This is a genomic window from Paracoccus alkanivorans (assembly GCF_003697785.1).
GTDB classification, from domain to species: Bacteria; Pseudomonadota; Alphaproteobacteria; order Rhodobacterales; family Rhodobacteraceae; genus Paracoccus; species Paracoccus alkanivorans.
Map to the genome: position 1 here is coordinate 226,720 of NZ_QOKZ01000003.1, position 56,611 is coordinate 283,330.

General features: G+C 62.6%; 55 protein-coding genes (2 of these 55 running past the window's edge). 15 read left to right on the forward strand and 40 right to left on the reverse strand.

Features of this window, described 5'->3' with window-relative positions:
- The 10 genes from tssF to C9E81_RS09355 form a co-directional block, all read right to left on the reverse strand.
- Window positions 1-1,334, reverse strand: the 5' portion of a protein-coding gene (tssF, locus tag C9E81_RS09310; RefSeq protein WP_122112048.1) for a type VI secretion system baseplate subunit TssF. It extends 577 nt beyond the left edge of the window; only the first 1,334 of its 1,911 coding nucleotides appear in the window; the start codon lies at window positions 1,332-1,334; its stop codon lies beyond the left edge, outside the window.
- Window positions 1,331-1,918, reverse strand: a complete 588-nt coding sequence (locus C9E81_RS09315; RefSeq protein WP_166461867.1) for a GPW/gp25 family protein — start codon at window positions 1,916-1,918, stop codon at window positions 1,331-1,333. Before C9E81_RS09315 ends, tssF begins: the two co-directional genes overlap by 4 nt.
- 114 nt (window positions 1,919-2,032) lie before the next feature.
- A complete protein-coding gene (locus tag C9E81_RS09320; RefSeq protein ID WP_122112050.1) occupies window positions 2,033-2,527 on the reverse strand; it encodes an Hcp family type VI secretion system effector in 495 nt (164 codons plus the stop codon).
- Between the two features lie 38 nt (window positions 2,528-2,565).
- Window positions 2,566-4,056 carry a type VI secretion system contractile sheath large subunit gene (tssC, locus tag C9E81_RS09325; RefSeq protein ID WP_122112051.1) on the reverse strand — a complete coding sequence of 497 codons (1,491 nt, stop codon included), beginning with the start codon at window positions 4,054-4,056 and terminating at the stop codon, window positions 2,566-2,568.
- 2 nt (window positions 4,057-4,058) lie between these two features.
- Window positions 4,059-4,577, reverse strand: a complete 519-nt coding sequence (gene tssB / locus C9E81_RS09330; RefSeq protein WP_122112052.1) for a type VI secretion system contractile sheath small subunit — start codon at window positions 4,575-4,577, stop codon at window positions 4,059-4,061.
- 77 nt (window positions 4,578-4,654) lie between these two features.
- On the reverse strand, window positions 4,655-6,004 hold the full coding sequence (locus C9E81_RS09335) for a type VI secretion system protein TssA (RefSeq protein WP_122112053.1): 1,350 nt from the start codon (window positions 6,002-6,004) through the stop codon (window positions 4,655-4,657).
- Between the two features lie 26 nt (window positions 6,005-6,030).
- Window positions 6,031-7,188: a type VI secretion system-associated FHA domain protein TagH gene (gene tagH / locus C9E81_RS09340; RefSeq protein ID WP_122112054.1), complete on the reverse strand. Its 1,158-nt coding sequence runs from the start codon at window positions 7,186-7,188 to the stop codon at window positions 6,031-6,033.
- A 6-nt stretch (window positions 7,189-7,194) separates the two neighbouring features.
- Window positions 7,195-7,779, reverse strand: a complete 585-nt coding sequence (locus C9E81_RS09345) for a DUF6931 family protein (RefSeq protein WP_122112055.1) — start codon at window positions 7,777-7,779, stop codon at window positions 7,195-7,197.
- A 200-nt stretch (window positions 7,780-7,979) separates the two neighbouring features.
- A complete protein-coding gene (locus C9E81_RS09350; protein ID WP_122112056.1) occupies window positions 7,980-8,297 on the reverse strand; it encodes a hypothetical protein in 318 nt (105 codons plus the stop codon).
- Entirely contained in the window at window positions 8,294-8,530 is a 237-nt protein-coding gene (locus C9E81_RS09355) for a hypothetical protein (protein WP_122112057.1), read from the reverse strand. Before C9E81_RS09355 ends, C9E81_RS09350 begins: the two co-directional genes overlap by 4 nt.
- A gap of 111 nt (window positions 8,531-8,641) precedes the next feature.
- On the opposite strand from C9E81_RS09355, the gene C9E81_RS09360 reads away from it, so the two are divergent.
- The gene (locus tag C9E81_RS09360) at window positions 8,642-9,943 is read left to right on the forward strand and encodes a flagellar hook-length control protein FliK (protein WP_166461868.1); all 1,302 of its coding nucleotides are present in this window, start codon (window positions 8,642-8,644) and stop codon (window positions 9,941-9,943) included.
- Window positions 9,944-9,954: 11 nt separating this feature from the next.
- Window positions 9,955-10,677 (forward strand): flagellar hook capping FlgD N-terminal domain-containing protein, encoded by a 723-nt coding sequence (locus C9E81_RS09365; RefSeq protein ID WP_122112059.1) that lies wholly within the window; start codon window positions 9,955-9,957, stop codon window positions 10,675-10,677.
- 9 nt (window positions 10,678-10,686) lie between these two features.
- Here C9E81_RS09365 and C9E81_RS09370 read toward each other — a convergent pair whose 3' ends face one another.
- The 7 genes from C9E81_RS09370 to C9E81_RS09400 all read right to left on the reverse strand — a co-directional run bounded on the left by C9E81_RS09370 (window position 10,687) and on the right by C9E81_RS09400 (window position 20,506).
- Window positions 10,687-11,556 carry a CE1 family esterase gene (locus C9E81_RS09370; protein WP_122112060.1) on the reverse strand — a complete coding sequence of 290 codons (870 nt, stop codon included), beginning with the start codon at window positions 11,554-11,556 and terminating at the stop codon, window positions 10,687-10,689.
- A gap of 4 nt (window positions 11,557-11,560) precedes the next feature.
- Window positions 11,561-13,126 (reverse strand): OpgD/OpgG family glucan biosynthesis protein, encoded by a 1,566-nt coding sequence (locus C9E81_RS09375; protein WP_243698618.1) that lies wholly within the window; start codon window positions 13,124-13,126, stop codon window positions 11,561-11,563.
- Window positions 13,127-13,142: 16 nt separating this feature from the next.
- Entirely contained in the window at window positions 13,143-14,360 is a 1,218-nt protein-coding gene (locus C9E81_RS09380; RefSeq protein WP_122112062.1) for an OpgC family protein, read from the reverse strand.
- A complete protein-coding gene (locus C9E81_RS09385) occupies window positions 14,357-15,742 on the reverse strand; it encodes a tetratricopeptide repeat protein (RefSeq protein ID WP_122112063.1) in 1,386 nt (461 codons plus the stop codon). The genes C9E81_RS09380 and C9E81_RS09385 overlap by 4 nt, the downstream gene beginning before the upstream one ends.
- Window positions 15,743-15,972: 230 nt before the next feature.
- A complete protein-coding gene (locus C9E81_RS09390) occupies window positions 15,973-17,580 on the reverse strand; it encodes a thiamine pyrophosphate-binding protein (protein ID WP_122112064.1) in 1,608 nt (535 codons plus the stop codon).
- A complete protein-coding gene (locus C9E81_RS09395; RefSeq protein WP_122112065.1) occupies window positions 17,577-18,812 on the reverse strand; it encodes a CaiB/BaiF CoA transferase family protein in 1,236 nt (411 codons plus the stop codon). The genes C9E81_RS09390 and C9E81_RS09395 overlap by 4 nt, the downstream gene beginning before the upstream one ends.
- 74 nt (window positions 18,813-18,886) lie before the next feature.
- Window positions 18,887-20,506, reverse strand: a complete 1,620-nt coding sequence (locus C9E81_RS09400; RefSeq protein WP_122112066.1) for an acyl-CoA dehydrogenase family protein — start codon at window positions 20,504-20,506, stop codon at window positions 18,887-18,889.
- Window positions 20,507-20,683: 177 nt separating this feature from the next.
- Here C9E81_RS09400 and C9E81_RS09405 point away from each other — a divergent pair, with 177 nt between their 5' ends.
- The 4 genes from C9E81_RS09405 to C9E81_RS09420 all read left to right on the forward strand — a co-directional run bounded on the left by C9E81_RS09405 (window position 20,684) and on the right by C9E81_RS09420 (window position 25,207).
- Window positions 20,684-20,980 carry a hypothetical protein gene (locus C9E81_RS09405; protein WP_122112067.1) on the forward strand — a complete coding sequence of 99 codons (297 nt, stop codon included), beginning with the start codon at window positions 20,684-20,686 and terminating at the stop codon, window positions 20,978-20,980.
- Window positions 20,977-22,605, forward strand: coding sequence for a long-chain-fatty-acid--CoA ligase (locus C9E81_RS09410; protein WP_122112068.1), 1,629 nt, complete (start codon window positions 20,977-20,979; stop codon window positions 22,603-22,605). Before C9E81_RS09405 ends, C9E81_RS09410 begins: the two co-directional genes overlap by 4 nt.
- A 581-nt stretch (window positions 22,606-23,186) precedes the next feature.
- Complete coding sequence (locus C9E81_RS09415; RefSeq protein ID WP_122112069.1) at window positions 23,187-24,005, forward strand: NAD-dependent epimerase/dehydratase family protein; 819 nt, start codon at window positions 23,187-23,189, stop codon at window positions 24,003-24,005.
- On the forward strand, window positions 24,002-25,207 hold the full coding sequence (locus C9E81_RS09420; RefSeq protein WP_122112070.1) for an NAD(P)/FAD-dependent oxidoreductase: 1,206 nt from the start codon (window positions 24,002-24,004) through the stop codon (window positions 25,205-25,207). Before C9E81_RS09415 ends, C9E81_RS09420 begins: the two co-directional genes overlap by 4 nt.
- A gap of 36 nt (window positions 25,208-25,243) precedes the next feature.
- Here the strand turns inward: C9E81_RS09420 and C9E81_RS09425 are convergent, their stop codons facing one another.
- The 8 genes from C9E81_RS09425 to phnG all read right to left on the reverse strand — a co-directional run bounded on the left by C9E81_RS09425 (window position 25,244) and on the right by phnG (window position 31,377).
- Entirely contained in the window at window positions 25,244-26,374 is a 1,131-nt protein-coding gene (locus C9E81_RS09425) for an alpha-D-ribose 1-methylphosphonate 5-triphosphate diphosphatase (RefSeq protein ID WP_122112071.1), read from the reverse strand.
- Window positions 26,371-26,901 carry a phosphonate metabolism protein/1,5-bisphosphokinase (PRPP-forming) PhnN gene (gene phnN, locus C9E81_RS09430; protein WP_122112072.1) on the reverse strand — a complete coding sequence of 177 codons (531 nt, stop codon included), beginning with the start codon at window positions 26,899-26,901 and terminating at the stop codon, window positions 26,371-26,373. The genes C9E81_RS09425 and phnN overlap by 4 nt, the downstream gene beginning before the upstream one ends.
- Complete coding sequence (gene phnL / locus C9E81_RS09435) at window positions 26,898-27,581, reverse strand: phosphonate C-P lyase system protein PhnL (protein ID WP_122112073.1); 684 nt, start codon at window positions 27,579-27,581, stop codon at window positions 26,898-26,900. Before phnL ends, phnN begins: the two co-directional genes overlap by 4 nt.
- Window positions 27,582-27,583: 2 nt before the next feature.
- Window positions 27,584-28,363 carry a phosphonate C-P lyase system protein PhnK gene (phnK, locus tag C9E81_RS09440; protein WP_243698619.1) on the reverse strand — a complete coding sequence of 260 codons (780 nt, stop codon included), beginning with the start codon at window positions 28,361-28,363 and terminating at the stop codon, window positions 27,584-27,586.
- 77 nt (window positions 28,364-28,440) lie between these two features.
- A complete protein-coding gene (locus tag C9E81_RS09445; RefSeq protein ID WP_122112075.1) occupies window positions 28,441-29,280 on the reverse strand; it encodes an alpha-D-ribose 1-methylphosphonate 5-phosphate C-P-lyase PhnJ in 840 nt (279 codons plus the stop codon).
- Window positions 29,277-30,368 carry a carbon-phosphorus lyase complex subunit gene (locus C9E81_RS09450; protein WP_122112076.1) on the reverse strand — a complete coding sequence of 364 codons (1,092 nt, stop codon included), beginning with the start codon at window positions 30,366-30,368 and terminating at the stop codon, window positions 29,277-29,279. Before C9E81_RS09450 ends, C9E81_RS09445 begins: the two co-directional genes overlap by 4 nt.
- A complete protein-coding gene (gene phnH / locus C9E81_RS09455) occupies window positions 30,368-30,931 on the reverse strand; it encodes a phosphonate C-P lyase system protein PhnH (RefSeq protein WP_122112077.1) in 564 nt (187 codons plus the stop codon). The genes C9E81_RS09450 and phnH overlap by 1 nt, the downstream gene beginning before the upstream one ends.
- Window positions 30,928-31,377 carry a phosphonate C-P lyase system protein PhnG gene (gene phnG / locus C9E81_RS09460; protein ID WP_122112078.1) on the reverse strand — a complete coding sequence of 150 codons (450 nt, stop codon included), beginning with the start codon at window positions 31,375-31,377 and terminating at the stop codon, window positions 30,928-30,930. Before phnG ends, phnH begins: the two co-directional genes overlap by 4 nt.
- A gap of 89 nt (window positions 31,378-31,466) precedes the next feature.
- Between phnG and phnF the strand changes: the two genes are divergently transcribed.
- On the forward strand, window positions 31,467-32,171 hold the full coding sequence (phnF, locus tag C9E81_RS09465; RefSeq protein WP_122112079.1) for a phosphonate metabolism transcriptional regulator PhnF: 705 nt from the start codon (window positions 31,467-31,469) through the stop codon (window positions 32,169-32,171).
- Here the strand turns inward: phnF and C9E81_RS09470 are convergent.
- From C9E81_RS09470 to C9E81_RS09515, 10 genes are all read right to left on the reverse strand, one after another.
- A complete protein-coding gene (locus C9E81_RS09470; protein ID WP_122112080.1) occupies window positions 32,156-32,776 on the reverse strand; it encodes an LbetaH domain-containing protein in 621 nt (206 codons plus the stop codon). The genes phnF and C9E81_RS09470 overlap by 16 nt on opposite strands.
- 2 nt (window positions 32,777-32,778) lie before the next feature.
- Window positions 32,779-34,095 carry a phosphonate ABC transporter, permease protein PhnE gene (phnE, locus tag C9E81_RS09475; protein ID WP_122112081.1) on the reverse strand — a complete coding sequence of 439 codons (1,317 nt, stop codon included), beginning with the start codon at window positions 34,093-34,095 and terminating at the stop codon, window positions 32,779-32,781.
- Complete coding sequence (phnE, locus tag C9E81_RS09480; RefSeq protein WP_122112082.1) at window positions 34,092-34,970, reverse strand: phosphonate ABC transporter, permease protein PhnE; 879 nt, start codon at window positions 34,968-34,970, stop codon at window positions 34,092-34,094. The genes phnE (C9E81_RS09475) and phnE (C9E81_RS09480) overlap by 4 nt, the downstream gene beginning before the upstream one ends.
- Before the next feature lie 65 nt (window positions 34,971-35,035).
- Window positions 35,036-35,950 carry a phosphonate ABC transporter substrate-binding protein gene (phnD, locus tag C9E81_RS09485; protein ID WP_122112083.1) on the reverse strand — a complete coding sequence of 305 codons (915 nt, stop codon included), beginning with the start codon at window positions 35,948-35,950 and terminating at the stop codon, window positions 35,036-35,038.
- Between the two features lie 22 nt (window positions 35,951-35,972).
- On the reverse strand, window positions 35,973-36,797 hold the full coding sequence (gene phnC / locus C9E81_RS09490; protein WP_122112084.1) for a phosphonate ABC transporter ATP-binding protein: 825 nt from the start codon (window positions 36,795-36,797) through the stop codon (window positions 35,973-35,975).
- Between the two features lie 124 nt (window positions 36,798-36,921).
- Window positions 36,922-38,610, reverse strand: a complete 1,689-nt coding sequence (locus tag C9E81_RS09495) for a thiamine pyrophosphate-requiring protein (RefSeq protein ID WP_122112085.1) — start codon at window positions 38,608-38,610, stop codon at window positions 36,922-36,924.
- A 37-nt stretch (window positions 38,611-38,647) separates the two neighbouring features.
- On the reverse strand, window positions 38,648-40,096 hold the full coding sequence (locus C9E81_RS09500) for an aldehyde dehydrogenase (RefSeq protein ID WP_122112086.1): 1,449 nt from the start codon (window positions 40,094-40,096) through the stop codon (window positions 38,648-38,650).
- Window positions 40,097-40,128: 32 nt separating this feature from the next.
- Window positions 40,129-41,340: an NAD(P)/FAD-dependent oxidoreductase gene (locus C9E81_RS09505; protein ID WP_122112087.1), complete on the reverse strand. Its 1,212-nt coding sequence runs from the start codon at window positions 41,338-41,340 to the stop codon at window positions 40,129-40,131.
- 3 nt (window positions 41,341-41,343) lie between these two features.
- Window positions 41,344-41,667, reverse strand: a complete 324-nt coding sequence (locus C9E81_RS09510; protein WP_122112088.1) for a 2Fe-2S iron-sulfur cluster-binding protein — start codon at window positions 41,665-41,667, stop codon at window positions 41,344-41,346.
- Between the two features lie 11 nt (window positions 41,668-41,678).
- Window positions 41,679-42,854, reverse strand: coding sequence for a cytochrome P450 (locus C9E81_RS09515; RefSeq protein WP_122112089.1), 1,176 nt, complete (start codon window positions 42,852-42,854; stop codon window positions 41,679-41,681).
- Between the two features lie 145 nt (window positions 42,855-42,999).
- Between C9E81_RS09515 and C9E81_RS09520 the strand changes: the two genes are divergently transcribed.
- From C9E81_RS09520 to C9E81_RS09535, 4 genes are all read left to right on the forward strand, one after another.
- Window positions 43,000-43,932 carry a LysR family transcriptional regulator gene (locus C9E81_RS09520; protein ID WP_122112090.1) on the forward strand — a complete coding sequence of 311 codons (933 nt, stop codon included), beginning with the start codon at window positions 43,000-43,002 and terminating at the stop codon, window positions 43,930-43,932.
- 116 nt (window positions 43,933-44,048) lie between these two features.
- A complete protein-coding gene (locus C9E81_RS09525; protein WP_122112091.1) occupies window positions 44,049-45,092 on the forward strand; it encodes a TRAP transporter substrate-binding protein in 1,044 nt (347 codons plus the stop codon).
- Window positions 45,092-45,601 (forward strand): TRAP transporter small permease, encoded by a 510-nt coding sequence (locus C9E81_RS09530; protein WP_122112092.1) that lies wholly within the window; start codon window positions 45,092-45,094, stop codon window positions 45,599-45,601. The genes C9E81_RS09525 and C9E81_RS09530 overlap by 1 nt, the downstream gene beginning before the upstream one ends.
- 3 nt (window positions 45,602-45,604) lie before the next feature.
- A complete protein-coding gene (locus tag C9E81_RS09535) occupies window positions 45,605-46,963 on the forward strand; it encodes a TRAP transporter large permease (protein WP_122112093.1) in 1,359 nt (452 codons plus the stop codon).
- A 264-nt stretch (window positions 46,964-47,227) separates the two neighbouring features.
- Here C9E81_RS09535 and C9E81_RS09540 read toward each other — a convergent pair whose 3' ends face one another.
- Complete coding sequence (locus C9E81_RS09540; protein WP_122112094.1) at window positions 47,228-48,451, reverse strand: UbiH/UbiF/VisC/COQ6 family ubiquinone biosynthesis hydroxylase; 1,224 nt, start codon at window positions 48,449-48,451, stop codon at window positions 47,228-47,230.
- Between the two features lie 44 nt (window positions 48,452-48,495).
- Window positions 48,496-49,359 carry an SDR family oxidoreductase gene (locus tag C9E81_RS09545; protein WP_122112095.1) on the reverse strand — a complete coding sequence of 288 codons (864 nt, stop codon included), beginning with the start codon at window positions 49,357-49,359 and terminating at the stop codon, window positions 48,496-48,498.
- A 92-nt stretch (window positions 49,360-49,451) separates the two neighbouring features.
- Between C9E81_RS09545 and C9E81_RS09550 the strand changes: the two genes are divergently transcribed.
- From C9E81_RS09550 to C9E81_RS09560, 3 genes are all read left to right on the forward strand, one after another.
- The gene (locus C9E81_RS09550) at window positions 49,452-50,936 is read left to right on the forward strand and encodes an AMP nucleosidase (RefSeq protein ID WP_122112096.1); all 1,485 of its coding nucleotides are present in this window, start codon (window positions 49,452-49,454) and stop codon (window positions 50,934-50,936) included.
- A gap of 149 nt (window positions 50,937-51,085) precedes the next feature.
- Window positions 51,086-51,385: an HU family DNA-binding protein gene (locus C9E81_RS09555; protein ID WP_076522579.1), complete on the forward strand. Its 300-nt coding sequence runs from the start codon at window positions 51,086-51,088 to the stop codon at window positions 51,383-51,385.
- A 124-nt stretch (window positions 51,386-51,509) separates the two neighbouring features.
- The gene (locus C9E81_RS09560) at window positions 51,510-52,412 is read left to right on the forward strand and encodes a DMT family transporter (protein ID WP_122112097.1); all 903 of its coding nucleotides are present in this window, start codon (window positions 51,510-51,512) and stop codon (window positions 52,410-52,412) included.
- Between the two features lie 89 nt (window positions 52,413-52,501).
- On the opposite strand, the gene C9E81_RS09565 is transcribed toward C9E81_RS09560, so the two are convergent.
- The 3 genes from C9E81_RS09565 to C9E81_RS09575 all read right to left on the reverse strand — a co-directional run bounded on the left by C9E81_RS09565 (window position 52,502) and on the right by C9E81_RS09575 (window position 56,282).
- A complete protein-coding gene (locus C9E81_RS09565; protein ID WP_122112408.1) occupies window positions 52,502-53,278 on the reverse strand; it encodes an inositol monophosphatase family protein in 777 nt (258 codons plus the stop codon).
- Window positions 53,271-54,617: a TldD/PmbA family protein gene (locus C9E81_RS09570; protein WP_208021155.1), complete on the reverse strand. Its 1,347-nt coding sequence runs from the start codon at window positions 54,615-54,617 to the stop codon at window positions 53,271-53,273. Before C9E81_RS09570 ends, C9E81_RS09565 begins: the two co-directional genes overlap by 8 nt.
- A 117-nt stretch (window positions 54,618-54,734) precedes the next feature.
- Window positions 54,735-56,282, reverse strand: a complete 1,548-nt coding sequence (locus C9E81_RS09575; protein WP_122112099.1) for a DUF2125 domain-containing protein — start codon at window positions 56,280-56,282, stop codon at window positions 54,735-54,737.
- A 75-nt stretch (window positions 56,283-56,357) separates the two neighbouring features.
- Between C9E81_RS09575 and C9E81_RS09580 the strand changes: the two genes are divergently transcribed.
- Window positions 56,358-56,611 carry the 5' portion of an enoyl-CoA hydratase/isomerase family protein gene (locus tag C9E81_RS09580; protein ID WP_122112100.1) on the forward strand. The gene runs 367 nt beyond the window's last position, so the window shows 254 of its 621 coding nt (coding positions 1-254); it begins with the start codon at window positions 56,358-56,360; its stop codon lies off the right edge, out of view.

The following is a 56,611-nucleotide window of genomic DNA, read 5'->3' on the forward strand; positions in this document are numbered from 1 at the left end:
CACAACGTTCGCAGATGCAACCGGTGCACGCGATCGCCGATGACCGATTCCGGTGGCTCGTAGATCGAGATATAGGTCTCGGTGCCCCGATAACCGCTGCGTATCCCGTTGCGGCGCTCTGATTCCGTCAGGCGGCGCGGCTTGCGACGGCTGGTATAATAATAGGTCGAGCGCTGCGAGGTCGCGCCTTGCGGCAGGGCATAGAGCGGCTCGACCTCCACCCGCTCATGAACAGCGCCATAGCTGGCATAGACATGCAGCAGCCGATGCACCTCGTAATGGGTCATCGGACCGGAATCCGGCGTGACCACATATTCATGCCGCTTGTCATCCAGCCTGATCTGGTTGGACCCCTCCTCGAACAGGTTGATCGCGGGAGCGCAGTTCAACCTTATGTCCCCTGGCTGGGTCAGGCGGGCAAGATCCTCATCGACACGCTCGAACTCAAAAATCACCTGCATCTGGCGGGCAGCGACATTGCGCAGGATATCTGCCAGCCCCGTCAACCGAAACCCCAGGAACTTGCGGGGAAAGGCAAAGAAATCCCGCAGCAGGGCAAAGCCTTCGAACAGGTTCGACTGACGGTCGAACAACAGTTCACCGCTGTCAAAACCGAGCTGCTCGATCTGGCCGGGATGCAGCCGGGCAAAGCAGGGATCACCATTGGCGCGCAGCCAGCGCAGCGATATGCGCGAAACATTGCAATGGACCTGCTCGTATAACGCGATCGCCCGGAGCATATCGCCGGTCAGGTGAAAGGTCAGCATATCCTCGCCCAATGCCGACAAAGGCTGCTCGTTGGTCGACTCGATGTCGATCTGAAGCCCGGCCCGCGTGGCCCGATCGGGATCCTGGCCCAGGCCACCAAGCGCGGTGGTGCGGTCGTGATAGGTCAATCCGGTAATCTGAAGCGGCACGACTTTCAGCGGCGATGTCAGGCTGAAGCGGCAGGTCACGCGCTTGTCGGCATCGCGGAAATTGGCGTCGAGATAGGTGTTGCGCGGATACCGCCTGACATTCGGATCGCCGGAATCCTTGGTCGTTGCCGGTGCCTGGATTACCATGCAACTGGGAATCGGCGCCAGCGCATCGGGAAAGATCTGTTCAAGCAGCTCCGTGGTAAAGCCGCGGAATTCCTCGTCCAGCTTAAGCTGGACGCGCGCTGCAAGAAATGCCGTTCCCTCAAGCAGGCCGGCGATCGTCGGATCGATATTCTCGCGCAGCACACCGCCAAGCCGGTCAGCCAGCCCGGGATATTCCTCGGCGAATTCCGCCGAGCGTTCATAGAGGATATCCAGTTCACGCTCGTAAGCGTCGCGGAAAGCCTTTTTCATGCCTCGCCCTGCATGCGCGTCATCGCAACCTTGCCGGCTGCCGGGTCCACCTCGGCATAGAATTGCAGCGGGATATCCGTCGGGTCCGAGATCATTTCCGCGACGATCTCGAATGTCAGCCGCTGGTCGACCGACGCCTCGCTTTCATCCACCCGAACCTCGATCGTTCCGGCACGCAGCCGCGGTTCGTTTCGTGTCAGCGCCAGCCGGATCGCGTTGGCCATATCCCCCGGCGTGCGGTTGTTTCGCCACAGCGAATCCATGTCCTGGAAGCCGTGGTTGATCACCGAGTCGCGAACCCGTGGCGAATCGGACAGATCCGTTATCACATCCAACCGGATCGTATTCATCAGGCTGGCGATATCCTGTGCCAGATTGCGGCGCAGCGACGCCTCGCTGGCACCCTCGCGGCGCTTCTGGCTTATCAGCGTCAGGTCACGCTCACCCTCGGTATAATGCCGGGCGTCGTCACGCGAATCCCGGCGTGCCGCAGAATCGCGGAAGATATGCAGCAGCGACATCTCGCGCAGACCGCCCCGGGTGTTGTCATCGCTCGAAACACCGGATGGACGACGAGAAGGCATGATATCTCCTGATCGCAGGTTGCAGGTGCCGCTTAATTGCATCCCGGCCCGAATAAAGCAGGGCCGGCACCAGGCAGCGCCGACCCCGCACAGATCAAAAGGATCGGAGGCTTATCAGCTCCATTCCACGTTCTGAGCGATATCCCAGCCAGCCGTGGTTTCTGCACCGGCCGCACCAGATTCTTCCTGCAGGGTATAAGTCGACGCGAATTTGCGGAAATTAAGCGTCAGGGTTTCCTGGATGCGGTCCAGACCATCCTTGGCACCACCGGTGTTGTAGCTGGTGATCATGATGTTTTCCATCTTGATCCGGAAATACTCGACCGGGGTATTGCCACCCGATTTGCGGACGATCAACTCGCCACTCTCGATATGCTCGCCCGAGGTGCATCGCTTGATCAGGTCATTGGTGGCCAGGTCGACATATTTGGTCAGCGTGATGTCCTGCACATTGACCTTGCCGCCGCCGCCACCCGAGCCGATATGGGTAGTGCCGGACTGGGTCAGGCCCCAGTTCCAGGCAAGCACGTCGATCTCGTCGCGATGCGTCTCGTCCTGCGACTCACCACGGATACTATTCGAAAGCTTCAGGAAAATATCGACAGCCATATGTAGAACTCCTTTTACTAAGGCGGTCAGCTCAATACTCAGTTACCTTTGGGCAACTTGGAGACCAGGGACATTCCGACGTCCATGCCTTCCAGCTGGAAATGCGGTTTCAGATAAAATTTACCCATATAATAACCCGGATTTTCCTCATCCTCAACAACTTCCACCTTCGCCCCGGCCAGTGGTTTCTTGGCCTTCTCCCGCTCGCTGGCGCTCTCGGGATTACCTGAAACATACTTGTTGACCCAGGTCTGCAGCTGGGTCTGCAGTTGCAGACGGTCAGGGCTCTGGCCGATCTTGTCGCGAACCATGCATTTCAGATAATGGCTGAAGCGCGACACCGCGAAAATATAGGGCAAGCGCGAAGACATATTGTCAGATGCCGTGGCTTGTTCATCGACATATTTCTTGGGACGATACAGGGTCTGCGCACCGATGAATGCGGCCTTGTCGGTATGCTTGCGGTGGATCAAGCCGATCAGGCCGGCTTTCGACAGCTCTCCCTCGCGGCGATCGGTGATGGAGACCTCGGTCGGGCATTTCAGATCCTTGGAACCGTCACCCGTATCGAAATTATGCGTCGGCAGGTTCAGAACCTCCCCGCCCGACTGCACACCGCGAATCTGGACGGTCCAGCCGTATTCCTTATGCGCGCGGTTTATATTCACCGCCAGCGCGTGGGCCGCATTCATCCAGGAATATTTCTTGCCCTCATGCCCATCGGTCTCTTCCTCGAAGTTGAATTCCTCGACGACCGAGTTGGAATTCTGGCCATAGGGCTCCCGCGCAAGCACACGCGGCATGGTCAGGGCGACATAACGGGAATTCTCGGAATCCCGCAGCCCGTTCCACGCGGCATATTCGGGCGTTTCGAAAATTTCCGACAGATCGGGCGGGGTGCCCAGTTCGTTCCAGCTATCCAACCCCAGCAATTCGGGTGCCGCCGCCGAAATGAACGGCGCATGAGCTGCGGCGGCAACCTTGCCCATATCCCGCAGCAAGGCCACATCCGCGGTGCTGTGATCGAAATAGTAATCGCCGATCAATGCGCCGAAGGGTTTGCCGCCGAGAGTCCCGAACTCAGCTTCATAGACCAGCTTGTTGAGAGGCGACTTGTCCCATTTGGCGCCCGGATAGCGCCGCATCATCTGCTGCAACTCTTTCTTCGAGACATTCATCACCTTCACGCGCAGCGAGGCGTCGGTCTCGGAGTTGTTCACCGTGTAGGCAAGGCCGCGCCACGACGATTCCAGCTTCTGGAATTCCTCGTGATGGATGACCTCGTTCAATTGCTCGGACAGCTTCTGATCCAGCTTCGACAGCATCGCGTCGATGGTATCGATCACGTCCTCGGCGATCAGCGTCTGGTCGTCCAGTGCCTCGCGGACCAGCGCCACAACGGCATTGTCCACCTCTTTGGCGGCGATCTCCGATCGGGGCTTGATGGTCTGTTTCAGAATGTCCGAAAATTCGTCCAGCTCGGACAGGGCAGCGGCTTCAGAGACCTGCGCCTGATTTTCCTGCGCCATTATCAGCTGTCCTCTTTAGAAGTGTCTTTCCCGGCCTCTCGCTCGGCAAGCGCAGCCATCAGGTCCGGATCGTTCAGCAGTTTCCGGATCTGATCCTGTGCCTTCGGCTTCGAGTTCATGTAGCGCTGAAGATTGGCCAGATGCTGCCGTGCCTCCAGCAGCTTCTTCAACGCCGGAACCTGTGCCGCGACATTGGCCGGATTGAAATCGTCCATGCTTTCGAATTTGAGCGTCACGCCCAGGCGATCCGCCCCGCCCATCTTGTTCTCGACATTGAAAGACACGGCCGGCGCGGTGCTTTTCATGTAATCGTCAAGCGTCGATGATGTCACATCGGTAAAATCCCGCTCTTCGATATCGGGCTTTTCGACCTCCGACGCATTCCCCGAGAGATCGGACAGCACCCCCATGACAAAGGGCAGTTCGACCATTTTCTCGGAATCGTAAGGATCCTCATACGAGATATTCACCCGCGGCGGGCGGTTACGCTTCAGGAAATCTGTCGACTTGTCGGATGCCATTTATCCAATCCCTCCACTACGGGATAACGAAAACTTCAATCAATTCCCGAGGTCAAAAAAGACCCGCACTCTGAAATCTAGCCGTCCTGCGTCACTGCAACAAGCAGTTCAGTCACAATAGCGTCAAATCTCTTTTCCAACATTTCACGTGCTTTGACAAGCAGCAAGGGGATTGGGCTGGCCGGTTCCTGGACCGCGAAATAGCCCTCGACCCCCAGCAAATGACCGATAAGATCGCCGCGGCGCGAGATCGCCGGCAACGCCGCCGCCTGCCCCGCTGCCTGATCGTTCTGGTCGAGCCCGGACGCGGTCAGTTCTTTCAGGCGAGCCATCGGCAAGCTGAAGGAACTGCCCTGCCCGATGCGCAGAACGACGTTGCCAGCCTGCGCCGGCATCAGAACCTCGATCGCCTCCACCAGCGGAGCACCCACCAGAAGGCGTGCCTGGGTGACCAGAACCAGGGCCGGAGAGGACGGCTCATGCCTGCCGAGCCACGCCTTTGCGCCTTCCAGCGCAGCGGCGGCGGTCGCCCGGTTCGGAATAGTCGGAATCGCTCCTGCGCTGGTCTTGGGCGGCGCGGATACCTGCCCGGCCGACACCTCCGCTGCGATCGCGGTGTGCTTTGTGCCGGCATCCTCTACGACCGCGGTGGCCGCGCTTGCCGACCACGGCCGCAAATCTGGGCGCGCGGAGGCAATCATGGTCTGCATATCGGCGATTGCGGCTCGAACCGCGCCCAAATCGGGCGAAAAGGCCCTGACCGGATGACTGGCCGCCAATCCGCCTATCCTGTGCAAGGCATCCGCGATGCGGGTAAGCTGGTCGTTCACATTCGCCACGGCGCGCTGGTTGGCCTCGGAACGCAATGGTCCCAGCAGATCGCTGCCGACGATATCGCCCTCGGATCGACGCGCCTCGGCCTTGCCTCCCGCGACCATGTGCCGACGCAGCGTCACCTCGCCATTCGGCACCAGCGACAGATGCAGAAGCGGCATCACCACCATCGGCTGGCTGTTCAGCGCCTCGATGGCGGCCCGGCGCTCTCCCCCCCCATGATTCACCTGCGGATGCACCTCTTCGGGCCATTGGCCCATCATCGCGGCCATATCCTCGACGGTATCGGTGAAATCACCCAACCGCCCGGCAAGGATCTGGAACCGGGCGAGAAGCCCCACCAGCCGCAAATCACGGCTGCGCACAAGAAGCCGGTCGATGACCGCTTTCTCCTTCGCCAGATCGATCGAACGCGGATCGAACAGCCGGTCATCGCTGCCATCCTCGGCCGCGCCTGGCGTGAAATAGCGCTCAGGCAGCCTTGCCTCGGCATCGAAATAATACTCGACGAATTCGGGATCGTCCTCGCGTTCGAGATCGGGGCCGCAGGGACTGTCTTCCGATACGGGGTCCAGCAGATTGACTGTTGCCATGCAGCTCTCCTTGTTTCTCACGGCTTTCAACCAGAGCCGTGACCGCCTTGTTGATCGGCCTTGCGGTAGGCTGCCGCGAACAGCCTGATGAATTCATCCAGAATACCGTTCTCGCTGGCGGTCTTGGCATCCCAGCGCTGGACATAGCTGTCCCATGCCCGCGACTTGCGGCCGCCAAGCGCACCGCCCTTAGCCTCCGCCTCGATCCGGGTCGGCTCCAGGTCGTGCAGCAATTCGATCAGCGCGGGCTGCAGAGCAGCAAAAAGCGCGCCCTGATGACGACGCAGATCGCCAAGCGCCTCGTCGAAACCGGCAGCCCCGGTCAGGAATCCCGCGCGCGGACGCAAGAACAGCGCCTCCAGCGCCTGATCAGCATCCGGAAGAAATTTCAAAGGGTTATTATCCGTTGCCCCGCGCATCGTGCGCTCGCCTCCGCGGGTAAAATGGCGCGCAGAGGCCCGATCCTGAAGCGCCGACATCAATTGCGTTGCCGTGGCGCGCAAGGTCTCCCCCAACGCCTTGCCCAAGGCTGCCGGATCGACTTCACCCGCCAGGTTATGGTCGAGTCCCGCCCCTTCGCAAAAGGCCCGCACGAATGCCGCCTGATCGGCAGGCGCAGGCGGCGCGGCTGTCGGAAGCTGCTCGACAGCCTGCGGTCCCCGCACGGCTGGTGCGGGTATGTCCGGGAACTCGACGAAATCGTCGCTGAAATCATGCTGCCGCTGCGCGGGTTCACCAACCGATATTTCAATCGGCGGGGGAGCCTCTCCGCCGATCGCCCACGGGTCATCCGCCGGGTTTTCGAAAACCGGCTGATCTACCCGATGCTCCGGCAATGATCCGGGAGACATCGCGCCCAGTGTTTCCGGCACATCGAACAGGGCGACAATGATATATTGACCGACCTGGAACCGGTCACCATTCCGCAGCGCATGCGGGGCATCCAGCCGGTGCCGGTGCCCTTGAAGAAATGTTCCATTGGTCGAAACGTCGCGCAGCCACCATTGCTGGCCGTCAAAGCTGATGTCGAAATGATGCCCCGAGATATAGCGGCTGGCATCGGGCAGGACCCAGTCCATTCCAGAGCGCCGCCCAACCTGGATTCCCGTCTCGGGCACGGGAATGCTGACCGGACCGCCATCATCGAGGACGTGGAAATTCTCTATTTGCAGGGTCAGGGTCATATCACATCAATAGGCGCGAAAAAGGGATTCGGCCATGTCGAGAATCCGCGCCAGATAGACCGAACGCTGCGATAGCGGCACGCGCGCGAGACAGGACAGCACGGCACTGTTTATCGCAACCGGGGCCTTGTGCGCGGGGGCGGGTTCCGGATCGTTCGGCGCCGGTCTTCCCGTCGACCAGCCGACCGCCAGCCCCAGAAGGACAGAGGGACCGCGAGCCGGCGCCCAAAGGGCCTCTTTCATGATGTCGTGACGCAGGCGGATCGTCGGATTGGTCAGCCAGGCTGCGATCTGCTGCATCATTGGGCGTTCTTGCGGGTGCAGGTGGTCCGCCATCAGCCGCAAACACTCATATCCCCAGCCCGCCGCATTGGTGGGCAGGGCCGCAAAGGCTGTGAAGGTAACGGCCTCTTCCGGCGTCGTCGAGGCGCGCAGGCGGGCAAGAAACCGCAGTCCGTCCTCACCTTCTCGCGGTCTCAGCTTGACCAGTTCGGCCAGGCCTTCAAGCTGCGCGAACAATACTTGCGGATCCTCTTCGCGAAGCGTCCGGCGCGGCCTTTCCGTCGTATCGTCCTTGTCGGAAGTGCTCATATCAATCCATTAATCAATATCGATCGATCATTCCGACCGTGCCGGGATTATGAAAAGACAAGTGAACCAAGACAACCCACCTCATGCCGGCCCGGAAGGTGGCGATTTCACTCAGCAAGAGTGACCAGCATAACGAAGCCGGTGCAGGAAGTTCAGCAAAACGGCGCCCATAGCGGGACCGGGCGATGCCAAAGAAGGATTCAGAACCTGTGGGGCATGTCCGCCACTGTCGAGGTGATCTGGCGCTGTCCCGTATCGTCATAGGTCTGCAACGTCCGCGCCGTCTGAATGATCTCGCGAATCTGATCGACTGCCGATCTGGTGCCGCGCAGGGACGCCTCGGCCAGTATTTGCAACTCGGCGACACCGCTCCGCAACTGCTCTTTCGTTGCCTCGTCCGGCGGAGTCTTCTCTGCCGCTGTTGAAAAGCGTTCGATCCTGTCCAGCGCCAGCTCCATATCCCCGGCAATGATCGCGGCGCGGGCGGATGACAGATGCTTGATCAGTGAACCGCTCATCTCAATTCTCCCAACTCCAGGTCGAGCCGAAGTGAAAGAAGCGCTGCGTATTCCCGGTTCAGAAAGCTGGAAAAATGTTCTTCACCATGCCCTCCGCTGAAACCGCCCTTATCGCCGCCTTGCGGGTTACAATATTTAAGCATCTCTTCCAGAAACGCTTGTTCAAGGCGATCATCGGCGGTTGCGGCCTTTACCGCAACGGACAAGTTGGTGGTTGTGGAAACGATTTGCATCCTGGCCTCATGCTTGTCGGACTGCGAGGGTTTTAGCTTTGCCGGGTAAACAATTGGTAAGGAGTGCCGCTTACAAAATCGGGACAGATGCCAAACGCAGGACCGCCGGCCATGGATTTTCTTGTTCCCCGGAATACCACTGCCGAATCGGGCAAGGATCCGCTAGCCTCGCCGCTTGATCGCCCGACAGATACCTTTCCCGATATCCGCAATTCTTCCGCGGTCGAATTCATCCAGGCACTGGCGCTCGCGTCAGGACAATCACCTTCGCCCGAGCCGCAGGAACCGCAATCCGCCGCCACCGATACTGAAACCGGCGATGAAATCATCGACGATCCGGTCTCCGGCATCCTGGAAACATGGTCGGGAATAACCGCTTCGCTGCGAACCGATCCCGCGCGACCTGACAATGGCGACATGATCCTGTCCAGGACAACGGAGCCAGAGCAGCCAGAACAGATGGCCGATAGGCCTGCCCCACCCGAAATACAAAAACCCGGTGAGATCATGTCGCATATCCCGGCCGGAGCGGACGCGGGGCAATCAATCGATGAGCGGGAAATCATCCCGCAAATCCCCAATAGCATATCAGCGGCAGAAAATCTTGGTTCCCTCCATACTGTGGAGGGCGGCACGGTTGATGTCACCGGGACCAGCCCGGAACCGGACGGCGGGAGCAGCCGCAACCGTGCCATGCTCATGCCACCTGATGCCGGGACTGCCGTAATCGCCGATCAGGGACAGGTGCAACAAGCCAGGATCCAAACTGAACCCGAAGCTCCTGCAACCGCGAAAAGAAAAGATCCTGCACCGCATAATACGGTTACCAGCCTCCCGGCCAACGATTCCGGCTTCAACGAGCGGGCGGCATCCGCCGTCGGGCAGAAGGCAGCGCAATCGGCTTCCGGAATATCCGAACCGTTCGCGCCTTTATCGGCGAGCGGCCCTCATGCCTTGCAACAAGGCACGGTGCAGCCGGTTGAAATCCGGGCGCCGACACTTGCCGCCGCCCCGGTCCTGCGCCAAATCACGGACGCGGTCGTGACAATGCGCGACGAGATGGTCGAGATCAGGCTGTCGCCTGAAGAGCTGGGCCGGGTGCGGATGGTTCTGACAGGTCATGACCGGGTGCCGCACCTGACGATCTGGGCAGAGCGACCGGAAGTTCTCGAACAAATGCGCCGCAACGCGGACATGCTGCTGCAACAATTCAGCAAAGAGGGCCTGTCCGATGCGGTGCTGAATTTCCGCGAAGGCCGTCGGGACCAAGCCGGAGGCAATACCGGGCAAGAATGGCAGGCCGACAGCGATGATCGGAACCAGCAGGGCATGGCGATATTGACCGATATGGATCAGACGGCACCGGCTTCGCCAACACGAATTGGCGCCAATCGCATAGACATCAGAATGTAAAGGAGGCGCGCATGACTGCGGTCACGGGCAACACAACTGCAAGCGGTGCTACCAAGTCACCCTCGACCGGAGCGGGGACGGCAGACACGAATACTGCAGGCAATGCCACCACATCACCCTCGACCGGATCGACGGCGGTCGGCACGAATGCCGATTTCACCACCTTCCTCAAACTGCTGACCACACAGCTCCAGAACCAGGATCCGCTCAACCCCATGGAGGGAAGCGAATTCGCGGTGCAACTTGCGACATTCTCCGGCGTGGAGCAGCAGGCACTTACGAACAAGCTGCTGGGCGAGATGATCGCGCAGAACGGATCCGGCGGGTTTAACCAGGCCGCCGGCTGGATCGGCAAGGAAGCACGCACCACCGCTCCGGTCTGGTTCGGATCCGAAGCACTGACCTTGGACATCGCCCCCCATCCTCTTGCCGATGATGTCGAGCTGATCGCGATAGACGCCTCCGGACGCGAGATATTGCGCGAACCGATAGGTCCGGGCATCGGTCAGGTCGATTGGTATGGGCGAAACGCTTCGGGGCAGAAGCTACCCGATGGGCGGTATTCGTTCCGTCTCGAAAGCCGGCGGGATGGTGAGGTAATCGCCACCAGCGATGTCGGTGTCTATGCCCTGATCGAAGGGGTCAGAACCGGGTCTGATGGTCCCGAGTTGATTTTCGCGAATGACGCATCGGCACCTGTGTCGCAGATCGATTTGTTGCGACAGCCCGAATAGCCGCGAGGCTCACCGGTCGCCGGTCTCGTACCAATCCAGCATCATGCCGCCCCATCCCGATGGGACGGTATGCCCACCGGGATGCAGCGCGAATACAAGCGAGGCACCGGCGGCGCATCCGGTCCAGCTACGGATCATGAAATCGCCCTTGCGGGCAAAGCTGTCGGGATTTGGTTTGCGGCACAGATTCGTGTCACGCCAGATCTCCATGGCGGCAAAGACATCGCCTTGCGCGAGGGTGCCACCGCCCACCGAACGCCCCTCCAGCGGCACCGTTTCGTCGGCCCAGCCATGAGTGTGAAACAGCCGCACCGGAGCAGCACATTCCTTTGGATGCGGACGCCAGAAACTGCCCGCAACCGGGGCGTAGGCGCTGAAACTATCCGGCGTTTCACAGGCGATGTAGCTGGCCATGGAACCGCCGATGGAAAAACCGGCAAGCACCATTCTGTCACGATCCAATCCGAACTTCTCCGCCGCGTCATCGGCAACTCCGCGCAGAAAGGCTCCCTCGTCCCGCCCGTCGCGATTGCCGGGATGGAACAGCCAGCCTCTGCCGTTCCGCCCTTCCCGTGGCGTGCCATCGGGCGCAATCACCGCATAGCCCCGCCCGGTCAGGGTGTCTGTCATGCCGTCATTGCGCATGATGGCGGCACCCTCGCTCCCCCAGCCATGCAAGAAGAGGACCGCGGGCCAGCCGTTCGGCGGAGCCTGCCCATCCGGCAGAACGAGATGATATGTTCCGCCATCCGTGGCGGCATCCAGCCGACAGGGCATGTCATCGCCCGCGCAGCCCGCCCGTGACATATTCGGCAGCCCCGCAACCAGGATCAGCGTGAAGGCAAGGGCAAAGTAGTGGCACCGAATGTCCCCGGACATCGTCTCAGCCGCTCCAACGATAAAGCCAGACCTCGCTGACACGCATATCATTGCGGAGCAGTTCGGCCCGTATCTCGGGTCTGGCGCCATCGGCGGCATCCAGCATGAAGGCCAGGCGCATACCTCCGGTTCCGGGATTGTATTCGACGGTCGGGTTGCTGATCTTCCCGTTGCGCGAATGCACGCGCGCCTCGAGTTTCGCGGGATCGGAGCCAAGCGCCGAATGTTCGGCAAAATCGATGGTGAAGATACGACCTTGCTCGAATATGTGCCGGCCGGACCGGGTATTCAGAACCTGCGCGACGGTGCCATCCAGCGGAGCGGCCGCGCACCAGTGAAGCCGGTATGCAAAATGATGCGCGCGCCCCGCACGCAGCGGCTCGGCCGGACGCCAGAAAGCCACGATATTGTCATAGACCTCCTTGTCCGTCGGGATTTCCACCAGCACGACCTGCCCCGGCCCCCAAGAGCCCATCGGTTCGACCCAAAGCGACGGGCGGCGTTCGTAATATGCCTGAAGGTCGGCGAAATCATCGGTTTCGCGGGCTCTCTGCATCAGCCCGAACCCCCGCGTACCGCTATCCACGAAATGGCTGATACCAAGCTCTGGCGGATTCGACAGCGGACGCCAGATCTGCTCGCCCGCGCCATTCACCATCAGCAAACCGTCGCTGTCATGCACCGCTTCGCGAAAATCGTCAAAGCGCGTGCGATTGGTCTGGTCGAAGAGAAACATCGAAGTCCCCGCAGCAATCCCCGCCGCGGTCAGATCGACGCGGGGGAACAGGGTGCACTGAACTTCCATCCGGGTCTGTTCGCCCTTGAATATGTTAAAGCTGTAAGCCCCGGTCACACTCGGACTGTCCAGCAGCGCATGAACCGTGACCATTGGTGCACTGGGTTCAGCCGCCTCGATCCAGAATTCTCGGAAGATAGGAAACTCTTCACCTTCGGGGCTGCCGGTGCCAAGCGCAAGCCCGCGTGCCGACAGACCATAGACCTGTCCCCGCGCGAGCGCCCGGAAGTAGCTTGCCCCCTGAAAGACGGCATATTCCTGGAACACGCCGGATATTTCCAGCTCACCCCTGAGACGGAAGCCGGAGAATCCCATACCCTGGGCCGACAGGTCGGGAAACTGGTCCGTCTTGTCGAAGGTATTCAGGTCGAACAGGACCGGTCGGGCCTGCCCGTCGGCCACGGCATTGATCGCGACGGGACGGTCGAACAGATAACCTGCAGGAAAGAAATCGACGACCGCCGCCCGGCCGGTATCGCGCCAAAGGGCATGCCTCTCATCGAACCAGATGCCGCGATACTGGTCATAGTTGAGTTCACGCCAGGGCAAGGGCACCTTCTGCGGAGGATCATAGGGGCGCGAGGCCAGTTCTTCCGCCTTGTCACGCAGGATATCGGTGCCGAACGGCAGCGGCTCGCCAAGCGCCACTGGCTCATGCTGACCCTCTGGCCGCTTCGCACCGGCTGAATCATGGTTATTCGCCCGAACCGGCCAGCCCGACATCCAGCCCAAAGAGGCAAGCGCCGCCGAAGAAATTACCTGTCGTCTCTGCATCACGATCCTTTGCTTATCATATGCCCGATATGCCGGCTGTCACGACGGGTTGCCGGGACAGCGCAGCCGGGCTTGCTGCCTGACGCCATGGCTGTCGTTTCAGATAGGCGACAAAATAGGCCACCCCTGTAATGATCGCCGCGCCAAGCAGATTGACGACCGCCGCATTCAGCATGCTGCGCCCGAACACGTCGAAAAGAACGCCCAATAGCCGCGCGAGGATCATCGACGTCATGAACACCGCCAGCGATTGTTGCCCGACCTTGCGGATCACCCCGACCATGGCGTTCCACCACCGTCCGCCGGACAGGCGGGAACCGTCCGGGCCCGCCGCAAGCCACGCCAGATAGGCGAGGCTGAGGAAGTGGATATAGCGAAGAATGCCGAAATCCGTCTTGGTAAAGAGGAAACTCCAGTCTCCCCGCCATTCGCGGATGAAATCGTATTCCCTGTATATCCTGAACCAGGCGAAGGGAATCGTCATGAGAACGACGATCAGTGCCAGCAGGATCAGCACACGGTTGACGGGCGGTGCAGGCAGCCAGCCCGCCATGAAGGCGAAACCGGTAAAGAAGATCAGTTGCCAGGCGAAAGGGTTGAAGAACCATTGCCGCGTGCTGGAGTTTTCGAACCAGTATTCGGCCGGAAAACCGAAGCCCGTTACGCTCGTCACCAGCCACAGGGCGGCGCAGAACCCAATCGCGGCAAAGGGATGGACACGGGCCAACGCCATGACCAGCGGCAGCATGGCCAGGATCACCAGATACATCGGCAGGATATCGAAATAATTCGGCACATAGGTCAGGGTCATCAGCCCGACCGTGTTCGGCCCCGGATTGTTAAGAAAGGGATAGAGATTCAGTGAACCCACGTAATCCTTTTCGAACCAGCCGGTCATATTCAGCACCAGCATCGCGAACAACCCGGTCACGAAGACGCCGATATGCGCCCAATAGACCTGCCAGACGCGATGCATGATGCGCAGCGTTCCCATCATCCAGCCCGCCTTGCGGAAGATACTCCCGAAGGCGATGGCCGAGGCCATCCCCGAACAGAACACGAAAATCTCGGTCGCGTCGGAAAAGCCGAAACGGGCCGGGATCCAAAGGGTCCAGGGATTGCCGCTGATATGGGCGATCAGGATGATATACATCCCTACCCCACGGAAGAAATCCAGGCGCGGGTCCCGCGCCGGTTTTGCCGAAGTGCTGGAGGCGGATATTGCGGCACTCATATGGCTTCCTCGATCCCGGACGAACGGATTTGGGTTTCGCGCGCAGATGCCCTGACGGAGGCGAGAAACTCCAACCTGCGCCCTGTATACCCGTCCTGATGGCCGCCGCGTGCGTTGATCCGTTCATTCAGCAAATTCTCGGTCTCGTCCAGATAGCCGCCGCGCAGCCCTGCCTCGATGGCGATGCGAGTGAACACGTCGCGCTGCGCATGACTGCCTCCGATCACCTGCAGATCCGACAGCGCCTTGCGCAGATGCAGCCAGGACGCACTGTAATTCCCCGCGGCATAGGCCTGCAGGCCAAGCGCAGTGTTGTGCCCGTTCCGCCCGATAATCGCCTTCGCCTCTCCGTCAGAGGCGCGCGCCCTGGCCATGTTGCCGATGAGCCGTGCCGCTGCCCCTTCGCGCTTGCCGCCGATGAGCGCCAGCAGATAATGCAAATCCGCAAAAGCCAGACATCCATCCCCGGCCCGCCTGTCCGAAAGATCAGCGACCTCTTCCCACCGGTCGCCGACGGCAATTCCCTCGATCTCCAGCCGGGCCAGCAGCGAGGTCGCATTGGCGATATCGCGGTAATCATCGGTCTTCTCGCGCCGAATCTCGGTGTCATACAGGTCCAGTGCCGCGTCGAAATCGCCGAGATCAAGATACATCAGCGCCTGATGCCACCAGACGTGAAAGCGGAAATTGTTGCAATGCGCCCATGACGCCTCGCGCCCATGCAACCAATCCAGCCCCTCCTGCGCCCGTCCGGTCGTGTCATAGACATGGGCCACCGCATGTAACCCCCAGGCATCGTTCGGGGCCAGTTCGACCGCCCGCATACCGGCACGCTCGGCCAGCGCATATTCGCCGGTTTCCTCAAGCGTGAATGCATGGCAGCCCAGAAGATAACCCTTTGCCGCGTGCCCTTCCCAATGCGGCAGCAGAGCCTCGGCAGAGCGGCGCATGACATCGGGCCGGCCCATCACGAACTGGATCGCCTGAACCATCTTCATCGCCAGCGCATCGCGGGGATCGTCGTCCAGCACCCGCTGCAGACGGTCGGCGGCAGCGCTCGGGCAGCCCTGCAGCCACAGCCCGAGGGCGTCGATGAATCCCGTCTCGGCGGCTGTGGGAGGCAATCGTTTCGCTGCGGCCAAAGCCTCGCGATATGCCTCTTGCGCGACGGCGAACATCTCGGGCCGGCCCAGCAGCAGGCAGGCCAGCCCGCGAACCGCCTGCGCCAGCGCGAAATCCGGGGCTTTCGCGATCACCTCGTTCAGGTCGGCCGCGGTGGATTCGCCATGAGACAGGATCCCGGTCACGACACGGTTCCATGTAGGAATATGCTGCCTGTCCAGCGACACGCCGATGCCCGACAGGTCTGTCGCATGTATCATTTCTGCTCTCCTGATTACCGGCCCGGACGCTCTGAACACTTCAGGCGAAACCGGGGTTACTTGCTAACCAGTTCGACGGGCAGAAGGGATCGTTACAGGTCATCTACGTTTTTCCCGATCGCTCGAACCTCCAACGGGTAATGGTTGGATAAACGCCGCAGGATGGCGTTGGTTTCCGCAGCATGCCGCCAACAGCCGGATTTCGCCGGTTTCTTTCTGTTTCGACCGTTTCAGAAAGCCCCGTCATAGGCGCGTGGCCCGATACGAATGGCCAGCAACGTGAAATGGTCCCGTTCAAGCGCAGCGCCTGCTTCGGCTGCAAGGCTGGTGGCATCGTCGATCCAGACCCCGTGCCCGCCAAAGGCTTGCGCCAGTGCGGGATAATCGGTCACACCGCCGAAATCGACGCCCAGATTGGGACGCTGCCCCGCCCTCTGCTTCATCTCGATCAGCGAAAGCGAGCCATCGACCAGCACCGCCAGGATGACGGGCAGCTTCAGATCGCGCAGAGTGGCCAGATCACCCGCCCCCATTTCCAGCCCGCCATCGCCCAATATGGCCAAAACGGGTGTTTCGGGACGCCCCAGGCACGCACCCGCCGCCAGGGGTAATGCGCAAGCCATCGTGCATAGCGCACTGGATTGCAGCATCAGGCGCGGCTCCGGGCAGGTCCAGATCTGGCTGGCAAGGATACGATGCGCGCCCGAATCCGCTGTCACGACGGTCTGCGGCGGCATGATCTGGCGCAGGGTCCGGAACACCTGATGCGGTCCCCATCCCTCCGGCCCGGCAAAGGACTGCGCCAGGGCCTCGCGGGCCTGGGCCGGCCGCTCCGATGACCAGCGGGCGGGGGCATCGTGGTGCAGTGCCTCCAATGTCATGCCGACATCACCGATCAGCGTCTCATCGGCGCGGTGCATCCCATGCGTGCGCGGAACGGGGGCAATCTCGATCACGCGGGCATCATCGCCCCACGGATCGCGCCAGCCGATCCGCATCTCGATGGGATCGTAGCCCGCCAAAAGGACCAGGTCCGCCTCGGAGATCAGCGGCATCAGGACCTTGTCTGCACGCGGAGACAGCCCCGCCCCCCCAAGGCAAAGCGGATCGGTCTCGTCCATCAACCCCTTGCCCTTGTAGCTGGTGATCAGCGGTATCCGGTGCTGGCGGCAGAAACTGGCGATAGCCGGACCCGCGCCATCGTTGACGGCATCCACCCCGGCGATCATCAGCGGCCTGACCGAGCCCGCCAGCACCTTGCGGATACGCTCCAAATCCGAGTGATGGGGCACCGAGGGCAGCGTGAAGGGCAAAGCCCGCAACGGCGGTTCGTCGCTCTCCCCCTCGGCCACCGAGATCGGAACATCGATATGCACCGGCCCCGGCTGGCCCGACCTGGCAATCGTGATCGCCTTTTCCATCACCGCCCCGACGGCCCCTCCGACCGCCCGGAAACTGGCCTTTACCACCGGACGCAACAGGGCCTGGTGGTCGAAGACCTGGTGGGTATAGCACTCGGCTTCAGCCGCGTCGACGCAGCCGGTCAGGAAGATCAACGGCACCCGGTCCTGCATCGCGTTGGCCACCACATTGACGGCATTGGCAACGCCCGGCCCGAGAGTCGCGACCAGCACCGGCAGGTCGCCTGTCACATGCCAATGCCCCTCGGCAAAGAAGCCCCCGGCATTCTCGTGCCGCACCAGCGTGAAACGCACACCGGCCCGGTCCAGCCCTTCGATCAGCGCCAGCACCTCACCGCCCGGCACGCCGAAAGCGCGCGTCGCCCCGGCATCCGCCAGCACCCGGCCGATGATCTCGGCGCCTGTCCGATTTGTCATTCCATCTCTCCGATCACGCCCGAGGCTTTCAGGCGGTCAAGCTCCTGCCGGGCCAGCCCCAGATGATCCCGCAGCACCTCGGCAGTATGCTGACCCAACAGCGGCGGCGCGTTGCCATAATGCACCGGCGTATCGCTGAATTTCAGCGGGTTGCCGATCAGGTCGACATTTCCGCCACCCGCAAGGGGATGCGGCAGGCTGATGCGCATATCCCGCGCCGCCACCTGCGGGCTGTCGAACACCTGCCGCAGATCATTGATCGGCCCACCGGGCACCGAGAGCGCCTCCAGCCGCTCCAGCCAGCAAGAGGCCGGACGCATGCGGGTCATCTCTTCGATGATCGGGATCAGTTCGGCGCGATTACGGACCCGTTCGGCATTCGTGGCGAAACGCGGATCATCGGCCAGTTCGGCGCGCCCGGCATCGCTGACGAAGCGGCGGAACTGGGCATCGTTGCCGATGGCGATGATGAACTCGCCGTCCGAGGCGGGGAATGCGCCATAGGGCACGATCGTCGGATGATCGTTCCCGCGCCGGGGCGGAACCTGCCCGTCGGTCAGATAGCCGACGCCCTGATTGATCAGCCACGCGACCTGCGTATCGTAAAGGCAGACATCGATATGCTGCCCCCGCCCGCTGCGGTGGCGCGCCTGCAATGCCGCGAGAATGCCGGTCAGCGCATACATCCCGCACATGACATCGGCGATCCCCACCCCGACCTTGAGAGGGCGGCCATCGGCCTCGCCCGTCAGGCTCATGATCCCCGCCTCGCCCTGGATAAGAAAATCGTAACCCGCGCGATGCGCATTCGGCCCGGTTTGCCCGAATCCGGTGATCGAGCAATAGATCAGGCGCGGGTTCACATCCGAGAGACTGGCGTAATCCAGCCCGTAGCGGGCCATGTCGCCGCTCTTGAAATTCTCGATCAGGATATCGGCCTTCTCGGCGAGTTTGCGGATCAATGACTGCCCCTCGGGCTCGGCAATATTGATGGCAACCGATTTCTTGCCGCGATTGGCGCTGAGGTAATAGGCGCTCTCGCTCGTTTCGCGCCCATCGCTGTCCCTGACGAAAGGCGGGCCCCATTTGCGGGTGTCGTCCCCATGGCCGGGACGCTCGATCTTGATCACCTCCGCACCAAGATCGGCCAGAGCCTGAGTGGCGGTTGGGCCAGCAAGAATGCGCGACAGGTCGAGAACGACGATACCGGCAAGCGGAGCAGCGGATGACATGACAACGAACTCCCGAACCGGATCAAAGAAACAACTCGACCGTTTGAGCGGCCTTCATCGCCTCGGGTTTATCATCAACCGATCCGATCAAGCAATTCGCGCGGCACCGGACCGGATAGCGATCCCGTGACATGCCCGCGTTCGCCCGCGATGCGGGTGGTGACAAAGCCATCGGCGACGGCGGACACACCGGCGCGGATCAGCACCGACGCCGTCAGCAACAAGGCCGTGCGCTCGGCAAACCACCTCGCTTCACCTTCCGGCGGCAGGCCGGGCCAGCGCTCGGCATGTGCCTTCAGCGCAGCATCGTAGCGGCGGTCGCCGCCGGTGGCGGCCTCCAGCTCCGCGCGCAGCGTGTCGGCCGCCAGCGGCTCACGGGCCAGCGTGCGCAGGATATCGAGGCAGATGACATTGCCTGAACCTTCCCAGATGCCGTTCAAGGGGGCTTCGCGGTAATAAAGCGGCTGGCCGGTTTCCTCGATATAACCCATGCCGCCCAGCACCTCCATCGCCTCGTAGGTCACTATGGGACAGCGCTTGTTGCCAAGGAACTTGGCCAGCGCCACACCGATCCGGGCAAAGGCGCGGTCTTCCGGGCCGATGCCGTCAAAGGCGCGCGCCACCCGCAGGCCAAGCGCAAGCGCCCCTTCGCAATCCAGCGCAAGATCCGCCATGACCGCCTGCATCAGCGGCTGGTCTATCAACCGCTTCTGAAAGGCGCTGCGATGTTTTGCCCAATGGTTTGCGGCACTTATCGCGCCTCGCATCAGCCCTGCCGGGGCCAGGGCGGTGTCCAGGCGCGTATGGTGAACCATCTCGATAATGGTCCGGATGCCCGTTCCCTCATCGCCCAATCGATAGGCAATGGCATTTTGATACTCGATCTCGGAGGAAGCATTGGACCGGTTGCCCAGCTTGTCCTTCAGACGCTGGATATGGACGCCGTTCCGTTCCCCTTCCAGCCAGCGCGGCACGAGAAAGCAGGTCAGCCCGCCGGGGGCCTGTGCCAATGTCAGGAAGCCATCCGACATCGGGGCCGAACAGAACCATTTGTGACCGGTCAGGCGATAGAAATCCCCATCCGGCTCGGCCTGCGTGGTATTACTGCGGAGATCCGAACCACCCTGCTTCTCGGTCATCGCCATACCCAGGGTGGCCGAGGCTTTCTCGGCTATCGGGCGACGGCCCGGATCATAGGTGCGCGCAGTCAACCGAGGCCGCCATATCGCCGCCAAAGCCGGATCGGCGGCCAGCGCCGGGACGGCGGCATAGGTCATTGTCATGGGGCAGCAATGGCCCGGCTCGACCTGGCTGGCCAAGTAGACCATGGCGGCATGGGTGACATGGCCACCCGGAGTTCCGTCCCAGGCAACCGCAGCGTAACCCGCGCCAAGGCTGGCTCGCATCAACTGATGCCATGCCGGATGGAAACGGACCTCGTCCAACCTGCGCCCGCCCTGATCGAACAGCACCAGTTCGGGAGAATGCCGATTGGCGGCTTGACCGGCTTCGCGCATCTCGGCGCGGCCCATGGTTGTTCCATATTCTGCAAGAGGTACCGCCTGCCCACCCTCGCGGGAGACAGCTTCGCGCAGTGCGATGTCGTCCTGCCACAGATCACAATCCCCCCGGGCGGGCGGCTGGTTTCGAACTTCGTGTGTGCCAAGATCGCTTCGTGCCGCGGAATCGGTCATCGCTCCTCCTTCGAACAGAATAGGGCTGCGCGGGTCTTGTGGTCCAGCGGCGGGCAAGGTGACGTGACGTGATTCACTCTGAATTGCTTTATCTGGACGTTTTTATTGTTCAGACGTGCGAAATTATATTCAATACCAAGCCAGCAAGAAGCAATAATCAAAAAAACAGAGGCAGTCGTGAAATATGACTATGGGATCCTCGGCGCACAGGCCAGCCACGTCCTGTTCAAGGGCAAACGCGCCGTGGGGCTGCGCTATCGCCGGGACACGACCGGTCATCAGGCCAGGGCGCAAGGTAATGCTGGCCAGCACGGGATCGGAACGGCGGACGGGCTGCAGGGCGTCGGTCAGAGCATGCAGGATCGCATCAATTTCATCATAGACGACAGACCGAAGGACAAGAACAATTTCGGCATCGGTTTTACGGCCACCGCACCGTATGACGCTGACAGAACACGGGAGGAGAAACCATGAACGGAACCATGATGTATCAGCCGCTGACGACTGGCTCGCTGATCAATCACGCCGCCTGCTATCACGGCGGAACCGAGATCGTCTCGGTCGAGACAGCGGGCGGGATCGAGCGCACCACCTGGGCAGAGGTGGATGCAAATGCGCGCAAGCTGGCTTCGGCGCTGGATCGGCTCGGGGTGTCGCCGGGCGTGCGCTGCGGCACGATCGCCTGGAATAACCGGCGTCACCTGGAGATCTATTTCGGGGTCGGCGCAGGCGGACGGGTGACGCATACGATCAACCCGCGGCTGGCACCGGACCAGTTGATCTATATCGTCAATCACGCGGCTGACGAGGTGATGTTCTTCGACCGGACCTTCCTTCCCGCCGCCGCCCAGCTTTGCCAGCATTTCAAGACGGTGAAGCATTGTGTGCTGATGGGACCCCGAGACGAGGAAGCGGCAGGAATGATCGAGGGGCTGCTGTTCTATGACGAACTGATCGAGACCGGCGATCCCGATTACCGATGGCCGGAACTGGACGAGCTGTCGCCAGCGGCACTGTGCTATACTTCGGGCACCACGGGCAACCCGAAGGGCGTGCAATATTCGCATCGCTCGCTGGTGCTGCATACGCTTGGCGCCAACCAGGCGGACGGGACCTGCATCTCGGCGATGGATGCGTTGCTGCCGGTGGTGCCGATGTTCCATGTGAACGCATGGGGCGTCCCCTATATCGCCGCGATGGCCGGGGCGCGGCTGGTCATGCCGGGACCGAAGCTAGACGGCGAAAGCCTGGTGAAATTGCTGAACGACGAGAAGGTCACCGTGGCCTTCGGCGTGCCGACTATCTGGATGGGACTCTTGGCGGCGCTGCGCTCCTCGGGCGAAAAGCTGCCGCATCTGGCGCGGTCCTTCGTCGGGGGAACGGCGCTGCCGCCCTCGATGATCGACGCGTTCCGCGAGGAGTTCGAGGTCGAGTTGATCCATGCCTGGGGGATGACCGAGACGGCCCCGGTCGCGACGCTGAACAAGCTGCTTTACAAGCACGGCGATTTGCCGCTGGACGAACAACGCAGGCTACGTCATGCGCAGGGACGGCCCCTGTTCGGGGTCGAGTTGCGGATCATGGACGAGCAGGGAACGCGGTTGCCGGATGACGGCAAGAGCCAGGGCAATCTGCAGATCCGCGGGCACTGGATCGTGGAAAGCTATTTCGGCAGGGATGAAAGCGCACTGACTCCGGATGGCTGGTTCGATACCGGCGATGTCGCGACGCTTGATCCGGACGGATTCATGGTCATCCGCGACCGGGCCAAGGACATCATCAAGTCGGGCGGCGAGTGGATTTCCACGGTCGATCTGGAAAATATCGCTATCGCCCATCCCGGCATCGCCAATGCCGCCGCCATCGCCGCCTATCATCCGAAATGGGACGAGCGCCCGGTGCTGATCTGCGTGCGAGCCAAAGGGGCGAATGTCGAGGAGGCGGAACTGCTGGCCAGCTACGAGGGGAAGGTGGCGAAATGGCAAGTGCCCGACCGGGTCGTATTCGCCGAGACGCTGCCGATCGGGGCAACCGGCAAGGTGCAGAAGAACAAGCTGCGCGAGGAATACGGGCGGATCCTGGTGGAGAGTGGGAATTGATCGCGCTTCGCCGGAAGCCAACGACGGATGCATCCCGGTCCGGACCGGATAGCGGTGCGGCCGGTTGGACAGGCTTCCGGCCGATTTCCGGCACAATCCCGGCTGGCTGAAACTGCCGCGCATCTTTCTTGGCGCGTTGCGGGATCAGGGCGAAACCGAAACAGGCGGAGCAGTCAGTTGAACGGCCATCTGCCGGACCCGGCAGCAGAACCGAAGGAACGCGCCAGACGCAAGGCCTCCAGGCGCCAAGCCAAGAGGGCGGAGATCGCGACCGGCACGCTGGATGCGCGCAAGCAGCCTGGCAACAGGAGGATCTGAAGAAAAGAAACAATCGGTTTCGGTGATCGCCTTGGCATTCGGCCTCACCATGGCCGGCTTTGCGCACGGTCGGGACGGGAACGGGGCGAGCGGGGCAACAAAGGCTCGCAATGCGGCGATGCCGGCCCGACCCCCTTTATGTTTGGCAGCACATGTTGTTTCATCCGCCGGAAACATCCGCCGGAAACATCCGCAGGAAATGCCTGAACCGCAAACGGGTTGGAATCCTGGCCGGTATTCACTGAACGCAAGAGGAAACGGATATGGCGAAATATTATAACCGCATTCTGATCACGGGTGCGGCGGGCGATCTGGGCAGCAAGCTTCGCAAGGGATTGGTGCCGCTGGCCAACCACATCCGGCTTGCCGACCGGACCCCGATCACGGATCTGCAGGATCACGAGGAAGGGCTGGTCTTCGACCTGTCCGACGAGGCCGCCACCATCGAGGCCACGCGCGACGTTGATGCCATCGTCCATTTCGGCGGCGCCTCGCGCGAGAGGGTCTGGAACGACGTGCTCGATTCCACCATTCGCGGCAGCTATCACATCTATGAGGGCGCCCGGAAACATGGCGTCAAACGTGTGGTCTATGCCTCTTCGGTTCATGCCATCGGCTATCACAAGCTGGAATCGCATATCGATACGGATGCACCGGTGCGGCCGGACAGTCTTTATGGCGTGTCGAAATGCTTCGTCGAGGCATTGAGCAGCCTCTACTGGAACAAATACGGCATCGAGACCGCCTGCCTGCGTATCTTTTCTTCTTTCCCCGAACCCGCGGACCGCCGGATGCTGTGGTCATGGCTCAGCTATGACGATTGCGTGCGGCTGGTCAGCGCCAGCCTGACCGCCTCGCATGTCGGTCACAGCATCAGCTTTGGTCTGTCGGACAATCGCGAAAAGCCAGTGGACAATTCCAGGGCCGGACATCTGGGCTATGTCCCGCAGGACAGCGCTGACGCTTACCGTGAGCAGGTCGAGGCCAGGACCGAGCCGCTCGATCCCAAGGCACCGGCTACGCGGCATCTGGGCGGCTGGTTCGTGGATCTTGGCCATCCCGATGACGAGACATCCGAATGAAGAGCAGCTATGACGTGGTGATCGTCGGCGGGGCGGTCATCGGCTCATCCGTCGCATATTACCTGACCGCAAACCCGGATTTCACTGGCTCGGTGCTGGTCGTCGAGCGCGACCCCACCTATGCGACTGCCTCGACATCCCTGTCCTCCTCTTCGATCCGCACGCAGTTCTCGAACGCAATCAATGTCAGGATCAGCCAATACGGCTCGGAGGTAATCCGCAATTTTGCCGGGGCGATGGCGGTCGGTGACAACCGCCCCGACCTGAACTTTCATCCCGGCGGATATCTGTTTCTGGCCAGCACCCCCGAAGGCGCCCGGACCCTGCGCGAGAACCACGAGGTTCAGCGGGCCTGTGGCGCCGATGTCGTGTTATGGACTCCGGATGAGCTGGCTCATGCGTTTCCGCATCTGCGCGTGGACGACATTCTGCTGGCCTCTTACGGGCAGTCGGGCGAGGGTTGGTTCGACAACACCGGGCTGATGCAGGGCTTCAAGGCCAAGGCGCGCGTGCAGGGCGCGGAATATGTCACCGATGAGGTGGTTGCCATCGGCCATGGCGCGGGTCGCGTCAACTCGGTGACGCTGAAATCGGGACAAATCATACAGGCGGGCTGGATCGTCAACGCCTCGGGGCCAAGGGCCGCGCTGACGGCAGGTATGGCCGGGCTACATATCCCGGTCGAACCGCGCAAACGGACATCCTTCGTTTTCGATTGCGCCAGGTCACCCGAAGGCAGCGCAAGGGTGAATGGCGGGCGGCTGCCACTGATGATAGACATTTCCGGCACCTATTGCCGCCCCGAAGGCAGGTTTTTCCTGACCGGCTGCCCCCCGCGCGAGGACGTCGCGGTGGACTGGGACGATTTCGAGCCACGATATGACGAGTTCGAGGAGGTAATCTGGCCTGCACTTGCCGCGCGCTCCGAATCCTTCGAGGCGATCAAGCTCGTGAACCAGTGGGCCGGGCATTACGCCTTCAATACCCTCGATCACAACATGGTGGTTGGGCCCCATCCCGAAATGTCCAATTTCATATTTGCCAACGGGTTTTCGGGTCATGGACTGCAGCAGGCACCGGCCACCGGACGCGGCGTGTCGGAACTGATCGCCCACGGTGAATTCGTTACGCTCGACCTGTCCGAACTCGGTTTTGAGCGCATCATCGAAAACCGCCCGTTCTTCGAAAAGGCGGTCATCTGACGGGACAGCGCCGTCCGGGCAACCGGGATCGACGGGTCAGCCGACCTGTTTTCCCCGAACCCAGACACCGGTCAGCCGCGCGGTCCGGTCCAGGTCGGTCAGGCGGATCAGGTCGGCGCGCAGGCCCGGCTCGATCCTTCCCCGGTCGGTCAGCCCGGTCGCCCGCGCCGGCGCATCGGTGACAGTCGCGAAGGCACGCGGCAAATCCTGCCAGAGCCGCGCCAGGTGGCAGGCCCCCAGCAGCAGGCTGGAGGGGATATAATCCGATGACAGGATATCCAGCCATCCCCCGCCCGCCAGTTCCTCCGCCGCGACATTCCCGGAATGAGAACCGCCACGGATCAGGTTCGGTCCACCCATCATCACCGCAATGCCGTGATCGTGGCAGGCACGGGCGGCCTCTGCCGTGGTCGGGAACTCGGCCAGCCGGATACCATAGCCCGCGCTGGCGGCGACCTGTTCGGCAGTCGTGTCATCATGGCTTGCCAGCGTGGCGCCTATCCGTGCCGCCGCCGCAACGGCCCCGGCCTCATGCGCCTCGCCGAATTTGTCGCGAAGGGCCCGCAACCGCGCGACATGCTCGGCGAATGCCGCATCGCTAAGCCCCTTCTTGCCCTGCACATATTGTGCCAGCTTCTTCAGATCGCGGAATTGCCGCTGCCCGGGCGTGTGATCCATAAGGCTGACCAGCCGCACCCGGTCATCGGAGCCGAACTCGGCCAGCTCCTCCAGCAGGGTCTCGCTGCAAATCTCTGACCGCAAGTGAATCCAATGGCTGATCCGCGTCCGGCCGGCGGCGCTGAGCGCGTTGATTTCGCTGACCAGGGGCCGGGCATATTTGGCATAGCCCGCACCGTCATCGGGAATCGACCCCACCCGAACCGCATCCAGCACCGTGGTAATCCCGGCAGAGGCCAGCTCGCCGTCATGCGCAAAGATCGCCGCGGAATGCGGCCAGAAGACGCCGGGACGCGGCTGGATGTGGCGCTCCAGGTTGTCGGTGTGCAGTTCGACCAGCCCCGGCGCGATATGCGCACCCTCGCAATCCACTGCGCCCAGGGGAACCGCCCCGCCCTCGGTTATACCGGCGATGCTCCCGTCCTCTACATGGATCGCCCCGCGCATGACGCGGTCGGGCAGGATCAGTTCAGCATTGGCCAGGATCATGGAATCAGCACCTCATCCAGCGCGGCGATAAAGGCTGCGGTCGCGTCCTCGAGATCACCGGAATTGTCGATATATGTGACAGGCAGATCGCCCGGATGGAACCCCGCCTCGCGCGTAATGCGCGCCCGGATCTGTTCGGCCCCTTCGCGCCCCCGATCTGCAAGACGTGCAGCGAGCACCTCGGGCGCGGCACCGACATGGATGACCGACAGACCGGGAAAGATTTCAGCCGCGCGTGCCAGAGCACCGCGCGACAGGTTCACCAGCCAAATCCCGTCCCCGGCGATATGCGGAACGCCATAGCTCAACCCATGAGCCTGCCAGTCCAGGGCAAACAGCCCGTCATGCCGCATCCGCTCGAACTCCACCGCTGAAACCCCATCGAAATCCTCACCCCCCGCTTCAGCCGGACGGGTAATGATCCTGCGCACAAGCCGCAGATCCGGGCGCCGTTCGGCAGCGCGGACCATCAGCGTATCCTTGCCCGCCCCCGACGGCCCGACCACCGCCACGACCCGGGCGGTCATGCCGCCCGCCCCGGAACGAAGCCCGCAACGTCGACCTGCCGGTCGCACAAACGCTCGCGCGCGGCCTCGTCGTGGAAGATGCCAAGGATCGCGGCACCGCGCATCTTCGCCTCCTCGATCAGCCGCATCACCGTTTCGCGGTTGGCGGCGTCAAGGCTGGCTGTCGGCTCGTCCAGCAAAAGCGCCGGGTAGGGATGAATGAAACCACGAGCGATATTCACCCGCTGCTGCTCGCCGCCCGAGAAGGTCGTCGGTGACAACCCCCACAGGTTCTCGCCTATATTCAGGCGCGTCAGCAACGCCGCTGCCCGCGCCTCGGCCTCCTCCTCGGCCACCCCGAGCGCCAGCAGCGGCTCGGCCACGACACGTACGGTCGGAACACGGGGAACGACCCGCAGGAACTGGCTGACATAACCGAGCGTCGAACGGCGCAGCGCGATGATCCGGCGCGGCTCCGCCCCCGATATCTGGGCATCGCCCACCCGGATCATGCCGTGATCGGTGCGGTAATTCCCCCATATCATCCGCATCAGGGTGGATTTCCCCGCGCCCGAGGCCCCGGTCAGCGCAACGCATTCGCCCTTTGCCACTGTCAGCGAAGCCCCCTCCATTACCCGCAGCACCGCGCCGCCCTGATTGTGAAGGGTGAATTCCTTGGAAACATTCTGCACTTCGATCATCGTCATACCTGCAATACGGAAGAGACCAGCAACTGGGTATAGCCATGCTGCGGATCGTCCAGAACCTGATCGGTCAGGCCGGTCTCGACCACCCGACCGTCCTTCATCACGATCAGCCGGTCCGCCAGCAGGCGCACCACGGCCAGATCATGCGTGACCAGCACCGCCGAAAGCCCCATGTCACGGACCAGCCCGCGCAGCAGATCCAGCAGGCGCGCCTGAACGCTGACATCCAGCCCTCCGGTCGGTTCGTCCATGAAGGCCAGCCGCGGCCCGCTGACCAGGTTGCGCGCGATCTGCAACCGCTGCTGCATCCCGCCCGAGAATTGCCGCGGACGGTCGTCGATTCGGCCTGTGTCGATCTCGACCCGGTCCAGCCAGTCAGAGGCTGCCTCGCGAATACGCCCGTAATGCCGCGCCCCTGTCGCCATCAGCCGCTCGCCGACATTCCCGCCGGCACTGACCCCCATGCGCAACCCGTCCCGCGGATTCTGGTGAACGAAGGCCCAATCGGTCCTCGCCAGATGGCGGCGCTGCGGCTCGCTCATCCGCAGCGTGTCCACCGGGCCACGATCCCGCGTATCGAACAGAACCTCGCCCCCATCCGGGCGAAGCTGCCCCGACAAGCAGCCCAGCAGGGTAGATTTTCCCGACCCGCTTTCGCCGACAACGCCCAACACCTCGCCCGGCCACAGGTCGAAACTGATATCCTTGCAGCCGATCCGCGCGCCGTATCGCTTGGCCACGGAGCGTACGCTCAACAGGGGGCTGTCGGAATCCAGGTGTTTGGGCAAAGAAGAAGAGGCATGGACTTCTTCTTTGTGGCAAATACCTCCGCCGGAGGCATCCAGCAGTGACATCACGCACCCCCTTTCGCATTCTGAGCGCAATAGTCGGTATCCGAGCAGACGAACATCCGCCCACCCGCATCGTCGGTAATGACCTCGTCCAGATAGCTGGAAGCAGAGCCGCAAATCGCGCAGGCATGATCGGCTTTCGTGGCCCTGAAAGGATGATCCTCGAAATCAAGGCTACGAACATGCGTATAGGGCGGCAGTGCATAGATGCGCTGCTCCCGGCCTGCGCCGAAAAGCTGGATCGCCGGGCAATCATCCAGCTTGGGATTGTCGAATTTCGGGATCGGGGACGGATCCATCACATACCGTCCCGCCACCTCGACCGGATAGGCATAGGAGGTCGCGATTTCCCCGTGCCGGGCGATATCCTCGTAAAGCCGGACCTGCATCAGCCCGTAATCGGCCAGCGCATGGATCCGCCGGGTCTCGGTCTCCCGCGGCTCAAGAAAGCGCATCGGCTCGGGGATCGGCACCTGATAGACAAGGATCTGGTCACTGGTCAGCGGAGTTTCCGGGATGCGGTGGCGTGTCTGGATCATCGTGGCCTCGCTCGTGCGCTCGGTGGTGGCCACCCCGGCGGTTCGCTGGAAGAACTTGCGGATGCTGACGGCATTCGTCGTGTCATCGGCGCCTTGATCGATGACCTTCAGCACATCCTCGGGCGTCATGACCGCCGCCGTGACCTGCACGCCGCCAGTACCCCAGCCATAAGGCATCGGCATTTCTCGGCTGGCGAAAGGCACCTGATAGCCCGGCACGGCGATACCCTTGAGGATGGCGCGGCGGATCATCCGCTTGGTATCCTCGTCGAGATAGGCGAAGTTGTAGGCCTGATCACTCATGCGGCGTCCTCCTCGTGGTCGGACAGGCCCGCGCGCAGGCGGCGCACCAGTTCCAGTTCGGCCTGAAAATCGACGTAATGCGGCAGTTTGATATGTTCGAGGAAGCCCGTCGCCTGAATATTGTCGCAATGCGACAGCACGAATTCCTGATCCTGCGCCGGAGCGCCCTGATCCTCTTCGCCCAGTTCCTCCCATCTCAGCGCCCGGTCCACCAGCGCCATGGCCAGCGCCTTGCGTTCCGTCTGGCCGAAGGTCAGGCCGTAGCCGCGGGTGAACTGCGCGGGTTCGCTGCGCGAGCCCTTGAACTGGTTCACCGTCTCGCATTCGGTCACCTCTATCTCGCCGATCTCGATGGCAAAGCCCAGTTCGGGGATATCCATCTCGACCGCAACCATGCCGATGCGCAACTCTCCAACGAAGGCGTGGTTGCGGGCATAGCCGCGCTGCGTCGAATAGGCGAGACCGAGCAGGAAGCCCTCATCCCCTCGGGCCAGTGCCTGCAGGCGCAGTGCTCGGTCGGCGGGCAGTTCCATCGGCTCGCGGGTCAGGTCCGCAGGCGGGGTCTCGTCGGGTGCCGCGTCCTCGATCAAGCCGTCCCGATTCAGGAAGGACAGCACATGCGGAGTCGCGGCGGGTTCGGTTTCGTCGCCCTCCGCCAGCGGTTCCGTCGGCAACTCGCCATCCGCCATCAGCCGGAAATCCAGCAGCCGATGCGTATAGTCGAAGGTCGGGCCAAGGATCTGCCCGCCCGGGGCGTCCTTGAACGTGGCGGAAACGCGGCGTTTGACCCGCATTGCAGCCGTGTCTATCGGGATTGACGCACCGAAACGCGGCAAGGTGGTGCGATAGGCGCGGATCAGGAAGATCGCCTCGATGAGATCGCCGCAGGCCTGCTTGATTGCCAGCGCGGCAAGATCGGGATCATAGAGCGAACCTTCGGCCATGACCCGTGTGACGGCAAGACCCATCTGGTCTCGGATCTGCGCGGTGTCCAGAACGGGTTGATCGACGGGACCGCGACGGCTGCGATCCAGCCATGCATGGGCTGCGTCGATGGCGCGTTCGCCTCCTTTGACGGCAACATACATCAGTGAATCTCCGTGGATCGTGGCAGGGCGGCAAGGCGGTTGCCCGAGGTCAGGATCGCGTCCCAGCCCAGGGGGAACAGCGCGTGATTGGCGGCAAAAGCCTGTGGTTCCGGCAATGCCAGCGCGGCGGTGTCGCGGATGCCGGGACCGGTCAGGCGTGTTGGCGCCGCGTCGAAATCATGGCCGTCCACGATCAGCGTGGCGGCCCGGTCGGGATATTCCGGCGTGCCGATGCCGAAGCGGTCGATCGGCTGCAGCGCCGCCCAATCGCCAAGCGCGAATGCGGCATCCTCGGCCGCAACGAGGGGCGAGGCGCAATGAAACGCGATCCAGTTCCGCAGCGCCGGGCTATCATGAGCCCCGGCCAGGTGCAGCGGCGTCGTCCGGTCGCAAAGCGTCAGCAATACCGTCGCGGCGGCGGGCGAGATCGGCGCGGGACCGGGGGCAGTCTGCAGGGTAGCGATCGTACCGGGGCGGGCCATGGCGGTCAGGATTGCGCGGAAAGCATGGGCGCCATCGCGCGCTGTATCGCTGAACCCTGCCGACAGATGCAAAGCGGTCATTCGTCCTCTCCCCGGACCAGAGTGAAGAATTCGACGCGGGTCGCGGCGGCTTGCGTGGCAATGGCCTTGCGCCGGGCAACTTCCTCGTCACGCAATGGGGCAAGTATCCGCTCCTCGACCCCTTCGGCATCCTGTTGCGCCATCGCGTCGATCAGTGCCGCCCGCAGCGCGTGACCCTTGTCGCGACCCTGCACATAACCATGCCCGACCATGCCCGAGGGCAAGCGGACACTGGCACGCGTGACGGTCTTTTCGCCCAGATTGAACGGTGCACCAGTGCCTCCCGCGCGCCCCCGGACCATGACAGTGCCGATCTCGGGCGCACGAAGCAGATCGTGCTCCGGCAGTTCGGGAAGCAATTGCGCCAGCCGCCCGGACGGGGCCCGGGCCAGCAGGCCAAGCGTCTCCTTGCGGATCGGATCGGGAGTGGTTTCAGGGCGTGACATGTTTCACCTCATGTCCTATACAACTAGACATCTTGTAGCCGGTCGCGGGCCACGCGACAATCCGGAAAACATGAATTTTTGGTGACGAAATGAGCCTGTGGCAAAGCATAGCCGACAATCTGCGAGCCGAGATCGCCCGCGGATTATGGCCACCGGGAACAAAACTGCCCGCAGAGGCAGAGCTTGCGGCGCGTTTCGGCGTGAATCGCCATACCCTGCGCCATGCGACGAAGGTGCTGGCAGACGAGGGCCTGCTGTATTCGCGGCGTGGCGCGGGAGTGTTCGTGGCAGCAAGCCCGGTTGATTATCCCTTGGGGGACCGGGTGCGTTTTCATCGCAATATAGAGCTGGCAGGAAAGGTGCCCGGCCGGGTTCTGGATGCGGTGATGACACGTCCATCGGATGCGGCCGAAGCCTCTGCTCTCGGCCTGTCGACCGGCGACAAGGTGCATGTGGCCGAAGGTGTCTCGATGGTCGATTTTCGGCCGGTTGCACTGTTCCGCACGGTATTCCCCGCCGACTGGTTGCCGGGCCTGCCCACCGCGCTGCGCGAAAGGAAGTCGGTCACGGCGGCACTGGCAGCCTGTGGAATCGATGATTACCGGCGCATCTCGACCCGCGTGTCCGCCAGGATTGCTGACGCGACACAGGCGGTGAAACTGCAGATCGATCCGGGTGAGCCCCTGCTGCGAACCGAAGCGATCAGCGAATCGCAGGGACGGCCGGTCGAACACGGCCTGACATGGTGGGCAGCCGAGCGGGTGACGCTGACTTTACCTCACGACGCTTCATAGCGGTCGAGAAATGCCTCGACCGGCAGGCGGCGAAAATCGGGCAATGCCCGGCGCAGGCGGTCATGATCCCAATTCCACCAGCCAAGGCGCGCCAGCCTTGCACCGATCCCGGGGGCAAAACGGGGCCGCAACGGTCTCGCCGGACAGCCGGCGACGATCGTCCAGTCGGGGACATCCCTGGTCACCACCGCACCCGCCGCGACGATGGCACCGTGGCCGATGGTGATCTCGGGCTTGATGATGGCACCGTGGCCGATCCAGGTGTCATGGCCGATTACCGTGCGCCGGGAGGCGCGGGCGGCAAAGAAACCGGGATCGGTTTCGGCATCGTCCCAGTAATATTCCGAACGATAGAGGAAATGATGCAGGCTGGCCGTGGTCATCGGGTGGTCGGTCGGCCCGATACGCGTCATCGCCGCGATATTGGCGAATTTCCCGATGCTGCTATTGGCGATGTCCGACAGCCGGTCGCAATAGCTGTAATCGCCGAATGCCGAGTTCAGCACGCGCGACCCCGCACCGACCTCGCAATAGCGGCCGAATTGCGAATTGACGATCTCTGCTCCGTCATGAAGAAGCGGCGCATCCGGCGAGAGTTTCGGCATGCTCAACCCCGGATCAGCCGCGCCCGGATGCGGCCGGACAGCCAGTCCATGAAGATCACCATCAGCACGATCAGCACGATGTAATAGGTGACATGCTCCCAATCCTTCTGGGTCTGCATCGCCTGCATCAGAAGCAACCCAATCCCGCCTCCGGTGATGGCGCCGATGATCGTGGCGCTGCGGGTATTGGACTCCAGATAATACAGCAGTTGCGACAGGATCACCGGAGCAATCTGTGGGATAACCGCCCATCGGATACGTGGCAGGGGACCAGCCCCGGTCGAGCGCAGCCCTTCGACGGGCTTTTCGTCGATATTCTCAAGCGCCTCGGAAAACAGCTTGCCGAATGTGCCGGTCTCGGTCAGCAGCATGGCGAGGCTGCCGGTCAGCGGCCCGGGCCCGAAGGCGCGCGACAGGATAATCGTCCAGATCAGTGCATCGACTCCGCGCAGAAAGTCGAAAAACCGCCGGAAAACCTGCCGCACGATCCGCATGGGTGCGAAATTCGAGGCAGCCATGAAGGCCAGCGGCAGGGAAATCAGGCCCGCCCCGAATGTGCCAAGGAAGGCCATCAGGATCGTTTCAAAGATCGCCCATGCGACATCGCCATGATGCCAGATGCTGTTGCGCCAGAAATCCCGCGCCATCCCCGCTATGTTCGAGCGCTCCGGGTCCAGCCTTTCACCACTGACCGCCAGGCCCACCAGTTCGGTAAGGGATCTGCCGTGGAATGGGCTGGAAAGATCGAAGAAGAACAGCTCCCATCCGGGCTGACGGCGAAACACCTCGCTGCGGGAACGGGTAACGGTCAGCCGCGCTCCTCCCGGCAGATCTGCACTGAAACGCTTGTCCGAGACGCTGAAGCCTTCGGGTGGGTTGGGAATATCGGTCTCGATCCCGTCGGAGACAGGCCGGATGTCATAGCTTGCTTCGGCGGTGGTCAAGGTGACCAGACCATCCCCGGCGAAGGTGACGGAGTTGCCCTGCGGCAATGCAATCTCGCGTCCGCCATCGGGGCGAACGGTTATCCAGTCGGGCTGGTTATCAGTGGAAAAGGTCGCGTTTCGCATCCCCTCGACCGAGGCCTCTATACCGCCATCGGTGCGATTGTTCCGGGTGACATGGATCTTGTAGGACCAGAAATCCTGCAACAGCGCCGCGCCGTTATCCCACCGCGCGCGCCCGGCCAGCCCGGCAATGTCAAAGGCGACCGCCACATAAAGCAGATACGCCAGCACCACGGCAGGCACCGCCAGCGAGAACAATCTCTTGCGCCCGATCAGCCGATGCGCGGGATGGGCCTCCAGAACCGCCATCATATCCGTCCTCCGGCTTCGCCACGCTCTTGCCCGCGCACCAGATGTTCGCGCACCATCGATGTCAGCTGATCGAAGAACACGATGGTCGCGAACAGCAGGATGAAGATGGCCGCCGCCGCGTCATAACGGCCCTGCCCCCAGCTTATGGCGTTGCGCAGCTCATAGCCGATGCCGCCTGCCCCGACGAAACCGAGGATGGCGCTGGCACGGATGTTGATCTCGAAGCGCAGCATGGCATAGCTGGCCCAGTTCGGGGCGACCTGCGGGATGATGCCAAACCAGACCCGTTGCAGCCAGCTTGCACCGACGGATTCCAATCCTTCGACCGGCTTCAGGCTGGCATTCTCGGCCACTTCGGAGAACAGCTTGCCCAAGGCACCCACGGTATGGAAACCGATGGCTAGCGCGGCGGGAACCGGGCCGCCGCCCAGAACGAAGATCAGCACCAGCGCGATTACCAGTTCCGGAACAGCGCGGGCGATATCCAGCAGCCGCCGGAACAACGGCACAAGGCGCGGCCACGGCGCCAGACCACGCGTGGACAGAAGCGCCATGATCCCGCCTCCGATCGCGCCCGTCAGGGTCGCGGCGGCAGCAATGTTCAGCGTCTCGACCAGCGCGGGCAGGGCCGACCAGATCAGTCCTGGCAGATTGCCCGCCTTGCCCGCGGCCTCGGCGATCAGTTCCGAAGGGTAGTCAAAGACCTGCGACAGCCCTTCCCAGAACCCCCCGGCATTGCGCTTGTCGGCGAGGCGGAAGCCGGAAATCAGCAATAGCGCGAAAATCGCCCATAGCAGCGCGCTGTAACTGCGGCGGCGCGACAGTTGCGAACGATATGCGGCAGCGATGGCGGCGGAACTGTCGGTCGAAGTCATCCAAGAGCCTTCATCGAATGGAAAAAGGCGCGAAGCGTCCCGCTCCGCGCCAACCGGTCAAATGATCAGCTATCCTTGCCCTGCTCCTGCTCGCGGACCTTGATGATGGTCTTGTAAGCGTCATGGCTGACAGGCTCGAAACCCGCTGTCTCACCTCCGGCGACGCCATAGGCGCATTCCGGATCGGTCTCGACCAATCCCGCCAGCAAGGCCGTGAACTTGTCCTTGATGTCCTGGGGCAGTGCCTTGCGGACGACCATGGGACCTTCCGGGATCGGCTCGGATTTCCAGATCTCGACCAGTTCGTTCATGTCCACGATGCCCGAATCGACAGCCTTGCGCAGTGCGCCCGAATTGTAGCCGTCTTCCCAATCGCCCAGCCCGTCGGCCCAGGTCACGCCGGCATCGATATCGCCATTGCTGACCGCCACGATGGTCTGCTCATGGCCACCGGTGAACTTGATGTCGGAGAAATACTCCCCCGGCTCGACGGAATAGCCGGACTCCGGCATTTCGACGGCAGGAATCAGGTAGCCCGAGGTCGAGTTCGGGTCGCCGAAACCAAGCACCTTGCCCTTCATGTCGTCCAACGAGGCGATTCCGCTGTCCTTGCGGGCGAAGCCGATGGAGTGATAGGTGGACGCACCGTCGAGATTGGTCTTGACCAGCACCGGCTCGACCGCTTCGGGATCGGTCAGATAGGCCTTGGCATAGCCCGAAGCTCCAAGGATCGCCGCGTCCAGCGAACCGCCCAGCAACCCCTGGATCACGCCATCGTAATCAGCCGGGGTGAACAGCTTGACCGGCACGCCCAGTGCCTCCTCTGCCGCGACACGCAGGCATTCATTGTTGGTCATGCGTTCCTGCGCATTCTCACCGCCCAGCACGCCGATATTGAACTCGGTGATTTCTTGCGCGGCGGCCATATGCGGCGTGGCCAGCGCCGTCGTCAGGGCCAGAAGGGTCAGGCAGCGTGTCATGTATCTCTCCATGAGTTGAAAGTCAGTCCGCCAGCAGCCGCTCGGCATATTCCAGATCGGCGGGCGCAGGCGTGTCGATGGCGGTCGAGGTGGTGCCTTCGCTGAACCCGGCCCCGGCGCCATAGATGTCGCGGGCGGCGCCCGTGGTCAGCTGATCGGGGGTGCCGTCGAAGACGATCCGGCCCTTGCGCATCCCGATCACCCGGTCGCAATAGCGCCGCGCGGTATCCAGCGTATGCAGGTTGGCGATGACGGTGTGGCCATCCTCGTCATGGATGCGCCGCAAACTGTCCATGACGATCTGCGCATTCATCGGATCGAGGCTGGCAATCGGCTCATCCGCAAGGATGATCTTCGGATCCTGCATCAGCGCCCGGGCGATCGCCACGCGCTGCTGCTGCCCCCCGGACAGGGCCTCGGCGCGCTTGGTCGCCTGTTCCGCGATGCCCAACCGGTCAAGAATCGACACGGCACGATCGATATCGGCCGGCGACCATATATTCAGCAGGGTCGAGGCCAGCCCGCGCTTGTTCAGCAACCCGTGCAGCACATTGCTGACCACATCGAGGCGCGGCACCAGATTGAACTGCTGGAAGATCATCGCGCAGTCGGCCTGCCAGGAACGCTTCTCGCGCCCGCGCAGGGTCAATACGTCGCGGCCATCGATGTAAAGATTGCCTTCGCTGGCATCGGTGAGCCGGTTTATCATCCGCAACAGGGTGGATTTGCCCGCCCCGGAGCTGCCGATGACTCCGATCATCATTGGCCGGTCTATGGTGAAGCTGACGGAATCCACCGCCCGCGTGGTTCCGAATATCCGGGTGATCTGTTGCGCCTCGATCCGCATTCCGGCTCCTGCCAAGTGGTCGGCGCAGAGATGGCGTCAATCCGTGACAGGTCGCTGACAGAAAGGTTACGGTTTGATGAAGCTTCGGTCGGTTGCCCCTGCTATCCGCATCGCGGAAACCGGTTCAGTCACGCTGCACGGTCGCCTCGATCAGCGCGAGGCCCCGGTCCGCACGGACATGCCCGACCGCCTCAGTTAGGGCCGCACGGAAACCGTCGTGATCGGACACCTTTCGCGCCCATGCCCCGCAAGCCTCGGCAACCCGCGCATAATCGGCCGATGGCGAAAGGTCGGTCAGTGGCACACGGTTGGCCCTTGCGGCGAAACCTTGCGGATAAAGCTGTTCGACCGAGGCCCGGACCGCGCCCCATTCGGAATTGTTGAGCACGATGACCAGCACCGATATCCCCAGTGCCGTGGCGACCTGATGGCAGGCAACCGGATTGGCGAACATGTAGGAGCCGTCGCCCATCGTCGAAATGACCAGCCGTCCGGGCATCGCCAGCTTGTAGCCCATGCTTGCGGGCAGACCGAATCCAAGACCGCCGGAATGCGGGCTTTCATACCAGGCATGGGGCGTTCTCAGGCGCATATCAGGAAACCGGACACCGAGTTCACCGAATATCGTGCCGTCCTCCCGTTCCGCCAGCGCTGCAACCTCCCCGCTGATCCAGCGCTTGGTCAGATGCGGACCCCCGGCATCCTTTTGCCGCATCTCGTCCCGCTCGGCCCAGCTTGCCGCGTTCCTCTCCGCTATTGCCGCGAAACGTTCGCTGCGCGGTCCGGGATCGAGAGCTCCCATCGCATCGGCCAATGCCAGGATATTCTCACCCAAATCCCCGGGCAAGGACAGGTCCGAGCGGAAATTCCGTATCGGTGTCTGCGAGAATAACGGATCCTGCCCCAATTGGATGACCATGGCGTCAGGCCTTGGCGCGTGCTGCCCGGGCTGCCAGGGGGCAAGGCTGTCCAGGACCAGGACAACATCCGCCTCGGCCAGCCAGGGGCCGGGATCATGACCAGTGGCCATCGGATGATCCGTGGGAATCGCGGCCTGCAACGCCCAATATTGGCAAACCGGGATCGCCCAGTCCTCGGCAAGTTTCGTCAGAGCCGCGAAAGCCTGCGCCGATCCCGCGCCGCGTTGCGCGAAGATCACCGGAGATTTCGCCGCCGCCAGCGCTTTCGCCGCCGCCGCGATGTCCTGGGGATGCGCCATGGACCGGGCGGGCCGCATCGAGGCCGCGCCTTGGGGCACGGAGACCTGCTCGCACAGAACCTCTCGCGGAAGCGAGATATAGACCGGGCCGCGCGGCACCGAACAGGCGATGCCATGGGCACGGTCGGTCAGTTCCGTCACCTGCTCGGGAAATCGCAGCTCGTAATCCCATTTGCAGGCCTCGCGGACCAGCGCATGCTGATCCAGCATTTCCTGCCCCCAGCCAATCGGCACCGTGCGCGAGCCGAAACGGCCCTTCTCGGTGGTGGGCGTCCGCCCCGAGAAAAGCAGCATCGGCACATTGTCCGCGCGGGCATTGATCGCCCCGATGGCGGCATTGGCGAGCCCGACATTGGTATGCACCATGACCGCCTGCGGCCTGCCGGTCGCCAGCGTATAGCCATGGGCCATCGCCATGGCGGCGCCTTCATGTGGAACCGTGACCGCCTTGGGGAGAGGCATGTCCTTGGCCGCAGCCTCGGCCAGCCCCTCGATGATCGGCGGGAAATCCGTGCCCGAATTGGCAAAGATGTAATCGACCCCAAGGCTTCCCAGCCTTGCCGCCAAAGCCGCACCGGCGCTTGTTTTGGCCATCTGCGGCCTCCTTGTGATTGATCGGCCTCGCTGACGTTCAGATCGGGTAATGCTGGGCGGGATCCTCGATGCTGATCCAGCGCAGCTCGGTGAACTCGGCAATCCCCGCCTCGCCACCGAATCGGCCATAACCGGAATGCTTGACGCCGCCGAAGGGCATTTGCGGCTCGTCGAAAACCGTCGGGCCGTTGATATGGCAAATGCCGCTTTCGATGCGCTGCGCGACCTCCATCGCACGGCGAAGATCCTGCCCGAACACGCCTGCGGTCAGGCCGTATTCGGTGTCATTGGCGATCTCGACCGCATGATCGGTATCGCGGGCCCGAATGACGGCAGTAACCGGGCCAAAGCTTTCCTCGCCATAGATACGCATCTCGGGCGTCACATGGTCGACGATGGTCGGAGCCATGATCGCACCCTCGGCAGGAACATCGCCGCCAGCGACAATCCTCGCCCCCTTCGCCCGCGCATCCTCGATCAGTTCCGCCACGTGATCCACCGTGTCGCGATCCACGCAGGCGGCGATATGCACCTGCTCGAGTGGACTGCCGGTTTTCAGTTCACCCGTTTTTGCCACCAGGGCCGCGATGAATTCATCCGCCACCTTCTGGTCCACGATCAGCTTTTCGGTCGACATGCAGATCTGGCCCTGGTTCATGAAGGCACCGAATTTCGCCGCGTTCACCGCCCCGTCGATATCTGCATCATCCAGCACGACGAGGGGTGATTTTCCGCCAAGCTCCAGCAGGCAGGGCTTGAGATGCTTCGCCGCCCGCTCGGCGATGATCCGGCCTACCCGTGACGAGCCGGTAAAGTTGATACGCCGGGTCAGGGGATGATCGATCAGCGCATTCACCACCTCGGGCCCGTCCTTGGCGTCATGGGTGACGATGTTCAGCACGCCGTCGGGCAAACCCGCCTCGCGCATCGCATCACCCAGCATGCGATGGGTGCCGGGGCATTTCTCCGACGCTTTCATGACGACGGTATTGCCGCAGGCGATCGGCATGGCGAAACAGCGCACGCCAAGGATCTGCGCGGCGTTCCACGGCGCCATTCCCACCAGCACCCCGATTGGCTGGCGATAGCCCATCGCCAACGAACCGGGCTTGTCCGAGGGGATGACCTCGCCCTTGATCTGCGTCGTGATTGCGGCGGCTTCACGCAGGATCTTTGCCGCGAACATCATGTTGAAGCCGTGCCAAGGCCCGCTGCCACCCGTTTCGGCAATGCCGAGTTCGATGAAGCGCGGTGTCCATTCGTCCAGGATATCGGCAGCCCTGTTCAGGATCTTGCGGCGCTCGGAGGGGCCGGTCTTAGACCATGTCCTGAACGCGGTGGCGGCCGATTGAACGGCCTTGTCGACATCTTCCGCCCGCGCCGCGCCCGCCGTGGTGGCAACAGTGCCGCTGACCGGGTTTATCCGGTCGAATGTTCCGCCGCTTGCCGCCACGTCCTTGTTGTCGATGAGCAAACCATATTCCATCGCATCCTCCCTCCCCTTGCATTCCTGTTCGCTCAGGCCGCCACCATGACCGCCTTGAGATCGTAATCCGCAGCCTCCAGCAGTTTTCGCGGAACTCGCCCCGCACTCGCCAGAAGCCTGCGCGCAGCCATATGTGCCCCGGCATTGCCTACCGTTTCAACCGCCGCCAGCCTACCGCCCGCGAAACAGAAGACCGTCAGCTTGCCATCCGCCTCGGCAACATGCCAGTCATCGGCATCCGGAGCATAGCCCGCGATCTGTAGCTTGCGATCACCCTGGTTGCTCCAGAACCAGGGAACCGCGCCATAAGGCTCGGGTCGGCCAACCAGCCTTGCGGCAATGGTCCGTGCGTGATCCGTCGCCGCCTGCACCGATTCCAGACGGGCCGGCATACCGCTGACCGGCTCGACAAATCGGCAGCAATCGCCGAGCGCCGAAATATCGGGATCGGAACTGCGCAAGAGTTCGTCCACGACAATACCGTCATCGGTGATCAGCCCGGCGTCCCGGGCAATCGCGTCATTCGCGATCACCCCGGCGGCCAGAACCACGGTATCGCCGGAGACTTCCGAACCGTCCCCGAGCCGCACCGCAAGCGAGCCTTTCGCATCGGTGACCGCCTCCGCGAACTGTCCAAGATGCACCGACGAACCCCACTCGCGATGCGCATCCAGAAAATGCCGGGAAGTCGCGAGTGCGACCGCCCGGCCCATAAGCCGGTCCGCCCCCTCGACGATAGCCACCTCGATACCGCGTGCCCGTGCCACAGCGGCGAATTCCAGACCGATGAACCCGCCGCCGATGACGACCGCCCGGCGCATATGCTCCACACGATCCCGCAAGATCCTCGCGTCGGAAAGCGTCCGCAGCGCCAGCACTTCGAGCCGCTTCAGCCCGGCAATGGGTGGGATGCGGTTCCTGCTGCCCGTCGCCAGTACCAGATGGTCATAGGCGATACGCGCACCATCCCCGGTCTCGATCTCCATCGCCGCCCGGTCGATGCCAGTCACGCGGGTCGAACCGACGACCTCGATGCGCTGCTGCTCGTAGAAATCCGGCGGCCGCAGAAGCAGGCGCGCATCGTTGCCATCCTTGAGATAGTCCTTGGAAAGCGGCGGGCGCTGATAGGGCAGTCCCGGCTCTTCCCCGATCAGGGTGATCCGCCCGGCAAAGCCCTCTTGCCGCAGGCTGGCGGCAAGCTGAAAGCCACCCTGCCCCGTGCCGATGACGACGATGCGCTCCATGGCCTAGACCTGTCGCTCGGGAAGGCGGACCACCAGCCCGTCCATGTCGTCGGTGATCTTCATCTGGCAGGAGAGGCGGCTTGCATCCGTGACCTCGCAGGGGGCGAAATCCAGCATGTCACGCTCGTCCTCATCGGCTGTGCCGGTCCGGTCCAGCCAATCGCCCTCGACATAGACATGACAGGTCGAGCACATCATCTCGCCGCCACATTCAGCAAGGATCCCATCGACATTATGTGCACGCGCAACCTGCATCAGGCTGTCGCCCGTCCCGGCATCCACGACCGTCTCGGCACCATCTGCCGCGATAAAGGTGATACAAGGCATCGCTCCGCTCCTTAGTTCAGGCGGACGGGCATGTTGATCGGGCCGCGAAAGCCGAAGCCCCTCCAGACCACGTCCTCGGGATTTTCAAGCCGCATGTTCGGGAAACGCTCGAACAGGATCGGCAGCAGCAGCCTGCCGACCGTCATGCGCGCCATATGCGTTCCCATGCAATGATGCGGCCCGCTGCCAAAGCTTTGATGCGGCTGCGATTTGCGCAGGGCATTATAGAGATGGCCGTCCTCGTACAGATCCTCGTCGTGATTGGCCGAGGCCTGGATGGTCATCACCACCGTTCCCTTGGGGATATCGCAGCCACGGATTTCCGTGTCCTCAAGCACCAGCCGCGAGCTGGCCTGTATCGGCGCGACCCAACGCACGCCCTCCTCGAAGGCCGCCGACCAGTTGCCCGTGGCCTTGATCTCTTCGAGCTGGTCGGGATTGGTCAGAAGCCCATAGATGATCGTCAGCAAGGCGTCGCGCGGTTCGTTGATACCTCCGCCGATGGCGATCTTGATATTGGCGACGATCTGGCTCCACGGGATCGGGTCCTCGGCATTCAGCATCACCGACAGTGCGGACTGATCCGGAGCGGCCTTTGCCCGCTCCACATTTCCCTCGATAACCCGGTTCATCTCCTTGTTGGCGCGGGCGACCCGTTCGAAAGGCTCGTCGAACCAGCCGAAATTGCCTGCCCCGTCGATCAGCGCCTGGCTCCAGAACTGCATCTGTTCGTCGCTCGCATCGGGGATGCCCATGCATTCGGCGAGTATCCGGGCGGCCAGCGGGCCGGCAAGCGTCGGGAAAAGATCGACGACCTCGCCCCGGGGCAGGCGATCGAGATATTCGGCGGCATAGCGCTCATACATCGGCGCCCAGATCGTCTTGAGATTCCTGGGCGAGAATGTCGGCATCATCGCGTTGCGTTCGCGCAGATGCTCCTCGCCGTCCTTGCGCATCAGCGTATGGGCCTCGAACGCCTTTTCCATCGGCGTCGTAGGGTCGTTGGAACTGAACAGCGCCGGGTTGTCCTTGACCATCCGGCAATCCTCGGCCTTGGTCAGCATCGTGCGCTTGACAGAAGGCACCTGAACCACCGGCGTATGTGCCCGCATTTGCGCATAGACCGGATACGGATCATCGATCAGCCGGTGAACCGTCACGCTGTCATTTACTGGCGCCATAGCCATTGCCGGTATCCTCCCCCTTCTCCTCCGTCACGGGCCTGCCCGCGTGTAGCCGACTATACCGGGGCGAGCGATCATCAGACAATTGGATGGAATTGATTGGCACAATCAAAAATATGTATCATGAGTTCCGGGAGGAAACCTTTGCATGAAGAACTCGCTACCCCTGGGCGTTGATTTCGCCGCGCTGCGAACACTGCGGCTGGTCTTTGAATTGCGGTCTTTCACGGCGGCGGCCACGAGTTTGGGCGTCAATCAGTCGGCAGTCAGCTATACGATCGACAAGCTGCGCCGGATATTCAACGACCCACTATTCTTTCGCCTCGGGGGCAAGGTCGTCCCGACCGAGCGATGCGAACAACTCGCGCAGCAAGCATCGGATATGCTGGACGTGTTCGAGGCGATGATCTCGTCCGCCACCTTCGAGCCAGCCGAGGCGAACCAGACCCTGTCCATCGCCTGCAATCACTATGAACGGCTGGTCATCCTCCCGCAGGTGATCCGTGCGTTGCGCAAACAGGCGCCGGGGCTGCGCCTCGGGCAGGTCAATTCGACCAATCAGGGGCCGGATCTGCTCAAACGCGGGATTGCGGATGTGCTGATCGGGCCGATCAGGCCGGATGAGGACGGCTTCTATTGCCGCACGGTTCTGGCCGAGCGGTATTGCTGCATCATGGACCCCGCGAACCCGCTGGCTTCGGGCAAATTGACGAAAGACGCCTATACCGCGGCCAATCACCTGACCGTCAATTATGGTGGCGACTGGCGGTCGCGCTTCCTCGTCGACCTCGAGAATGACGGCCGGAAACTGAATGAAGTGATCCAGATCCCCAGCCCCGCAGGACTGGACGAATTGCTGCCGGGAACCGACCTGATCTCGACACTTCCGATTCGGCTGGCGGAACCCATGGCCGACCGGCTGGCCTTGCGGCCCTGTCCCTATCCCGGAGAATTCGAGATCCACATGGTCTGGACCGCGCGAACCCATCATTCGCCGATGTATGGCTGGTTCCGCGATCTGGTCGTTGATACCATACGCCGAACCGTGAAGCGGGAACCCGAGCCCGATTGCTTCATCTAAATTTTTGATGCAGGTCATGCATAGCGCCAAATTGTCTTTATCGGCGAGGGATGGCTATAGTCCAAGGTGATCCATTCTCCCTCGACGGGTCTGGATCGCAACGAAAGGGAGGAAAGATGAAACGCAGAACCGTACTTGGCGGGCTGGCTGCCGGTGCCGCCGTGATAACCGGAGCCGGACGGGCGCTGGCACAGGAATTCACCTTCAAGCTGCACCAGCCGCTGAGCGCGAATGCCTCGGCACAGGTCAACATGCTCGAACCCTGGGCGAAGGCCGTGGAGGAAAACTCCGGCGGTCGCGTCAAGATCGAGATCTTTCCTTCCATGACGCTTGGCGGGCGCCCGCCCGAGCTGATCCAGCAGGTGCGCGACGGCGTGGTCGATCTGATCTGGACCGTGAACGGCTACACGCCGGGCCTGTTCCCGCGCACGGAGGTCTTCGAGCTGCCTACCGTCTACAAGAATGATCTGGTTGCGACGAATCTCGCCATGCACGACATGTTCGAAAGCGACCTGAAAGAGGATTACAAAGGCGTCGAGGTGATGTTCCTGCATGTGCATGCGGGACAGGCGCTGCATATGCGCGACAAGGAAGTCCGCAGTCCCGCCGACACCGCAGGAACCAAGCTGCGGATTCCCACGCGCACCGGTGCGTGGGTCATCGAATCCCTTGGCGCCGCGCCGACCGCGATGCCGGTTCCCGAGCTGCCCACCGCCTTGCAGAAAGGCGTGGTGGACGGGGCGCTGATCCCGTGGGAGATCATTCCGCCGCTGAAAATCCAGGACCAGACGGAATACCAGATCGAACTCAATAACCAGGAACGCTTTGGCAACACCACCTTCCAGGTAGCGATGAACCAGGCTCGTTGGGACAGCCTGCCCGACGATATCAAGCAGGCATTCCGGGATGCGTCGAACCGCGACTGGTGGGCGAAGGTCGGCGAAATCTGGCGCAAGGCCGACGATGACGGCCTCAAGATCGCGGTGGATTCGGGCAATACCTATATCGCCCTCTCCGAGGAAGAGACCGAACCTTTCCGGCAGGCCATGGCCCCGGTCGTCGATCGCTGGATCGAAGAGGTATCGGCCAGCGGTATCGATGGCGCGGGTCTGGTCGAGAAAGCGCGCGGATTGATTGCCGAGAACGCCGGAGCGAAGTGATGGCGCTGGATCTGCAACTCGGCCGCAGCGGATTTACCGGTGCGGTCGCCGCCGCTGCGACCTTGTGGGCTCTGGCGGGGGGCATGGTCCTGCTTGCGGTCGTACTGATCAATTTCATCTCGGTCATTGGCGGCATCGTCTGGAAACCCTTCCCCGGCGATTTCGAACTGACCGAGATCGGGGTTGCCGTCGCCGCCTTCAGCTTCCTGCCCTATACCCAGATCACCGGCGCCAATGTGACCGCGGATATCTTCACTTCGGGGGCAAGTCCCCGCACCATCGCCGCCTTCACCTGCCTGGCCGCGCTGATCGCAACGCTGTTCGCGGGTCTGCTGACATGGCGGATGTATTTCGGCATGCTCGACCAGAAGGCCTATAACTACACCAGCGCCATCCTGCAGATCCCGCTCTGGTGGGGTTTCGTGCCGATCCTGTTTTCCCTTGTCCTGCTGGCCTTCGCCGCCATTGTCACCTTTCTTGAAAACACGCGTAAATTCGCCGGGACCTGACGCATGACCGATCCGATCACCCTTGGCGTCATCGCGCTGATCGTCCTTGTCGCCCTGATCGCGATCCGCATTCCCATCGCCTATGCGATGATCCTTGTGGGCGGTATCGGCGTGACAGTGATGGACGGCCCGGCATTGATGCTGAGCCAGCTCAAGACGCTCGCCTATGGGCAATTCTCGATCTATGACCTCTCGGTCGTGCCGATGTTCGTCCTGATGGGCGCGCTTGCCTCACGCGCCGGCTTGTCGCGGGCGCTGTTCCGCGCCGCCAATGCATGGCTCGGCTGGATGCCGGGCGGGACCGCGATGGCTTCGATCGCAAGCTGCGCGGGATTCGGCGCGGTCTGCGGCTCTTCGCTGGCGACGGCGGTGACCATGGGGCGCGTCGCTCTGCCGGAACTGTCACGCTACAACTATTCGGGTGCGCTCGCCACAGGCTCGCTGGCGGCCGGAGGAGTGCTGGGAATCCTGATCCCGCCCTCGGTCGTGCTGATCGTCTATGCGGTCATCGTCGAGGCCAGCATCGTCGACATGTTCGCCGCCGCCCTGTTGCCCGGCATCCTTGCGGTGATCCTGTTTCTGCTGACCATCGCGATCTATGTCGCGATCAATCCCAAGGCCGGCCCGGCGCATGGCGGGGTCGACCCGGGCGAGTTCCGTGAGGCGACGATCGGGGTGATCCCGGTCCTGCTGATCTTCGGGATCGTGCTGGGCGGGATCTATGCGGGGCTGTACACGCCGACGCCCGCCGCCGCGATCGGGGTTGTCATGGTCTGGCTCTACGGCGCGGCGATCCGCCAGATCCGCATCGGAGAACTGATTGAATCGCTGAAGGAAACGGCGGGAACGACCGGCATGATCTACCTGATCCTGCTGGGCGCCGAGATGATGAAGATCTTCATGAGCCGCGCCGGACTGCCGCAGGCCATGGCGACATGGATTATCGAATCCGGCCATGCGCCGATGACGGTGATGATCCTGCTGCTGATCGGGTTGATTGCCCTGGGCTGCCTGATGGACAGCCTTTCGATGATCCTGCTGGTCATCCCATTCTTCTGGCCGGTGCTGTCCGAACTGAATGGCGGCATTTACCAGACCGCAGATGGCGCAGGCTTCGGCATGTCGACCGAGGATCTGAAGATATGGTTCGGCATCATAGCACTGATCGTAGTCGAACTGGGCCTTATCACGCCGCCTGTAGGCATGAATGTCTTCGTCATCTCGGCGCTGGCCAAGGATGTGCCGATGGCCGACACCTTCAGGGGCGTGATGCCATTCTTCGTGGCCGAGCTTTTCCGCGTCGCATTGATCCTGCTGTTCCCGGCACTGACGTTATGGCTGCCGATGCTGGTCCGGGGGTAGACCCGGCGCCTCCGGACCGGAGCCACAACAGCAGCGCATTACATGACGATTCAGCCGCATTCACGCGAAAGAAAATACCTCCGATGCGTGAATCCGGAGCCGGCACGCCAAACTCGGTATGAAAAACATACTGAACCGGATCATGATGAAGATCGTTCACTCATTCTTCTTCATGCAAGTATCCTCGGGGGCGCCGGGGGGCAGACAGCCCCCGGCCATCGCGGGACGCTATCCGATCGGATCCCGACTGCACCCGGACAAAGCCTATAGCGGCTGCCCCGCCAGCAATCTCGGCATCGGATCCACGGACAGCCCGGCGGCCTGTCGCATGAAGCGCCGGCGGAGTCCCGGCAAAGCGGTGACTGCCCCCATGCCCACGCCCCGCAAGCCGCCCAGCAACGGGTTGTCGCTGGCAAAGATATGGTTCACGGCATCCATGCCCAGGGCAAGGCTGGTCGCGTCGAAGCGCCGCCATTGCTGGTATCGCTCCAGCACATCCCCGGCGCCGATATCCTCGCCGCGCCGTGCCGCCTCCACCAGAGTCTGGGCCAGCGCCGCAACATCGCGCAGCCCGAGATTGAGTCCCTGCCCGGCGATCGGATGCACGCCATGTGCCGCATCGCCCACCAGGGCGACGCGCGGCGCGGCATAGGATTCGGCCAGCGACAGGCTGAGCGGATAGGAAAAGCGTTGTCCGGCCAGGGAAATCCCGCCGAGGAAATCCCCGAAGCGGGGCCGCAGCACCTGCAGGAATTCCCCATCCGGCAGAGCCTTGATGGCAGAGGCATTGGCATCGGTTTCCGACCAGACGACGCTGCTGCGATTGCCGGGCAGCGGCAGGATCGCCAGCGGTCCGGTCGCCATGAAATACTGATGCGCGATGCCCTCATGCGGCAAGTCATGGTCGATCGCCGCGACCAGCGCCGTCTGGCCGTAATCCCATCCGCGCCGCTTGATCCCGGCGCGTTCCGCCACGCCCGAGCCGCGACCATCCGCGCCGATCAACAAGCGCGCCGTGATCCGCCGCCCATCCGACAAATCCGCCGTGACCAGCGCCGCCCCGACCTGCTGGCCGATCACCGAGACCCCCGGCATATGCGTCACCTGCCCCTCCATCGCAGCAAGCAGGGCGCGATACAGGAAGCGGTCCTCGAGCATGAAGCCGACCGGGCCTTCCTCGATCTCGGCGCTGTCGAAATGCAGGAAGAAGGGGGCGGCTCCCTCTCCGGGTTGTCCCTGTGAAGCCTTGACCTGGTGGATCGGCTGGCACTTGCCGGCCAGATCTCCCCAAAGGCCGAGCGCCTTCAGCAGCCGTTGCGACGCCACGGCGAGGGCATAGGCGCGGCCGTCGAAAGCTTCGGACGCCCTGGCATCGGCGGGCCGGGGATCGACCACGGCCACACTCATCCCGGCCCCGGCCAAGGCCAGCGCCAATGTCGGACCGTTCAGGCCGCCGCCCGCGATGAGAATGTCGAAATCCGTGGTCATGGCGCGCATTCATGCATGCGGCGGCGGCAATGGCAATGCGGCAATCATCCGTCTGCCTCGGCCTTCAGGATCGCCGCAAGGGCGCTGCGGTAGTCCGGGTATTTCAGCGTGATCCCCAAGTCGCGCTTGATCCGCTCGTTCGAGACGCGCTTGCTGTCGGAATAGAAAGAGCGCGCCATGGGCCCCAGATCGGCATGTTCGAAATCGACAGCCGGAGGAACCGGCATGTCCAGCATCCGCGCGGCACAGGCGATGATATCCTGCGGCGCCGCCGGATCGTCGTCGCAGAGGTTGTAGACCGCCCCCCCTCCCGGCATGGGCACGTCGATGGAGGCCATCAGGATCCGCGCGATATCCTCGACATGAATGCGGGAAAAGACCTGTCCCGGCTTGACGATCCGGCGGGCCGTGCCGTTTCGCAGCTTGGCGAAAGGGCCGCGCCCGGGGCCATATATCCCGGCCAGCCGAAAGATATGCAGGGGCAGGTCATGCGCGGCGGCCAATGCCTGCCACGCCTGTTCGGCCTGAACCCGGCTGCGCCCGCGCGCGGTGGTGGGGGCCAGATCGCTTGTCTCGTCCACCCAACCACCATTGCGGTCTCCGTAGACCCCGGTGGTGGACAGATAGCCCAGCCAGCGCGGGCGCGACCGGCCCAGCTCTTCGGTGAAGGCCGCCAGAACCGGATCACCCTCTTCCGTCGGAGCGGCGGAAATCAGGATCGCATCAGCGCGAGCGATAGCCTGATGTATGTCACTCTCCTGCCCCGGCCAGAGCAGAGGTTCAGCCCCCGCAGCCGCCACTCGTTCGGGGTGGTTGCGAGTCGTGCCGGTGACGCGCCATCCCTGCGCAATTGCCAGCGGAGTCAGGTAGCCGGCGGTGTAGCCATGACCGAATATCAGCATTTCCATGACAGAAGGGTAACCGGCTGCGCCGACCTGCGCCAGACGCTTGCGTGTCGCACCGTGCGCAGGCAGGGTAATGGTAAAGAAGGAAAGAACAGATGGATACGGATTCGCGTTTTCTACCGGTCGAAACACCCCCCTCGACTCCGCGCGCGCAATTCACCGACCCTGCTGCCGCAACTGCCCGCCTGTGCGAGCTGTATGAAGAGGCAACGGGCTTTCTGCAGGGGCATTTCACCCGCCTGCTGGCGGGAGAGCAGCCGCAGGCGCGTTATCGCGCCTTCTATCCCGAACTGCGCCTGACCGTTACCAGCCACGGCAAGATCGATTCACGGCTGTCTTTCGGCCATGTCACCGATCCCGGCATCTATGTCGCGACCATTACCCGCCCGGATCTGTTCCGGAATTACCTTACCGAGCAGATCGGGCTGCTGATCCGCAATCATGGAGTTCCCGTCACTGTCGGTATCAGCGAAACGCCGATGCCGGTGCATTTCGCCGTCGCCACGCAGAACGACCTGAACGTGCCGCAGGAAGGCGTGCTGAAATTCTCGCTCCGCGATGTTTTCGACGTGCCCGAGCTGAACACGATGAACGACGATATCGTCAACGGGGTTGCCGCGCCGATGGCCGACGGCAGCCAGCACCTGGCGGCCTTCACGGCGCAGCGCATCGATTATTCGCTGGCACGGCTGCAGCATTACACCGCCACCGCGGCCGAGCATTTCCAGAATTTCGTCCTGTTCACCAACTACCAGTTCTACGTGGACGAGTTCGAGGCATTCGCCCGCCGTGCACTGGCCGATCCGCTGCTTGGATACGACTCTTTCGTCGCCCCCGGCAACCAGGAGATCAGCGAGCCGGATGCGCCGCTGACCCCGCTGGCCAAGCTGCCGCAAATGCCGACCTATCATCTCAAGCGGGCCAATTCGCAGGGGATCACGCTGGTCAATATCGGGGTCGGCCCGTCCAACGCGAAGACCGCGACAGATCATATCGCCGTGCTGCGTCCGCATGCGTGGCTGATGGTCGGGCATTGCGCGGGGCTGCGCAATTCGCAAAGCCTTGGCGATTTCGTCCTTGCCCATGCCTATCTGCGCGAGGATCACGTTCTGGACGACGATTTGCCGGTATGGGTGCCGATCCCGCCGCTGGCCGAGGTGCAGGTGGCCCTGCAAGAGGCCGTGGCCGAGGTCACCAGGCTGGACGGCTACGAACTCAAGCGGGTCATGCGCACCGGCACCGTCGCCACGATCGACAACCGCAACTGGGAGCTGCGTGATCATTCCGGCCCGGTGCATCGCCTGTCGCTGTCGCGCGCCGTCGCGCTGGACATGGAGAGCGCCACCATCGCCGCCAACGGCTTTCGCTTCCGGGTGCCCTACGGCACGTTGCTCTGCGTCAGCGACAAGCCGCTGCATGGCGAGTTGAAGCTGCCCGGCATGGCCACGGATTTCTATCGCACACAAGTCGCCAACCATCTTCTGATCGGAATCCGGGCGATGGAAAAGCTGCGCGAGATGCCTTTGGAACGTATACATTCGCGTAAATTGCGGTCATTCAGCGAAACGGCATTCCTTTGACCTAGCGTCAACTTTACTAAAATACGCTGGTTTCACGATGTTTGGCGGAAAAAGGCTTGATCTGTCGGTCAAAACCGTGTGTAGCAAGCTTTATGCCGAAAAAGGCGCATATTGTTAGCGCGCGAAACAGGGCGAGAGGAGACAGATACATGGCAACGCCTTCCGCAAAACCTATGACGAAAACACAGCTTGTGGCGGTTCTGGCCGAAGAATTGGGTTCGGACAAGAAATCCGCTGCCGCAGCTCTGGACGCGATCTCCGCGGTCGTGACCCGTGAGGTCGCCAATGGCGGCGCAGTCACCCTGCCGGGCATCGGCAAGATCGCCTGCCGTGCACGTCCCGAACGTCAGGTCCGCAACCCGCAGACCCAGGAAATGATGACCAAGCCGGCCGACAAGCAGGTGAAGGTAACCGTCGCCAAGGCCCTGAAGGACAGCGTCAACAGCTGATCCCGCAGGGGAATGCGATTGCAAAGGGTCGCGCCCGAAAGGGCGCGGCCCTTTTCCTTTCCGCCCTTCCGGTTGCCACTGCCATCTGCTAGCCGTTCTGCATCATCTGCAAGAAAGGCGGGCCATGGATATTCGCGCGATCCTGATGGGGGTGAGCTTCGCAGTCATGTGGGCCTCGGCCTTCACGACCACCCGGATGATCGTCACCGAGGCTCCTCCACTTCTGGCGCTCTCCCTGCGCTTCGCGCTGTCGGGTGCCATCGGCATCGCCATCGCTCTTGCCATGGGGCAGACCTGGCGTAATCTCAGTCGGTTCCAGTGGCGGGCGGTGATCGTTCTTGGACTGTGCCAGAACGCGCTTTACCTGGGCCTCAACTGGGTCGCCATGCAATGGATCGAAGCGGGGCTGGCTTCGATCATCGCGGCAACCATGCCCTTGATGGTGGCAGCGATGGGCTGGATCTTCATGGGCGAGAGGCTGCGCCCGCTCGGTTACGGCGGGCTGTGCCTTGGGCTGGTCGGCGTGGCGATCATCATGGGAGCACGGCTGCAGGGCGGCAGCGATCCGATCGGCATCGCCATTGGCTTCATCGCCGCACTGGCACTGGCCATCGCGACCCTCTCGGTCCGGGGGGCCAGTTCGGGCGGCAACGTGATGATGATCGTCGGGTTGCAGATGCTGGTCGGCGCGGTCACGCTGGCCGCCATCGCCCCGTTCTTCGAAACATGGAATGTCGCGATTACCGGGCGATTGGCCTGGGCCTTCATCTATACCGTCCTGGTGCCGGGACTGGCGGCGACATGGATCTGGTTCCTGCTCGTCCAGCGCATCGGCGCGGTCCGCGCCGCGACCTTTCATTTCCTGTCGCCCTTCTTCGGCGTCGCCATCGGAGCGCTGGTGCTGGGCGAGAAACTGGGTATCAGCGACGTGCTCGGCGTCGGTATCATCATGGCCGGTATCTTGGCAGTGCAGCTTTCTAAGGCCCCCGCAACGATGCCCCCCGTCAGGCGGCCACCACCTGCGTAGACAAGCGGACCCGGCCTGCTTCTTCTTTGTTTCAAATACCTCGGGGTCCGGGGCAGAGCCCCGGCCATCGTGGGACGCAAATCACCTGCTCACGGCTTCAGCCGCTCCAATATCTGCCCATGCAGCCGCTCTCCGGCGACGATCAGGCCATCGACCATAGCGCGCTGGCTGTTGAAGCGCATCCGCTCGCCGCGCCGATCGGTGACAATGGCGCCGGCCCGTTCCGCGATCAGGCTGCCTGCCGCGATATCCCATTCCCATGCCGCCCGCAGCGAAAGCGCGGCATCGAAGCAGCCCTCGGCGGCAAGGCATAACCGCCAGGCCAGCGAGGGACGGAATTCGCGGCGGAATGGTGGAACCAGCCCGTCGCGCCAATGCCCTGGCTCGGAGACGGCGCGATAGGTCAGCACGGAGGCGCCGTCGATATCGGCCTGCGCGGGCGCTATCGGCTGACCGTTTCGCAGCGCCGGACCATCGGCAAAGGCGGTATAGGTGATGTCACGGACCGGCAGATGGACGACCGCAGCGACGATCCGGTCGCCATCAGTCACGGCGAGAGAATGGGAGAAACCTTCCTGCCCGGCGATGAAGGCGCGCGTGCCGTCGATCGGATCGATGATGAAGCAATGCCGCGCGTCCAGCCGCGACAGATCCGCCTCGCTTTCCTCGGACAGCCAGCCATAGCCCGGCCGGGCCGCCATCAGGCTTGCCTGCAACTCGTCATTCACGGCCAGGTCGGCCTCGGTGACCGGCCCGGCATCGCCACCCTTGTCCCATGAGCGCGGATCCCGGCGCCAGAAGCCTAGCGCGATCTGTCCCGCACGCCGCGCGGCATCCGTCAGCAGATCCAGATCGGCTTCAGGCACCTGCAACGGTCATGCCCTCCACCAGCAGGCTCGGAGCCTCGATCCCGCGCCATGGCAGTGCGTCATTCCCTGCGACCAGCGTCATCAGCATCTCGCGCAGGTTGCCGGCGATAGTGCATTCATTCACCGGATAGGCGATCTGCCCGTTCTCGACCCAGAAGCCCGCCGCCCCGCGCGAGTAATCGCCGGTCGTGCCGTTGATCGACGCGCCCAGCATGGATGTCACGATCAGCCCGCGCCCCATATCGGCGATCATCTGTTCCTGTGTCTGCGTGCCGGGCGTCAAAATGACATTGCTGTTCACAGGAGAGGGTGCTGATGTCAGCCCGCGCGCGGCAGAGGCCGTGCTATCCATGCCCAGCTTGCGCCCGGTGGCCAGATCCAGCGTCCAACCCTGCAATATACCCCCCGATACGATCTCGCGCCTGCGGGTGGCCAGCCCCTCGGCGTCGAAGGGACGCGAGGACGGATAACGAATGCGCAGCGGATCCTCGACCAGGTTCATGCCGGCGGGCAGGACCGCCTCGCCCATTTCCTTGCGCAGCCAGCTTGCGCCGCGCGCGACCGCGCCACCATTCACCGCCGCAAGCAGATGAGAGATCAGCGAAGAGGCAACCCGGCGGTCATAGAGGATCGGGAACGCCCCGGTCGGCGGCTTCCTGGAACCGGCACGGGCCAATGTGCGCTCGGCGGCAAGCGCCCCGATCTCTTCGGGTTCGGGCAGATTCCCTGCCCAGCTTCGGGATTCGGCAGCATAGTCGCGCTCCATCCCCAAGCCCTCGCCGGTGATGGCAACGGTCGAGATGACATGGGTGCTGCGGCCGTAGCCGCCGGAGAATCCGTTCGAGGCGGCCAGCCACATATGGCGGTTGCTGAAGGCCGCGCTGGCGGCCTCGACCTGGCTGATGCCCCTGGCGGCCATAGCCGCCGCCTCGGCACGCAGGGCAATCTCCTGCAAGGATTCGGGGGTTGGATCGGGCTGGTCGTCCAGCAGCTGCAATCCCCCGGCATCGCGTTTTTCCGCCAGTTGATGCGGCTCGGCCAGTCCAAGCGTATCATCGACCGGCGCCTCGCGTGCCATCGCCACGCCGCGCTCGGCCAGTTCGGCAACCGTCGCCTCGCTGTAATCCGAGGCCGAGACGCAGGCCTGGCGGCCACCGATCAGGACACGCAGCCCGATCTCGGTTCCTTCCGCGCGCTCTGCCTGTTCCAGCGCACCGCCACGGACATCTATGCTGATCGAGCGGCCCTGCATCGCCAGGGCATCGGCCTGATCGGCCCCGGCACGCCGAGCCGCCTCGACCAATGCTTCGGCAAGCTTCTTCAGATCGGTTTTCACAGCATCGCCGCTCATGCCTGTCCTCCGGCTATGACTCCACCATTCCGCAGCGCCGGAGGTGGAGTGAACGAAAAAGGCCGGGCAGGTCGCCCGGCCCCGTGCCTCAAGGCCACATTGTTATTGCACTTGCTGCCCATTGGCAAAGATCGAGCCGTCCTCCTTGAACTCGAGCTTTGTCTCCAACTGATCGGGATTCCCCTCGACCGGCTTGGCGAACATCGCCAGCATCATGCGCGCGCCCATCAGTTGCTCTTGCGGCACGAGCCCGATCGACACCAGCTTTTCAAGCAGCGCATTCACACCGGTGAAACTGCCTTCGAGGACACCGACCGGTTGTTTCGCACCTTGCGGCACCGTCAGGTCACCGGTCACATTGGCATCCACTCCGGCCGCCTGAAGCACGACCGAGTTGATCTTCACCGACTGCGGCTCGAACGGCATTTCGGGCGCGTTTGCTGCCTCGCCGCCATCTTTTGCCGGGTCCTGGGCAAAGGCCGGATCGAACAGATCCTTCCTGACCAGTGCATCTCCCGCCAGATCGATGGTCAGATTCGCCGGATCACGCGGCAATTCCTGGCCAGGATCGAACAGGTTCCAGATACCATCGGCAAGCGTCAGCCCGACAAGCTGGTATTTGAGCGAGAATGGCTGCGCCTGTTCCGATGTGCTGACCGGGAAGGTCGCCGAACCCGACGAGCTGTCGAGCGCATAGCTGATCGGGAAAGGCAGTTGATCGACCGTTACCTCGACCTCGGTCGCCTGTGTCGCTCCCTCATAGCTCAACCCGTCCTTCGCCATGGCGAATGTCAGGTTGCCGCCCTCCGAAGTGAACTTGCCACTGCCCGATTGCGGGCCGCTTTCGGGATCCATGCCCTCGAAGGTTCCACTACCGGTCATCTTGCCCATCTCGATCCTGGCATTGGCCAGGAATCCGGCATTCAGTGCAAGATCGATACGGTCCGCCATGTTATCCAGACCCGTCGGCAAGACTGTCTGGCCGGAAATTGCAAGGCCATCCATATGCATCTCGCCCGCAACCTTGCCCTCGGCTGCATTCTCCGCTCCCGAGGGCGGTTCAAGCACGTTGAGCCTCAGATCCAGCCCGGCGATTGTCGCGTCATAGGTGATGTCCTGACCTTCGCCTTTCACGGAGCGATACTGACCGGCAAGATCGGTCAATGCGATGGTAAGCGGCACTTCGCCGCCATTCGAATTCTCTTCGCCAAAGCGGATTGCGGTATCGAGGCTGGGATATTTGAACTCATGCGTCATGTCGTCGGCCGAGCCCGATGACAGCATCTCGTTGCCGGGCGCGGTCATCACCACGTTCATCTCGAAAGGCTCCTGGTCGGGCACCTCGGTCTTCGTGGAGATGGTCATCTCACCATCGACAACGGTGCGCACCTTCGCATCGCCTGTCTGCTCCAGCGTCATTTGCGGGATGGTGATCGTGGAGTCGGAATGCTCGGCATCCATCGAGATGACGACATCGGAAAGGCTCAGCCTGTTGCCCGCATCCTCCCTGGCACCGGCGTTCACCTGATACCCCATGTCGGTGTAATAGCTCTCCAGGTTTTCCCAGACCTGCGTCGGTGTGAGATCCGCCAGAACGGGACCCGCGCCTGCGATCAGTGCGAAAGCAGAGCTTGCAAGGGTGCGACGCATGATAAATACCTTTCGTCAAGTAAAGCTCAAAGCAGTTTCTGACATAGGCCGAAGGCAAGTGAAAGGGACCATTGCGTGATCAGGTTGACCCACGACGAGGATATCGCCCTGCTGACCATCGACCGTCAGGACAAGGCCAATTCGCTGACCGGGCAGATGCTGCGCGATCTGACCGCGCATCTGGACGAACTGGCTGGATCGGGCTGCCGGGCACTGATCCTGACGGGAACGGGAAAGGTGTTTTCCGCCGGGGCGGATCTGGCGGAAGCCAGGGCGGGGCTGGCCAGATCCCCGGAATGGGAGCGGCTCTCGGCGCGCATGGCCTCGAT

Bases quoted from the DNA above. Each gene is read 5' to 3' on its own strand.
- C9E81_RS09315 (WP_166461867.1), bottom strand. From the start codon at position 1,918: ATGCCTTCTCGTCGTCCATCCGGTGTTTCGAGCGATGACAACACCCGG.
- C9E81_RS09320 (WP_122112050.1), bottom strand. From the start codon at position 2,527: ATGGCTGTCGATATTTTCCTGAAGCTTTCGAATAGTATCCGTGGTGAG.
- tssC (WP_122112051.1), bottom strand. From the start codon at position 4,056: ATGGCGCAGGAAAATCAGGCGCAGGTCTCTGAAGCCGCTGCCCTGTCC.
- tssB (WP_122112052.1), bottom strand. From the start codon at position 4,577: ATGGCATCCGACAAGTCGACAGATTTCCTGAAGCGTAACCGCCCGCCG.
- C9E81_RS09335 (WP_122112053.1), bottom strand. From the start codon at position 6,004: ATGGCAACAGTCAATCTGCTGGACCCCGTATCGGAAGACAGTCCCTGC.
- tagH (WP_122112054.1), bottom strand. From the start codon at position 7,188: ATGACCCTGACCCTGCAAATAGAGAATTTCCACGTCCTCGATGATGGC.
- C9E81_RS09345 (WP_122112055.1), bottom strand. From the start codon at position 7,779: ATGAGCACTTCCGACAAGGACGATACGACGGAAAGGCCGCGCCGGACG.
- C9E81_RS09350 (WP_122112056.1), bottom strand. From the start codon at position 8,297: ATGAGCGGTTCACTGATCAAGCATCTGTCATCCGCCCGCGCCGCGATC.
- C9E81_RS09355 (WP_122112057.1), bottom strand. From the start codon at position 8,530: ATGCAAATCGTTTCCACAACCACCAACTTGTCCGTTGCGGTAAAGGCC.
- C9E81_RS09360 (WP_166461868.1), top strand. From the start codon at position 8,642: ATGGATTTTCTTGTTCCCCGGAATACCACTGCCGAATCGGGCAAGGAT.
- C9E81_RS09365 (WP_122112059.1), top strand. From the start codon at position 9,955: ATGACTGCGGTCACGGGCAACACAACTGCAAGCGGTGCTACCAAGTCA.
- C9E81_RS09370 (WP_122112060.1), bottom strand. From the start codon at position 11,556: ATGTCCGGGGACATTCGGTGCCACTACTTTGCCCTTGCCTTCACGCTG.
- C9E81_RS09375 (WP_243698618.1), bottom strand. From the start codon at position 13,126: ATGCAGAGACGACAGGTAATTTCTTCGGCGGCGCTTGCCTCTTTGGGC.
- C9E81_RS09380 (WP_122112062.1), bottom strand. From the start codon at position 14,360: ATGAGTGCCGCAATATCCGCCTCCAGCACTTCGGCAAAACCGGCGCGG.
- C9E81_RS09385 (WP_122112063.1), bottom strand. From the start codon at position 15,742: ATGATACATGCGACAGACCTGTCGGGCATCGGCGTGTCGCTGGACAGG.
- C9E81_RS09390 (WP_122112064.1), bottom strand. From the start codon at position 17,580: ATGACAAATCGGACAGGCGCCGAGATCATCGGCCGGGTGCTGGCGGAT.
- C9E81_RS09395 (WP_122112065.1), bottom strand. From the start codon at position 18,812: ATGTCATCCGCTGCTCCGCTTGCCGGTATCGTCGTTCTCGACCTGTCG.
- C9E81_RS09400 (WP_122112066.1), bottom strand. From the start codon at position 20,506: ATGACCGATTCCGCGGCACGAAGCGATCTTGGCACACACGAAGTTCGA.
- C9E81_RS09410 (WP_122112068.1), top strand. From the start codon at position 20,977: ATGAACGGAACCATGATGTATCAGCCGCTGACGACTGGCTCGCTGATC.
- C9E81_RS09415 (WP_122112069.1), top strand. From the start codon at position 23,187: ATGGCGAAATATTATAACCGCATTCTGATCACGGGTGCGGCGGGCGAT.
- C9E81_RS09420 (WP_122112070.1), top strand. From the start codon at position 24,002: ATGAAGAGCAGCTATGACGTGGTGATCGTCGGCGGGGCGGTCATCGGC.
- C9E81_RS09425 (WP_122112071.1), bottom strand. From the start codon at position 26,374: ATGATCCTGGCCAATGCTGAACTGATCCTGCCCGACCGCGTCATGCGC.
- phnN (WP_122112072.1), bottom strand. From the start codon at position 26,901: ATGACCGCCCGGGTCGTGGCGGTGGTCGGGCCGTCGGGGGCGGGCAAG.
- phnL (WP_122112073.1), bottom strand. From the start codon at position 27,581: ATGATCGAAGTGCAGAATGTTTCCAAGGAATTCACCCTTCACAATCAG.
- C9E81_RS09445 (WP_122112075.1), bottom strand. From the start codon at position 29,280: ATGAGTGATCAGGCCTACAACTTCGCCTATCTCGACGAGGATACCAAG.
- C9E81_RS09450 (WP_122112076.1), bottom strand. From the start codon at position 30,368: ATGTATGTTGCCGTCAAAGGAGGCGAACGCGCCATCGACGCAGCCCAT.
- phnH (WP_122112077.1), bottom strand. From the start codon at position 30,931: ATGACCGCTTTGCATCTGTCGGCAGGGTTCAGCGATACAGCGCGCGAT.
- phnG (WP_122112078.1), bottom strand. From the start codon at position 31,377: ATGTCACGCCCTGAAACCACTCCCGATCCGATCCGCAAGGAGACGCTT.
- phnF (WP_122112079.1), top strand. From the start codon at position 31,467: ATGAGCCTGTGGCAAAGCATAGCCGACAATCTGCGAGCCGAGATCGCC.
- C9E81_RS09470 (WP_122112080.1), bottom strand. From the start codon at position 32,776: ATGCCGAAACTCTCGCCGGATGCGCCGCTTCTTCATGACGGAGCAGAG.
- phnE (WP_122112081.1), bottom strand. From the start codon at position 34,095: ATGATGGCGGTTCTGGAGGCCCATCCCGCGCATCGGCTGATCGGGCGC.
- phnE (WP_122112082.1), bottom strand. From the start codon at position 34,970: ATGACTTCGACCGACAGTTCCGCCGCCATCGCTGCCGCATATCGTTCG.
- phnD (WP_122112083.1), bottom strand. From the start codon at position 35,950: ATGACACGCTGCCTGACCCTTCTGGCCCTGACGACGGCGCTGGCCACG.
- phnC (WP_122112084.1), bottom strand. From the start codon at position 36,797: ATGCGGATCGAGGCGCAACAGATCACCCGGATATTCGGAACCACGCGG.
- C9E81_RS09495 (WP_122112085.1), bottom strand. From the start codon at position 38,610: ATGGCCAAAACAAGCGCCGGTGCGGCTTTGGCGGCAAGGCTGGGAAGC.
- C9E81_RS09500 (WP_122112086.1), bottom strand. From the start codon at position 40,096: ATGGAATATGGTTTGCTCATCGACAACAAGGACGTGGCGGCAAGCGGC.
- C9E81_RS09505 (WP_122112087.1), bottom strand. From the start codon at position 41,340: ATGGAGCGCATCGTCGTCATCGGCACGGGGCAGGGTGGCTTTCAGCTT.
- C9E81_RS09510 (WP_122112088.1), bottom strand. From the start codon at position 41,667: ATGCCTTGTATCACCTTTATCGCGGCAGATGGTGCCGAGACGGTCGTG.
- C9E81_RS09515 (WP_122112089.1), bottom strand. From the start codon at position 42,854: ATGGCTATGGCGCCAGTAAATGACAGCGTGACGGTTCACCGGCTGATC.
- C9E81_RS09520 (WP_122112090.1), top strand. From the start codon at position 43,000: ATGAAGAACTCGCTACCCCTGGGCGTTGATTTCGCCGCGCTGCGAACA.
- C9E81_RS09525 (WP_122112091.1), top strand. From the start codon at position 44,049: ATGAAACGCAGAACCGTACTTGGCGGGCTGGCTGCCGGTGCCGCCGTG.
- C9E81_RS09530 (WP_122112092.1), top strand. From the start codon at position 45,092: ATGGCGCTGGATCTGCAACTCGGCCGCAGCGGATTTACCGGTGCGGTC.
- C9E81_RS09535 (WP_122112093.1), top strand. From the start codon at position 45,605: ATGACCGATCCGATCACCCTTGGCGTCATCGCGCTGATCGTCCTTGTC.
- C9E81_RS09540 (WP_122112094.1), bottom strand. From the start codon at position 48,451: ATGACCACGGATTTCGACATTCTCATCGCGGGCGGCGGCCTGAACGGT.
- C9E81_RS09545 (WP_122112095.1), bottom strand. From the start codon at position 49,359: ATGGAAATGCTGATATTCGGTCATGGCTACACCGCCGGCTACCTGACT.
- C9E81_RS09550 (WP_122112096.1), top strand. From the start codon at position 49,452: ATGGATACGGATTCGCGTTTTCTACCGGTCGAAACACCCCCCTCGACT.
- C9E81_RS09555 (WP_076522579.1), top strand. From the start codon at position 51,086: ATGGCAACGCCTTCCGCAAAACCTATGACGAAAACACAGCTTGTGGCG.
- C9E81_RS09560 (WP_122112097.1), top strand. From the start codon at position 51,510: ATGGATATTCGCGCGATCCTGATGGGGGTGAGCTTCGCAGTCATGTGG.
- C9E81_RS09575 (WP_122112099.1), bottom strand. From the start codon at position 56,282: ATGCGTCGCACCCTTGCAAGCTCTGCTTTCGCACTGATCGCAGGCGCG.